Annotated in this window: 47 protein-coding genes, 8 tRNA genes, 2 rRNA genes and 1 pseudogene; 55 read left to right on the top strand and 3 right to left on the bottom strand. The window is 37.5% G+C overall.

Annotated features, from left to right (window positions below):
• Positions 1-964: 964 nt before the first annotated feature.
• From N9R04_RS10800 to N9R04_RS10725, 16 genes and pseudogenes are all read left to right on the top strand, one after another.
• Positions 965-2,008, top strand: a complete 1,044-nt coding sequence (locus N9R04_RS10800) for a PTS sugar transporter subunit IIC (RefSeq protein WP_262856774.1) — start codon at positions 965-967, stop codon at positions 2,006-2,008.
• 218 nt (positions 2,009-2,226) lie between these two features.
• A complete protein-coding gene (locus N9R04_RS10795) occupies positions 2,227-3,564 on the top strand; it encodes an Orn/Lys/Arg family decarboxylase (RefSeq protein ID WP_262856773.1) in 1,338 nt (445 codons plus the stop codon).
• 1 nt (position 3,565) lies between these two features.
• Complete coding sequence (gene tmk / locus N9R04_RS10790; RefSeq protein WP_262856772.1) at positions 3,566-4,183, top strand: dTMP kinase; 618 nt, start codon at positions 3,566-3,568, stop codon at positions 4,181-4,183.
• Positions 4,184-4,212: 29 nt separating this feature from the next.
• Positions 4,213-4,542 (top strand): cyclic di-AMP receptor DarA, encoded by a 330-nt coding sequence (gene darA / locus N9R04_RS10785; RefSeq protein ID WP_262856771.1) that lies wholly within the window; start codon positions 4,213-4,215, stop codon positions 4,540-4,542.
• 257 nt (positions 4,543-4,799) lie between these two features.
• Positions 4,800-5,726: a DNA polymerase III delta subunit-related protein gene (locus N9R04_RS10780; RefSeq protein WP_262856770.1), complete on the top strand. Its 927-nt coding sequence runs from the start codon at positions 4,800-4,802 to the stop codon at positions 5,724-5,726.
• Between the two features lie 2 nt (positions 5,727-5,728).
• A complete protein-coding gene (locus tag N9R04_RS10775) occupies positions 5,729-6,532 on the top strand; it encodes a PSP1 domain-containing protein (protein WP_262856769.1) in 804 nt (267 codons plus the stop codon).
• Between the two features lie 14 nt (positions 6,533-6,546).
• Positions 6,547-6,888, top strand: coding sequence for a DNA replication initiation control protein YabA (yabA, locus tag N9R04_RS10770; RefSeq protein ID WP_262856768.1), 342 nt, complete (start codon positions 6,547-6,549; stop codon positions 6,886-6,888).
• A gap of 104 nt (positions 6,889-6,992) precedes the next feature.
• On the top strand, positions 6,993-7,718 hold the full coding sequence (locus N9R04_RS10765) for a tRNA1(Val) (adenine(37)-N6)-methyltransferase (RefSeq protein ID WP_262856767.1): 726 nt from the start codon (positions 6,993-6,995) through the stop codon (positions 7,716-7,718).
• The gene (locus N9R04_RS10760; protein WP_262856765.1) at positions 7,711-7,965 is read left to right on the top strand and encodes a GIY-YIG nuclease family protein; all 255 of its coding nucleotides are present in this window, start codon (positions 7,711-7,713) and stop codon (positions 7,963-7,965) included. The genes N9R04_RS10765 and N9R04_RS10760 overlap by 8 nt, the downstream gene beginning before the upstream one ends.
• Complete coding sequence (gene rsmI, locus N9R04_RS10755; protein ID WP_262856764.1) at positions 7,962-8,795, top strand: 16S rRNA (cytidine(1402)-2'-O)-methyltransferase; 834 nt, start codon at positions 7,962-7,964, stop codon at positions 8,793-8,795. The genes N9R04_RS10760 and rsmI overlap by 4 nt, the downstream gene beginning before the upstream one ends.
• A gap of 262 nt (positions 8,796-9,057) precedes the next feature.
• Positions 9,058-11,037 carry a methionine--tRNA ligase gene (gene metG / locus N9R04_RS10750; protein ID WP_262856763.1) on the top strand — a complete coding sequence of 660 codons (1,980 nt, stop codon included), beginning with the start codon at positions 9,058-9,060 and terminating at the stop codon, positions 11,035-11,037.
• Between the two features lie 49 nt (positions 11,038-11,086).
• Positions 11,087-11,860, top strand: a complete 774-nt coding sequence (locus tag N9R04_RS10745) for a TatD family hydrolase (protein ID WP_262856762.1) — start codon at positions 11,087-11,089, stop codon at positions 11,858-11,860.
• A 483-nt stretch (positions 11,861-12,343) separates the two neighbouring features.
• Entirely contained in the window at positions 12,344-12,886 is a 543-nt protein-coding gene (gene rnmV / locus N9R04_RS10740; protein ID WP_262856761.1) for a ribonuclease M5, read from the top strand.
• A 5-nt stretch (positions 12,887-12,891) separates the two neighbouring features.
• Positions 12,892-13,782, top strand: coding sequence for a 16S rRNA (adenine(1518)-N(6)/adenine(1519)-N(6))-dimethyltransferase RsmA (gene rsmA, locus N9R04_RS10735; RefSeq protein ID WP_262856760.1), 891 nt, complete (start codon positions 12,892-12,894; stop codon positions 13,780-13,782).
• Between the two features lie 99 nt (positions 13,783-13,881).
• A complete protein-coding gene (locus N9R04_RS10730; RefSeq protein ID WP_262856759.1) occupies positions 13,882-14,145 on the top strand; it encodes a Veg family protein in 264 nt (87 codons plus the stop codon).
• Positions 14,146-14,449: 304 nt separating this feature from the next.
• Positions 14,450-14,977, top strand: a pseudogene (locus tag N9R04_RS10725) (group II intron maturase-specific domain-containing protein); the annotation flags it as partial.
• A gap of 953 nt (positions 14,978-15,930) precedes the next feature.
• Here the strand turns inward: N9R04_RS10725 and N9R04_RS10720 are convergent.
• The 3 genes from N9R04_RS10720 to N9R04_RS10710 form a co-directional block, all read right to left on the bottom strand.
• A complete protein-coding gene (locus N9R04_RS10720; protein ID WP_262856757.1) occupies positions 15,931-16,761 on the bottom strand; it encodes an ATP-binding cassette domain-containing protein in 831 nt (276 codons plus the stop codon).
• Between the two features lie 36 nt (positions 16,762-16,797).
• A complete protein-coding gene (locus tag N9R04_RS10715) occupies positions 16,798-17,067 on the bottom strand; it encodes a hypothetical protein (RefSeq protein WP_262856756.1) in 270 nt (89 codons plus the stop codon).
• A gap of 70 nt (positions 17,068-17,137) precedes the next feature.
• Positions 17,138-17,476, bottom strand: coding sequence for a hypothetical protein (locus tag N9R04_RS10710; protein WP_262856755.1), 339 nt, complete (start codon positions 17,474-17,476; stop codon positions 17,138-17,140).
• Between the two features lie 1,362 nt (positions 17,477-18,838).
• Here N9R04_RS10710 and N9R04_RS10705 point away from each other — a divergent pair.
• From N9R04_RS10705 to N9R04_RS10515, 39 genes are all read left to right on the top strand, one after another.
• Positions 18,839-19,447, top strand: a complete 609-nt coding sequence (locus tag N9R04_RS10705) for a stage II sporulation protein M (protein WP_262856754.1) — start codon at positions 18,839-18,841, stop codon at positions 19,445-19,447.
• Positions 19,448-20,298: 851 nt separating this feature from the next.
• Positions 20,299-21,147, top strand: coding sequence for a 4-(cytidine 5'-diphospho)-2-C-methyl-D-erythritol kinase (gene ispE / locus N9R04_RS10700; RefSeq protein ID WP_262856753.1), 849 nt, complete (start codon positions 20,299-20,301; stop codon positions 21,145-21,147).
• A gap of 14 nt (positions 21,148-21,161) precedes the next feature.
• Positions 21,162-21,998: a pur operon repressor gene (gene purR, locus N9R04_RS10695; protein ID WP_262856752.1), complete on the top strand. Its 837-nt coding sequence runs from the start codon at positions 21,162-21,164 to the stop codon at positions 21,996-21,998.
• 4 nt (positions 21,999-22,002) lie between these two features.
• Positions 22,003-22,377, top strand: a complete 375-nt coding sequence (locus tag N9R04_RS10690) for a RidA family protein (protein WP_262856751.1) — start codon at positions 22,003-22,005, stop codon at positions 22,375-22,377.
• Positions 22,378-22,447: 70 nt separating this feature from the next.
• Positions 22,448-22,777: a septation regulator SpoVG gene (gene spoVG / locus N9R04_RS10685; protein WP_262856750.1), complete on the top strand. Its 330-nt coding sequence runs from the start codon at positions 22,448-22,450 to the stop codon at positions 22,775-22,777.
• 653 nt (positions 22,778-23,430) lie between these two features.
• A complete protein-coding gene (gene glmU / locus N9R04_RS10680) occupies positions 23,431-24,786 on the top strand; it encodes a bifunctional UDP-N-acetylglucosamine diphosphorylase/glucosamine-1-phosphate N-acetyltransferase GlmU (RefSeq protein WP_262856749.1) in 1,356 nt (451 codons plus the stop codon).
• Between the two features lie 266 nt (positions 24,787-25,052).
• Entirely contained in the window at positions 25,053-26,018 is a 966-nt protein-coding gene (locus tag N9R04_RS10675) for a ribose-phosphate diphosphokinase (RefSeq protein WP_262856748.1), read from the top strand.
• A 126-nt stretch (positions 26,019-26,144) separates the two neighbouring features.
• Positions 26,145-26,813 carry a 50S ribosomal protein L25/general stress protein Ctc gene (locus N9R04_RS10670; RefSeq protein WP_262856747.1) on the top strand — a complete coding sequence of 223 codons (669 nt, stop codon included), beginning with the start codon at positions 26,145-26,147 and terminating at the stop codon, positions 26,811-26,813.
• A gap of 490 nt (positions 26,814-27,303) precedes the next feature.
• The gene (locus N9R04_RS10665) at positions 27,304-27,435 is read left to right on the top strand and encodes a teichoic acid D-Ala incorporation-associated protein DltX (RefSeq protein ID WP_262856746.1); all 132 of its coding nucleotides are present in this window, start codon (positions 27,304-27,306) and stop codon (positions 27,433-27,435) included.
• A 22-nt stretch (positions 27,436-27,457) separates the two neighbouring features.
• Positions 27,458-28,915, top strand: a complete 1,458-nt coding sequence (dltA, locus tag N9R04_RS10660) for a D-alanine--poly(phosphoribitol) ligase subunit DltA (protein ID WP_262856745.1) — start codon at positions 27,458-27,460, stop codon at positions 28,913-28,915.
• Positions 28,912-30,132 (top strand): D-alanyl-lipoteichoic acid biosynthesis protein DltB, encoded by a 1,221-nt coding sequence (dltB, locus tag N9R04_RS10655; RefSeq protein WP_262856744.1) that lies wholly within the window; start codon positions 28,912-28,914, stop codon positions 30,130-30,132. Before dltA ends, dltB begins: the two co-directional genes overlap by 4 nt.
• 17 nt (positions 30,133-30,149) lie before the next feature.
• Entirely contained in the window at positions 30,150-30,386 is a 237-nt protein-coding gene (dltC, locus tag N9R04_RS10650; RefSeq protein WP_262856743.1) for a D-alanine--poly(phosphoribitol) ligase subunit 2, read from the top strand.
• Entirely contained in the window at positions 30,383-31,561 is a 1,179-nt protein-coding gene (dltD, locus tag N9R04_RS10645) for a D-alanyl-lipoteichoic acid biosynthesis protein DltD (RefSeq protein ID WP_262856742.1), read from the top strand. Before dltC ends, dltD begins: the two co-directional genes overlap by 4 nt.
• A 224-nt stretch (positions 31,562-31,785) precedes the next feature.
• A complete protein-coding gene (pth, locus tag N9R04_RS10640; protein WP_262856741.1) occupies positions 31,786-32,358 on the top strand; it encodes an aminoacyl-tRNA hydrolase in 573 nt (190 codons plus the stop codon).
• 8 nt (positions 32,359-32,366) lie between these two features.
• Positions 32,367-35,867, top strand: a complete 3,501-nt coding sequence (gene mfd, locus N9R04_RS10635) for a transcription-repair coupling factor (RefSeq protein WP_373316355.1) — start codon at positions 32,367-32,369, stop codon at positions 35,865-35,867.
• On the top strand, positions 35,857-37,389 hold the full coding sequence (locus N9R04_RS10630) for a polysaccharide biosynthesis protein (protein ID WP_262856775.1): 1,533 nt from the start codon (positions 35,857-35,859) through the stop codon (positions 37,387-37,389). The genes mfd and N9R04_RS10630 overlap by 11 nt, the downstream gene beginning before the upstream one ends.
• 3 nt (positions 37,390-37,392) lie before the next feature.
• Positions 37,393-38,580: a MazG nucleotide pyrophosphohydrolase domain-containing protein gene (locus N9R04_RS10625; RefSeq protein WP_262856739.1), complete on the top strand. Its 1,188-nt coding sequence runs from the start codon at positions 37,393-37,395 to the stop codon at positions 38,578-38,580.
• Positions 38,577-38,840 (top strand): RNA-binding S4 domain-containing protein, encoded by a 264-nt coding sequence (locus N9R04_RS10620; RefSeq protein ID WP_262856738.1) that lies wholly within the window; start codon positions 38,577-38,579, stop codon positions 38,838-38,840. The genes N9R04_RS10625 and N9R04_RS10620 overlap by 4 nt, the downstream gene beginning before the upstream one ends.
• Before the next feature lie 16 nt (positions 38,841-38,856).
• Complete coding sequence (locus tag N9R04_RS10615) at positions 38,857-39,267, top strand: septum formation initiator family protein (protein WP_262856737.1); 411 nt, start codon at positions 38,857-38,859, stop codon at positions 39,265-39,267.
• A gap of 127 nt (positions 39,268-39,394) precedes the next feature.
• Positions 39,395-39,793 (top strand): S1 domain-containing RNA-binding protein, encoded by a 399-nt coding sequence (locus tag N9R04_RS10610; RefSeq protein WP_262856736.1) that lies wholly within the window; start codon positions 39,395-39,397, stop codon positions 39,791-39,793.
• Between the two features lie 229 nt (positions 39,794-40,022).
• Positions 40,023-41,315, top strand: coding sequence for a tRNA lysidine(34) synthetase TilS (gene tilS / locus N9R04_RS10605; RefSeq protein WP_262856735.1), 1,293 nt, complete (start codon positions 40,023-40,025; stop codon positions 41,313-41,315).
• Between the two features lie 3 nt (positions 41,316-41,318).
• Entirely contained in the window at positions 41,319-41,858 is a 540-nt protein-coding gene (gene hpt / locus N9R04_RS10600) for a hypoxanthine phosphoribosyltransferase (RefSeq protein ID WP_262856734.1), read from the top strand.
• Between the two features lie 654 nt (positions 41,859-42,512).
• Complete coding sequence (gene ftsH / locus N9R04_RS10595) at positions 42,513-44,639, top strand: ATP-dependent zinc metalloprotease FtsH (RefSeq protein WP_262856733.1); 2,127 nt, start codon at positions 42,513-42,515, stop codon at positions 44,637-44,639.
• A 295-nt stretch (positions 44,640-44,934) separates the two neighbouring features.
• Positions 44,935-45,810: an Hsp33 family molecular chaperone HslO gene (hslO, locus tag N9R04_RS10590; protein WP_262856732.1), complete on the top strand. Its 876-nt coding sequence runs from the start codon at positions 44,935-44,937 to the stop codon at positions 45,808-45,810.
• Between the two features lie 108 nt (positions 45,811-45,918).
• Entirely contained in the window at positions 45,919-46,851 is a 933-nt protein-coding gene (cysK, locus tag N9R04_RS10585) for a cysteine synthase A (RefSeq protein ID WP_262856731.1), read from the top strand.
• A 396-nt stretch (positions 46,852-47,247) separates the two neighbouring features.
• Positions 47,248-48,051: a dihydropteroate synthase gene (gene folP / locus N9R04_RS10580; protein WP_262856730.1), complete on the top strand. Its 804-nt coding sequence runs from the start codon at positions 47,248-47,250 to the stop codon at positions 48,049-48,051.
• Positions 48,029-48,400, top strand: coding sequence for a dihydroneopterin aldolase (gene folB, locus N9R04_RS10575; protein WP_262856729.1), 372 nt, complete (start codon positions 48,029-48,031; stop codon positions 48,398-48,400). The genes folP and folB overlap by 23 nt, the downstream gene beginning before the upstream one ends.
• Positions 48,394-48,876, top strand: a complete 483-nt coding sequence (gene folK, locus N9R04_RS10570) for a 2-amino-4-hydroxy-6-hydroxymethyldihydropteridine diphosphokinase (RefSeq protein WP_262856728.1) — start codon at positions 48,394-48,396, stop codon at positions 48,874-48,876. Before folB ends, folK begins: the two co-directional genes overlap by 7 nt.
• Positions 48,877-49,234: 358 nt before the next feature.
• The gene (gene lysS, locus N9R04_RS10565; RefSeq protein ID WP_262856726.1) at positions 49,235-50,722 is read left to right on the top strand and encodes a lysine--tRNA ligase; all 1,488 of its coding nucleotides are present in this window, start codon (positions 49,235-49,237) and stop codon (positions 50,720-50,722) included.
• A gap of 739 nt (positions 50,723-51,461) precedes the next feature.
• Positions 51,462-51,576: ribosomal RNA gene (rrf, locus tag N9R04_RS10560) — 5S ribosomal RNA — on the top strand.
• Between the two features lie 16 nt (positions 51,577-51,592).
• Positions 51,593-51,668: transfer RNA gene (locus N9R04_RS10555), tRNA-Val, on the top strand.
• Positions 51,669-51,686: 18 nt separating this feature from the next.
• Positions 51,687-51,762, top strand: a tRNA-Thr gene (locus tag N9R04_RS10550).
• Positions 51,763-51,768: 6 nt separating this feature from the next.
• Positions 51,769-51,841 (top strand) — tRNA-Lys (locus N9R04_RS10545).
• A gap of 24 nt (positions 51,842-51,865) precedes the next feature.
• Positions 51,866-51,940: transfer RNA gene (locus tag N9R04_RS10540), tRNA-Gly, on the top strand.
• Between the two features lie 7 nt (positions 51,941-51,947).
• Positions 51,948-52,037 (top strand) — tRNA-Leu (locus tag N9R04_RS10535).
• A 9-nt stretch (positions 52,038-52,046) separates the two neighbouring features.
• A tRNA-Arg gene (locus N9R04_RS10530) sits at positions 52,047-52,120 on the top strand.
• A gap of 30 nt (positions 52,121-52,150) precedes the next feature.
• Positions 52,151-52,224: transfer RNA gene (locus N9R04_RS10525), tRNA-Pro, on the top strand.
• An 8-nt stretch (positions 52,225-52,232) separates the two neighbouring features.
• Positions 52,233-52,308 (top strand) — tRNA-Ala (locus N9R04_RS10520).
• A gap of 109 nt (positions 52,309-52,417) precedes the next feature.
• Positions 52,418-52,634: ribosomal RNA gene (locus N9R04_RS10515) — 16S ribosomal RNA — on the top strand; the annotation flags it as partial.

The raw sequence follows: 52,634 nt of genomic DNA, 5'->3' as shown, positions 1-52,634 counted from the left end.
AACACAGAAGTTAAGCTCCTTAGCGCCGATGGTAGTCGGACTTACGTTCCGCAAGAGTAGGACGTTGCCAGGCAATTGAGCCCGAAAGGGCTCTTTTTTTATAGCAGTTAAGCCCGAAAGGGAGGCTAGGACATAATGTAATGTCTCAGTCTCTTTCAGTATCTTGGCAGTAGATGACTGATTTGAAAATGCGCTTGTATCAAGCTTTTTTCAATTCTAGTCATCCTTGCCGGGGCGGGACTACGAAATCTCTTTATTCAAATTAGATTTCTGTCCCGCTCCCTTAACTTCTGAAAATTAGCTTCATCGAGGTCAACATGCCTAGGATCGATGAGACAAGCGAAAGACGAAACGAGCTTACTCGGGGTAAGTAAGTTGGGGAGGGGCCCCAACACAGAGAAACTGAGTAAACAGTTTCCGCAAGCCATGCAAGTTGGGGCGGTTAGAACTATCCCCCTAGTAAATCTAAGTCATGCCATATGAAGAATTGGCATAATAAGCGCTAAGACGGTTTTTATACAAAGAGATCGTCTTAGTGCTATTTACTTAATGAGAGGAGCAAATACTTCAGTTAACCATAATTTAAACGTAAAGTTTAAAATGTTAAAAATTTGGAACTGCGAACAGACGATGATGAAAAGATCTTCCGGTCGCTGAAAAAGTGAAATATTGTTAATTGATTAAGCCAAGCATCTGTATGATTTGAATAAAAACATCCATTAATAAATATCATGTTCAAACACAAAGAAGATAAAAGTGAGATAAAATAATATCCTGTTAAAAGAACCTTCTAAATTAACTCAAAACGATTATCACAAAATTGGAAATCATTTTTAAAAGTTATAAAAGTGTAAAAAAGTCTAATAATATTATTATTTTTACGTTTATTGCACGATACTTCGGTTATTAAATGTAGGGTGAAAGTATATTTTATAATTATAGGTAATAGAAGGGAGTTTTTTGGATGCAAATGTTAATAGGCGGAGGTACATTGCTATTGCTACTCGTAGCAATGATTTTATTCCTAAAATTTGCTCCATACGGAAAGTCGGGACTTGAGGCATTATCTGGTGCAGCTTGTGCCACCTTTTTACCTCAAGCCTTTTTAAGCTACGTGATTGGCGGTATATTTAATATAAGTCTGATGCAACACATAGGAGAGACTCTTGGTAGTCTCGGTGGTGTTGCAGTCGGTGTGCTCACATGTTTAAAGATGAAAGTATCTCCTGTTTATGCAGTCATTATAGGATTAGTTTTATACGATTTTAGCTTACTACCTGCTTTTATTGGTGCGTATCTTATTTCATTCTTACTTAAATTTATTGATAAGAAGGTACCAGAGGGACTAAATTTAATCGTAGTTATCTTAGTGGCTCCAGCTATTACATATGGCATTGCTACTTTAATCAACCCGGGTATAACGATGATGCTACAAGGTATTAGTAATGCGATTTCAACTGTCGGCGATAGCAACCCTTATCTACTAGCAGCTATTCTAGGTATTTTGATGCCTGTTACCGGAATGACACCACTCAGTTCGATGGTAGTTGCAAGCTTCCTAGGTATTACAGGCAACCCTATGGCTATCGGAGCGCTTACTTGTATGGGAGCATCATTTGTAAATGGTGTCTTATTCAAACGTTTAGGTATAGGCGATTGGCCGAAGAGTATATCAGTAGGTATAGAGCCTCTTACGCAAATTGATCAAATTGTTAAATACCCGCTACAGTTATATAGTGTTAACGCGCTAGTAGGTATTGTTAATGGTTGTATTGTAACGTTTAGTGGTTTAATCATTGATGCAAAAGGCGTAGCTACCCCAGTGGCCGGACCTATCGTGCTATTTGGCTTTAATAGTCCAATGGAGTCAGTCATAACGATAGTTGCCGTAGCTATTAACAGCTTTGTTTGGGGTTTTGTCTTTAGTATCATTATTAAACACTTTAACTTGATAAATATTGATTTTAAATCACTATTTAAAGGTAAAAGTAAATCTTCAAGTAATTAAGCGCTATACAGGACAATGACTCAATATAGGATAATCTCCTTAATATAAAGGGGATACATTTTCAAATCTTGTCAAAAGATAGTTATCCAAATATCAACATTAGTGAGAGCGAAACTGAGAAATCAAAGTTATTTCTGTTTTGCTCTCATTTTTGTTAATTTTAGTAGTGAAAGAAAGTGCTATAATAAGAGAAAAGTATATTGAGAGTGTGAGGATGAATGAAACAACCTCTGAATAGGTATATGCGCGCTTTACTAGAGAAAGACCCTATTTCACTGCATGTGCCTGGTCATAAAAATAATACGATAGGTCATTTAGCACAACTGGATTGGGCAATGGATATGACTGAAATAACCGGTCTAGATGATCTCCATCAACCAGAAGGTGTTATTAAAGAGAGTATGCAAGGATTATCTAAACATGAAGATTATGAAGCGTTCTATCTCGTCAATGGTACGACGAGTGGTATCTTGGCAGTAATTCAAGCATTTGCTAACCAGGATGGAGAATATTTAATTGCTCGAAACGCTCATAAATCTGTGTTTCATGGGCTCGAAATAAATCAGGCTTCAGCCGCGTTAACTAAGATGGAATTGAGTGATGCGACACATCAGTATGTGACACCACAACTATCAGAGCGAATTCTATCTAATAAGAAACTGGCAGTATTTACCTATCCGAACTATTACGGAGAAACATTTGATATCGAATCTACAATAGAGCGTTGTAAATCATCAAGTGTGCCGACGCTGATCGATGAAGCGCATGGGGCTCACTTTGACTTGGCGGGGTTTCCTCGAAGTGCGCTAAACTATAGCGCAGATTATGTGGTTCAGTCCTATCATAAGACTTTACCTTCTCTCACTATGAGTTCAGTCTTATTTATACATAAAGACGCACCTTTACGTCATTTAGTTCGTCGCTATCTAACATTCTATCAATCCTCTAGTCCTTCGTATTTACTTATGACAAGTTTAGAGGCTGCTCATCATTTTTATCAAACATATGAGAGTACAATGTTTTTTAAAAAGAGAGAAAAACTTATTCAGCAACTGAAAAGTAGAGGTTTTTACATCGAAGAAGTAGAAGACCCTCTTAAATTGAATGTGTCTTTACGAGGGTATACTGGACACGAGGTGCAGAGAATATTCGAGGATGAAGAGGTGTACTGTGAGTTAGCCGATGATCAGCAGATGCTGCTTATTCTTCCGCTTTGGCACGAAGGAGATTCCTTTCAATTTGAGAGTCTGCTGTCTCGAATTGAAAAGTTAAAGGTTGAAAAAAGAGCTCCCTTATCAAAGCGAGCACTGAACGTTAGGACACAAGAGGGACGCTTTCGACCCACTTTAATTCGTGCTTCAAAAGAAGTTGCTATAGAAAAGGCAGAAGGTGCCATCCTAGCAAGCTCTATCGTTCCATATCCGCCAGGCATTCCGATTATGTTTAAGGGAGAGGTCATCACGTCAAATATGCTAGAATTACTAAAGCAATGGTCGCATTCAGACTTTAGAGTTGAAGGAATTGTAAATGATAAAATAATGATTAAGGATGAATAGTATGTCAGCTTTTATAACATTCGAAGGCCCTGAGGGATCAGGTAAGACAACTGTGTTGCAAGCAGTAGCTAAACGGTTAGAGAAAGATTATAATGTGGTACTCACACGTGAACCTGGGGGCGTTACAGTTGGTGAAGAGATAAGGCGAATCTTGCTGGAGGGAGAAGCAATTGATAATCGTACCGAAGCGTTATTATTTGCAGCTTCACGACGAGAGCATTTAGTGGAAAAGATCCTTCCTGCTTTAAGTGAAGGTTCTATCGTGTTATGTGATCGTTATATAGATAGCTCACTGGCTTATCAAGGCTATGCTAGAGGGATAGGTCTAGATGAAGTGCGTCAAATCAACGAATTTGCAATCAACGGTAAATACCCTGATCTCACTATATATCTAGATATTAGTGTTTCTACAGGACTAGAACGCATCCTTAAGAATCAACGTGAACAGAATCGTCTAGATCAAGAAAGTATTAATTTTCATGAGAAAGTGGTTGAAGGTTATCAGAAAATTATCCATAATGAACCTAACCGTTTTAATATTGTAAATGCGGAGCGAAGTATTGAAGATGTAATAAACACCGTGTATGAATCAATCATCAAATACTTAGAAGAAATGTGATATAATGTTATGAAGAGGTGTTTTATAGTATGAAAATGATTATAGCGATCGTTCAAGATCAAGATAGTCAGGAACTCTCAGATGAACTCGTTAAGCATAATTTCAGAGCAACTAAATTATCTACAACTGGTGGTTTTTTGAAAGCAGGTAACACTACATTTTTATGTGGTGTAGATGACGATCGTGTTGATGATATTCTTAAAGTTATAGACGATACTTGCGGAAATAGAGAGCAACTCGTTTCCCCAATTACACCTATGGGCGGAAGTGCTGATTCTTATATCCCATATCCGGTAGAAGTAGAAATTGGGGGCGCAACTGTGTTTGTAATGCCTGTTGAAGCTTTCCATCAATTTTAATATTAACGTTTGGGAGCGGGACAGAAATCTAATTTGAATAAAAAGATTTCGTAGTCCCGCCCCGGCAAAGATGACTAGAATTGAAAAAAGCTTGATACAAGCGTATTTTCAAATCAGTCATCTACTGCCAAGATGCTAAAAGAGGCTGAGACATTACATTATGTCCCAGCCTCGTGTTAAGACATCATCGTTTCATACGATATATTTTTTAGCGTGGTGCATATATCGCAACCTTTTTACATAAAGGAGCTATAGTGATGGATGAATTAAAGATGTTGACGGCAGCCTATCAATCGAATCGCCTCTCGCATGCCTACTTATTTGAAGGTGATGATGGCGAGTCAATGAAAGAAACCGCTATAAAGTTTAGTAAGCGTATTCTTTGCGCTGACAATGAACAATGTCACTCGAAAGTAGAGCAACATAATCATCCAGATTTTCTATATATATCTACAGAGGAAAATACTATAAAGAAAGAACAAATCGAGCAACTAGTACGTCATATGAACCAATTGCCTATCGAAAGTCAACATAAAGTGTATATCATCGAATCCTTTGAAAAACTTACGGTTCAAGGTGAAAATAGTATATTAAAGTTCTTAGAAGAGCCGCCAGCCAATACTATAGCTATCTTGCTTACTACGAAACCAGAACAAATTCTTGATACTATTCACTCTCGGTGTCAACATATATACTTTAAACCAATTGACAAAGAGCAGTTTATTCGTCGTTTGGAAGAGAACGAGCTATCCCGAGGTGTAGCTGAAATGTTAAGCACTTATACGACGCAAGTAGAGACTGCTTTAGCACTTAATGAAGAAGCAGATTTATTAGCTTTACGTAAACTTATCTTAAGATGGTGTCACTTAATGATTAATGACTATTCTATGGCATTAATCACAATAGTAGACTTATTGAAACATGCGAAAAACAGACGTTTACAGCTGCTAACTCTAGCTGCTGTGAATGGCTTTTTTGAAGATATTATGCACGTCAAGGTGGGTTTAGATCAACGCCTTGTTTATTCAGATTTAACTAGTTATATGGCGCAGTATGCTCAGAAATTGGACACTACGCAAATCATTTTAATGTATGATCAAATCACTGAAGCACATAAAAAATTGAATCAAAATGTGAACCCAACACTCGTATTTGAACAAATCGTCATAAATGGGGTGAAGTAAGGATGCAAAATGTGGTAGGTGTGTATTTTAAAAAAGCTGGAAATCTAGAATACTATTCTCCACAACACTTTGATCTAGAGGAAGGTCAGTATGTTGTCGTAGAGTCTCAACGAGGTATTGAAGTAGGTTACATTAAACATGAGCCACTCGATGTAGCGGATGAAGATGTGACTTTGCCTTTAAAGAAGATCGTTCGTGTGGCTACTGAGGAAGATATGGCTCAGTATCGACAAAATGAACTTGATGCCGCACGAGCTTTCGATATTTGTAAAGCAGTGATTTCTCAGTTAGATTTAGATATGCGATTGGTCAACTGTGAATACATACTCGATAAATCGAAGGTGATCTTTAATTTTACTTCTGAGGATCGAGTAGATTTTAGAAAGCTGGTTAGAATATTAGCTCAAAAGCTGAAAACGCGTATTGAATTACGTCAAATTGGTGTTCGTGACGAAGCTAAATTGTTGGGCGGCATCGGTCCGTGTGGGAGATCTTTATGTTGCTCAACATTTTTAGGAGATTTCGAGCCAGTTTCAATTAAGATGGCCAAAGAACAGAATTTATCGTTAAACCCTACCAAGATTTCTGGTGCTTGTGGACGGTTAATGTGCTGTCTTAAATATGAGAATGAGCACTATGAAGAAGCACGTGCTCAGCTACCTGATGTAGGCGACGCTGTTGCAACGCCTGAAGGTCATGGTGAGGTTATTGGTCTCAATATTCTTGACATTACTATGCAGGTCAAAATTGAAGGGGTAGAGCAGCCTTTAGAGTACAAAATGGAAGAGTTAGAAGCATTGAAATAGGAGGCGTATGAGCGTTGGATCGTAGTGAAATGTTTCAACGATTGACGTTGTTGGAGAAAGATGTTGAAAGCATCAATCATAATATCAGTGAGCTTAAAAATATAGCTGTAGAGCTCATTGAAGAAAATGTAGCGCTTCAAATTGAAAACGACAATCTTCAATCATTAATAAACAAAGCTGATGGCATAAAAGGATCACAAGCTGGTAATACCAAAAAACCTAAAAAGCCTCTCCGTAGTAAAGACAATTTAGCGATGTTGTATAAAGAAGGATTCCATATATGCAATGGCGAATTATTTGGTAAGCATCGTAAAGGGGCAGATTGTTTATTCTGTTTAGAAGTACTAGATGATTAAAGCTATAATGTTACATGATGAAGGATAGGATGATTGCGATAGGCTTAGACGATGATAGGTATCGCCATTCTATCCTTTTTCTAACTTAAAGGTGGTTAAGTATAATGTTAGCAGAACAGGAACGCTTAGATTACTTAATTAAAGAACAACTAAGGATTATCCAGAATGATGAGGTGTTTTCTTTTTCAACGGATGCCGTTCTACTCGGGCACTTTACTAAGATTAAAAATAAAGATCGAATCATAGATTTGTGCGCAGGTAATGGTATCATCCAACTACTCCTGAGCGCTAAGTCAAGTCAACTTATTGAAGGCATAGAGATACAGGAACGCCTCGTAAACATGGCGGAGCGATCATTTCTCTATAACCACCTAGAGGACCGCCTTAAGATGCATCACCTAGATTTGAAGAATGTGTATCAAGCATTTCAGCCAGCACAGTATGATGTTGTGACTTGCAACCCACCCTATTTTAAAACAGATCAGCGGCATCAACATTTAAAAGAAGCGCACAAAATCGCACGTCATGAAATAAAGTGTAACTTAAGTGATGTGTGTAAAGCCGCTAGACACTTACTTAAACAAGGCGGGCGCCTGGTTATGGTACATAGAGCTGACCGTCTAATGGACGTCTTAACGACGATGCGCGAGTACTGTTTAGAGCCGAAACAGCTCAGATTCATCTACAGTAAACCTGGGAAAAAAGCTCAAATGATAATCGTTGAAGGAAGGCAAGGTGGGCGTGGTTCACTCGCTATTGAATCGCCTTTTTATATCTATGATAATGAAGGAAAGTACACGGAAGAAATGAGAGAGGTTTATTATGGATAGCCACTATGTGTATATAGTGAAGTGTAAAGATGAGAGTCTCTATACCGGTTACACAAAAGATGTGCCACAGCGCGTGATTAAACACAATAAAGGTCTAGGTGCTAAATATACCAAAATAAGACGACCGGTAGTGTTAGTTTATCAGGAAATGTATACGTCTAAATCGAAAGCATTGAAGAGAGAATATGAAATCAAACAGTATTCACGTGAAGAAAAGCTAGCGTTAATTGGGGAGGGATCGCAATGAGCACATTGTACTTAGTAGGCACGCCTATAGGTAATTTAAGTGATATCACATATCGTGCTGTAGAGACTTTAAAACGCGTCGATTTAATCGCTTGTGAAGATACACGAGTGACTCAAAAGCTGTGCCAGCATTATGAAATACATACGCCTTTAAAGCCTTATCACGATCATAATAAAGAGAAAGAAACGATGCGCTTAATCACTAAATTAAAAGAGGGTTGTTCTATTGCTCTTGTCTCAGACGCAGGTTTACCGTTGATAAGCGATCCGGGTTATGAACTTGTAGTAGCTGCAAGAGAACACGGTCTCTCTGTTGAAACCGTTCCTGGGCCTAATGCAGGTTTGACTGCCCTTATGGCGAGTGGGTTACCCTCTTTCACTTATACATTTATAGGATTTCTACCGCGCAAGGAGAAAGATAAACTGAGCATACTCAAACAGAGAATGTATGAAGATAGTACACTCATTATTTATGAATCGCCTTATCGAGTAGAAGATAGTTTAAAAGCGATTATGAAAGTAGACGAAACGAGACAAATATCGATAGGTAGAGAGCTAACTAAAAGATTTGAACAAGTAGAAACAGGCCAAGTAAACGATCTACTAGATGCTGTAAAAAGTCACAATATTCCTCTTAAGGGAGAGTTTGTTATCTTAGTAGAGGGTGCTCCAAATCAGAAAGACCATCAATGGTTTGAAGAGATGAGCGTAACGGAGCATGTAGAATTCTACAAAGCTCAAAATATGAAGCCTAAAGCTGCTATTAAAGCAGTAGCTAAAGATCGAGAGGCAAAAACAAGTGAAATTTACAACATTTATCACGAAATATAAGTGACTTAATCAGCATATGCGCGTTCACATTTAATAGTAAAAAAGTAATTTAGAGCCCATAACTATCATATTTTATGGTATTGTAAAAAAGATAGGGCATATTGATATGACCACTGATACAGAACTCTAAAGGAATTAAATTAACGTTATAAAAAAGGACGATGGATGGGCGCTCAAGTGTATAGTTAAGCAATTTAAGTTCATTGATATGAGCTCGAATGTTAGCTATCATTTAAAATGTAGAAACTGAGGAGGAACATTAATGGCACAAGAAACTTTTTATATCACTACTCCAATCTATTACCCGAGTGGTAATTTGCATATTGGGCATGCTTATACAACAACCGCGGGTGATGTTATCGCGCGTTACAAAAGGATGCAAGGCTATGATGTTCGTTATTTGACAGGAACAGATGAGCACGGCCAAAAAATTCAAGAGAAAGCCTTTAAAGCAGGCAAAACAGAAAAAGAATATTTAGACGAAATGATAGCAGGTATTCGAGCGCTATGGGATAAGCTTGAAATTTCAAACGATGACTTTATTCGTACTACAGAAGAGCGTCATAAAGAGGTTGTGCAACAAATCTTTGAACGTCTCTTGAACCAGGGAGATATCTACTTAGGTGAGTACGAAGGTTGGTATTCAGTACCTGATGAAACGTATTATACAGAAACTCAGCTAGTAGACCCAGTGTATGAGAACGGTGAAATTGTTGGAGGGAAAAGCCCGGATTCAGGACATGAAGTAGAACTTGTTAAAGAAGAAAGCTACTTCTTTAAATTATCAAAATACACAGATCGCTTATTAGAATTTTATGATGAGAACCCTGACTTTATTCAACCCCCTTCTCGTAAGAATGAAATGATTAACAACTTTATTAAACCGGGACTTGAAGACTTAGCTGTTTCTCGTACTTCATTTAACTGGGGTATACGTGTGAAATCAAATCCTAAACACGTGGTCTATGTGTGGATAGATGCGCTCGTTAACTATATTTCTTCACTAGGTTACTTATCTGACGACGATCGTTTGTTCCAAAAATATTGGCCGGCCGACATCCATATTATGGCTAAAGAAATCGTCCGTTTCCATTCGATTATTTGGCCGATCTTACTCATGGCTTTAGACCTTCCACTACCTAAAAAAGTCTTTGCTCACGGTTGGATATTGATGAAAGATGGTAAGATGAGTAAGTCAAAAGGCAATGTTGTTGACCCTAATGTACTGATTGATCGTTACGGCCTTGATGCTACGCGTTACTACTTGATGAGAGAGTTACCATTTGGTTCAGATGGTGTCTTCACACCAGAAGGCTTTGTAGAGCGTACTAACTATGATTTAGCCAATGATTTAGGTAACTTAGTTAACCGTACGATTTCAATGATAAACAAATATTTCGATGGTGAATTACCTGCTTACCAAGGGCAAAAACACGAAGTAGATGCTGAATTAGAACAGCTTGCTCAAAATACAGTGGAAGAATTCCATGAAAATATGAATGATCTACAATTTTCAGTAGCATTATCTACGATATGGAAGCTGATCAGCCGTACAAATAAATATATTGATGAAACTACACCGTGGATATTAGCTAAAGATGAAGCTCAAAGAGATATGTTAGGAAATGTGATGGCACATCTCGTTGAGAATATTCGTTACATCGCTATTTTACTACGTCCGTTCTTAACACATGCACCTAAACAAATATTTGAGCAACTTAACATCAACACGCCTGCATTGTATGAGTTAGATAGTTTAACAACGTACGGCGCTATAACAGAACCTATCATTGTAACTGAAACACCAAAACCGATCTTTCCACGCTTAGAAAGTGAAAAAGAGATTGCGTATATCAAAAAATCTATGCAACCACCAGCACAAGCAACTCAACAAGATCATGCGCCTGAGGACCAAAAGGAACGCATCGATATCAAACAATTTGATAAGGTGGAAATTAAAGCAGCGACGATAACAGATGCTGAACAAATTAAGAAATCAGATAAGTTATTAAAGATTCAAGTGGAGCTTGAAGACGAATATCGTCAAATTATTTCAGGAATTGCTAAATTCTATCAACCTGAAGACATTATTGGAAAGAAAGTAGCTGTTGTCACAAACTTGAAACCAGCTAAACTGATGGGATATAAATCAGAAGGAATGATATTATCAGCTGAGAAAGATGGCGTACTTACTTTAGTTAGCCTGCCTAATGCTATCCCTAATGGTGCTGTTATTAAATAACTGACTCAATTAACTACGAATTTGTGCTAACTGTATAAGGAGAGATTTGATGCTTATAGATACTCACGTACATCTCAACGCTGAGCAATATGACGAGGATTTAGAAGAGGTTATTCAACGAGCGAGAGATAACGGTGTGGACCGTATGTTTGTCGTAGGGTTTGATACTCCAACTATTGAAAGAGCGATGGAATTGATTGATCAATACGAATTCTTATACGCTATTATTGGATGGCACCCTGTCGATGCAATTGATTGTACCGAGGAACGTCTAGAGTGGATAGAGAACTTAGCCTCTCATCCTAAAGTTATAGGTATTGGAGAAACAGGATTAGACTATCACTGGGATAAGTCCCCTAAAGACGTGCAACAAGATTTATTAAGAAAACAAATCGCTTTAGCTAAACGAGTTAACTTGCCAATCATCATTCACAATCGGGAAGCTACTCAAGACTGTGTAGATATCTTATTAGAGGAGCATGCAGAAGAAGTAGGCGGTATCATGCATAGCTTTAGTGCTTCGCCTGAAATTGCTGATGTAGTTATAAACAAGTTAGGCTTCTACGTCTCATTAGGCGGGCCAGTGACGTTTAAAAATGCGAAGCAACCTAAAGAAGTAGCCGAACATGTACCATTTGATCGTTTGCTTGTGGAAACAGATGCACCGTTCCTTTCTCCTCATCCTTATCGTGGAAAACGTAATGAACCGGCTCGAGTAACACTTGTGGCAGAGAAGATCGCAGAGTTAAAGAATGTGAGTTATGAAGAAGTTTGTCGTCAAACAACTCAAAATGCAGAACGTTTATTTAATTTAAACTCATAGTTGAAATATGGGTGTCGGTGTTAACCAATGGGTCTACGTTGTATTGAAGTTTGCTTGTGAAACTTTAATAGTAAGAACGATTGGTGTTATACCGACGCCCTTTTTATAGGTTGTTAAAAAGAAAAATAAGAAATTATATAATGGGAGTGGGACAGAAATCTAATTTGAATAAAAAGATTTCGTAGTCCCGCCCCGGCAAAGATGACTAGAATTGAAAAAAGCTTGATACAAGCGCATTTTCAAATCAGTCATCTACTGCCAAGATGCTGAAAGAAGCTGAGACATTACATTATGTCCCAGTCTCTTCAAGGAAAACTCAAGTAGAAGAGTTGGAGCTAACTGTGTTTCTCAACATGGCTACTACATAGAGGTGTTGAATACTTGTTTAGAGCAATATCGCTTTCACTAACACTTGCTACATTTATTTATCGGATATTGAATGATAGCGCTCATTGAATATATAAGTAAAAGGATGTCCTAGATTTGAAGATTAAAGAGTTTATTGTGGTCGAAGGTAGAGATGATACCATGCGCGTTCAACAAGCAGTTGATTGCGATACGATTGAAACAAATGGTAGCGCGATAGATACTATGACTTTAGACATCATAAGAGAAGCGCAGCGTGCCCGCGGCGTGATTGTATTTACAGATCCGGATTTCCCGGGTGATAAGATAAGGAACACTATTGCAGAACATGTCGATGGTGTTAAGCATGCCTATATAGACCGGAAATTGTCTAAGAACAAACAAGGTAAGATTGGGGTAGAACATGCTGGACTCGAAGCGATTCGAGAGGCTCTAACCCATGTGAGCAGCCCTTACGAAGAGGGGCATGAAACGATAAGTAAAGCAACACTTATCGATTTAGGCTTAATCATAGGGAAGGATGCGCGTCGACGTCGAGATTTATTAGGAAGCCGGTTACATATCGGCCATTCAAATGGTAAGCAATTGTTGAAAAAGTTAAATGCGTTTGGTTATACAGAAGAAGATGTGCGTAAAGCATTAGAAGAAGGGAGTGAATAGCAACTATGGAGAACAAAGATATCGCGACGCCTAGTCGAACACGAGAGTTACTGAATAAATATGGTTTTAACTTTAAAAAAAGTTTAGGTCAGAACTTCCTAGTAGACGTCAATATCATTCAGAAAATAATAGACGCAAGTGAAATTGATGCCACTACAGGTGTGATTGAGATTGGCCCTGGTATGGGATCATTAACAGAACAACTTGCCAAAAGGGCTCAGAGAGTGATGGCTTTTGAAATTGATCAGCGTTTAATCCCAATATTAAACGATAGTTTAAGTGCTTACTCCAATGTCAATATCATTAATGAAGACATCTTAAAGGCTGATATAGCACACTATATTCAAGAATATTTGAGTCACTGTGAACGTATTATGGTGGTCGCAAATCTGCCATATTATATCACCACGCCGATATTGCTCAATTTAATGCAGCGGTCCCTACCTGTAGATGGCTATGTAGTCATGATGCAAAAAGAAGTAGGGGAACGACTGAATGCTCAAGTGGGAACGAAAGCATATGGCTCCTTGTCCATCGTCGCTCAATACTATACAGAAACAAGTAAAGTCCTGACCGTACCGACAACCGTATTTATGCCTCCACCTAATGTCGAGTCGATAGTAGTTAAATTAATGCAAAGACCTCATCCGGAGGTAGCTGTAGATGATGAAGAGACATTCTTTAAAGTGACTAGAGGGGCATTTACTCAAAGACGCAAAACGATCTATAACAATTATCAGAGCTTATTTGTCGATGGTAAGAAGCATAAAAAAGTAATAGCGGCTTGGCTTGAAGCGGCTAATATCGACTTCAGTAGACGTGGAGAGACGCTTTCTATAAACGAATTTGAGCAACTGTATTCAGAGTTGAAAAATTTCCCAGAACTAGAAATTTAAAATATTGACAATAATTTATAAGGTTGATAAAATAAATTGTTTATTTGACAATATGCTACAAATTATGTTACGATACAATTTGTAGTGAGGTGGAATAATATGCCAAAGAGTATTGGAGATATTAAAAATTCGCTTGATTGTCATTTAGGGAACCGTATCGTTCTTAAAGCTAATGGAGGGCGTAAAAAGACGATTGAACGTTCAGGTGTATTAAAAGAGACTTACGCTTCTGTCTTTATCGTTGAACTTGATCCTGACAAACATAATTTTGAGCGCGTATCTTACACATATACAGATGTTCTCACTGATAACGTTCAGGTTTCTTTCGAAGAAGGTAATCATCAAGAAGTAGTTGCGCACTAAGGTATAATAAAGAGTTATAGTGATATACATAGTTGAGTAGCTCTTGTCGTGGGTTATTCTAACTTCATGAATTCAGAACGATGGTTTAGAAATAAACAAGCTGCAATTTAAAGGATAGGTAAAAGAGATATGTTGGTACAATCATTGCCAATATATCTCTTTTTATATTCGTCATATTTACTGCACTTAGACTGAAGAAATTAGGCTCTTTGTCAGATAGGCCTGGTTATGGAAATCCAGAGGTTAAGCAGTATTGCGCTGCTTAATCTTTTGTTCGCCTGGCATGGGCAACAACTTGACGGTGAAAGACCTTAAACTTATTGTAAATAAGGAAAAGAGTAAAGTAGGTACTGTCACACGTTTAACGTTCTTGAGTTGTCTAATGACCAGAGTAGATGGCATTTATCGTTTCAGACCGACTCCGGCTGCAAAAGAAAATTTAAAACGCACCTTAAGACGTCTAACGAAACGAAATAGACCAGGCACCTTCAAAGAGATTATAACAGAAATTAATCAAGTAACTCGAGGATGGATAAACTACTTTGGGAGAGGGTTTACTAAAGGTTTCATAACGAAATTACAATCATGGTTAAACCGACGCATTAGACAACTCCTACTCAAGAGATGGAAACGAACAAGAACAAAATATAAGATGCTGCGCCAATATGGACTTGATAAACAGATTGCATTGAGAGTAGCACAATTACGTAAGAAATACTGACGCTTATTGTCTACGCACGAGGTTTATAGTGCACTTACAACAAAACAACTCTACAAGTGGGGACTAATACCTTTAGTCGAACTTGCAGAGCTGGCTTACGCAACATATTGAGCCACCAAGTACGGCCCCGTATGCTTGGCGGCGTGAGAGGACGAATAGTCAACTAATGGCTCTTCTCCTACTTGATTTATATTCATTAAGTTAAGAAAGGGAAAAGTTATGACATTAGACAGATAAGAGTGTAAGTAAAGTGTATGTCCACGTTATATAAAAAAGAACCGTAGGCCAGTAAAATCTACGGTTTTCACCATGTCATGAAACTAGCACTATGTTAGTTATTTTCCAAATTTTCAACAGAGCACATTAATAATACTCTGAGTATTTATATATGAAGTTAATTAAAATAAGAGCTATTACTATATATACCATTATACTAATATTAAAGATTAGAAAGTCAGAACTCCATAATTTTGAAATAGGTTGATTGAAATAGTTTAAAAATCCACCTACGGAAGGGACAATAATTAAAATATATTTTAAAATATGTTGATTGTTAACTAATATAAATTTAATAATTGATAGTAAAGTAAGTAGCATTAATAATAACCAACTATACTTTCTAGACAATATAGTTTGTATGCGACTAAACGTTCCGAGAATAACACCTAACATAACTACGATAATATGTAAGTATATGCTTAGGAAGAGGTATTGGAAAGTCATAGCTTCAGAAAACCTATATGTAATAATAGGAAAGATGATAGAAATAATTATTAATGGTGTTGTAGAAATAAAGGAGAAAAATATTTTCAAATTCAAAAATTTAAGTTTGGAATTTAATTGTACAAAGAGTAAATGTTTTTCACTATTTAGTTCCAAATCAAAAATAGTAACCGTTATCCACGACGAGATTAAGAATAAAATGATAGTAGATGCAGCATAGCTAGATAGTATATTTTGATTATTATAATAGTAAAAAATGAAAATCCATACTATATGAGTTACATATGGAGGTATAAATGAATAAGAGCGGAAAAATTTTTTGAATTGATAAGTAAGAAAACTCATTCATTATCCTCCTCATTCTTTACAGTGTCTATTATTGCCCCTTTTTGAATTAGTTCATATAGCACTTTATTTGTTATAGTTAAAGGGACACAAATTTTTAATTTTAATTTATTGTCTTCTTCAATTATATTGTAATCAAAGTCACTATTATTGACAATTTCGGATGGTTCAATATTGGAAAAGTTATCTAAAACTATAATTTTTTTATTTTTACGTTGATTTTGTACTGAAGTATGTAGTTTTGTTTCTATATTTATTATATCAGTTACTAATCTTTCATTAATATACCTTTCATGGGAACTTAGAACGATGGTAGCTGTTTGTTTCAAATTAGATAAATAATCTATTAAATAATCTATAGAATTGTTATCTAAACCAACAAAAGGTTCATCGAAAATATAAATGTCTGCATTTTTTATTAGACATTGTGCGAGGTTTACTTTTTGTTGAGTTCCTTTAGAGCAATTTTTAATTTTATAATTTAGAAAATTATGTAAATTTAAGCCTTTAATCATTTTTCTTAATTTATCATTGTTAAATGACATTCTATAACATTTTGAGACAAATATTAAATATTCTTCAACTGTTAAGTTTAAATAATCAGGAAAATGATCAGGAGCATAGCTTATTTGTCCATTAATATTTATAGAACCCCTCGTTACTTTATATAACTGTGCAATTAATTTTAAAGTTACACTTTTTCCTGAACCATTACTTCCTTTTATAAGAGTGATTGAATTTTTAGGTATGTGAAAATTCATATTTTCTAATATACATATATGATCTAAATCTTTAGAAACATTATGAGCCTCTATTGACGATTTCATAATTATAGTCTCCTTTCAAATTTTATATAGAATACATTATAAATTTATTTTTTCTGTTTTTGGAAGAGTTCTTAACTCTTTAATTGTAAACCATATTATAGAGACAACTAAAAATATGATTGCACATATTAACATAATTAAATGAGAATTTATATATTTAGATATAATACCTGAGAATAAAGAACCTACAGGCATTACAGCAACACTTAAACTGTTAATTACAATGTAAACACTTCCTATTTTTTCAATACTTATTATTTTCTGAGCTGTAGAAAGTAGCAAAACGTTAGATATACCAATAGGCACCCAAGTTAGAGAAAAAAATAATATGGAAAAAGTAATATTAGAATATATTGTGAAAATAAAACATAATGAGCTAAAAAAAGAACATGAAAATATGTAATTTTCCTAAAGGAAAACGATCAAAATATTTTGATGATAATGCTCCTAATAATGCTCCAATTGATAAACTAGCTAAATATAAACCATAATAATAAGATTCTCCTCCTTTATTAAAAGAAAATTCTGGCAGTACATCCAATGTCATACCTGAAGCAAAGTTTAACAAAAGAAATCCGACAAGTAATTTGATGATTATAAAAGAAAAGACAAATCTGAACCCATCGTATCTATCTAGGAAAAATTCCTTCAGTGTAAGAGATGAGTTATCTTTTGAAAAATCAGGTACTTTTAGAAAAAAAAAGACATGCTGCAATGACGAATAATATTGAATTATATATATACATAGAAAAAAACTCCAACTAATGATATTAGAATACCTGAAAGAGAATTAAATATTGTATCAGTACCTTGATAAGCTATCGTTAGTAACGAGTTAGCTTTTGTAATATAACTTTTTAGTACTATATATGGTAATAGTAGAATGTGTGCTGAATTATTAAATTGATTCAAACAACTTAATATGAAAATAATAGATAGTAATACGAATTAAGGCAATAATTTCACGATTTAGGTGGATTTTTTCAAGAAAACACTTTAATTACATTTTAAATATGTTACCCTACTTATATATAACTTTATAATGATACATTTATAAAAATTCAAAGAAGTTCAAACTAAAAGCTTGAATAACGGATGGACTATGGGAGCAGGAGTAGTAGTTGGCGCTGGAGCTGCCATAGTTGGCCGATTATTAATAGCTACATAAAGGGAGGAGTGATTTTGTGAAATTAAGTAATCTTGCTTTACTAAGTTCCATTATGATCTTAATAGCAATAGGTTTAATAACGTACAATCAATCAGAGAATCCTAATATATATATAGTTGCTACTTTAAGTATAATCTTGGGAATTATTTCTATTAATATTTTTTCTAATGTTTTAAAGCATAAATCAAAAAAAAGAGGAAATTATTAGTTGAAATTTGAAGAGGTAAAACAACAGAAGTTAATGGATCTACATCTGATGTCGTAATAGGCGTATTAGTTGTAGCAGCTACTATAGCAGTATTAACTTAAAGCCTCTATGCCTTTAAGAAATTTGAATATGTAATTTTTATTATAAAGTCAAATTTTTTAATTTTCCTACAATAGGTATTCTGGCAAGAGGGGGAGCGGGACAGAAATCTTTTTATTCAAATTAGATTTCTGTCCCGCTCCGATTTTTGTCGGCGTGGCTATATGTCACCTATTTCTGAGGGCCTATACTAAATAGGACCGGTTGAAGTAGCCAGTCCTATTCAGTATAGATCCGGTTTCTAAATGTAACATTGCAGTAGATATAACTGAATCTAAAAATTATTCTTTACATTTATTTCGTCAAAAGAAAAAGGTAATGTGTTAGCATCGAATTCTTTAAGTTCGTTATACATAGAAAAAACAAATTAATCTTAGTGGAAGTGAAATTTCTTATTTATTATCTTGAACGTCACTTATATATTTTGTAGTGTTATGTTACATATTAAAAGACCCCCAGTAGTTGTTTATTGAATGATTGATTTAATCATACTACTAGTTTTTTTAAGTAAGATTTCTTTTAATAATTAAAATAGAGTTATTTTTATATAGTATCAAGATAAGAAAAAACTCGGTTTAAAAAACATGAAAAAGGAGTCATTTATGCTAAATATCAAAGACCAAAAATATTTCGAAAGAGCATTAAAAACCTTTATAATAGTTACAACTTTGTTATTAATAACAATTATCCTTGCTTTTTTCTTTCATCCCACACAAGAATTCATAAAAGAATTAAGTTTAAAATCTCCCAAGAGAGTAAGTGAAACCCATGGATTAACAAAAGTTTGGGGTTTTATAAAAACTAATGGATTTTTTGTGCCAATACAAATGTTTATACTCTCTTTAATACCCATACCTTTTTTATATACTTTGAATTTAATAGCCACAGTAGTAGTACCGGGTATAATGTTTGGTTTTTTTATCAATTTTAATACATATAAAGGTTTAACTCATTTTATCGCATTTATTCCACATTATACTTTCGAAGTTATGAGTTACTGTATAATTGTTAGTGGTCTTTATATGCTAAATAAATCCTTAACACAAAAGATAAGCAATTTATTTAGAAAGGAAAAAAAGTATACCTACTCTTTCAAAACGAGTTTACTTAATTTATTAAAGACATATTTATTTATATGTTTACCATTGGTTATTTTAGCTGCATTCACTGAAACATATATAGCTGATTTTCTAGCAAATCTAATGAATTAAAAATATGTAATGGCTTTATTTTTTTCTAGAACGAGTAATTATCATATAACTAAAAAGACCACTAAATAAAATAAATAAGAATATACGCATTTTCTATCTCCTTTTTAACAATCTTTATCACAAAAAGTTATTGCTTTACAAGACTGTTATCCGTCGTTGTAATCTGATTAACTCTCATAAGGACGCACTTATGCGTTCTAAAAGATTGTGTGCAAATTCGTATCGACCTACGTCGATTTTTTAAAATGTTCTTTAAAGAATCAAAGGTGTAGCTTAGATATAAGAATTGAAATATCATCAAAATTAGGCTTTTTATCACCTAAGACTAATGATTGTAAATGGGAGAGGCTGGGACATAAATCCCAGCCTCTTCAACATCTCGGCAGTAGATGACTGATTTGAAAACGCGCTTGTATCAAGCTTTTTTCAATTCTAGTCATCTTTGCCGGGGCGGGACTACGAAATCTTTTTATTCAAATTAGATTTCTGTCCCGCTCCCTCTTTCAACATCTCGGCAGTAGATGACTGATTTGAAAACGCGCTTGTATCAAGCTTTTTTCAATTCTAGTCATCCTTGCCGGGGCGGGACTACGAAATCTTTTTTGTTCAAATTGAACTTCTGTCCCGCTCCTTTTTTTGTGCTCTATTTAGTATCGAGCCGAAATGAATTAACGTAAAGTAGACTTTTCCCTGAGCGATATGGCATTAATTGTTTGAATATAACTAAACTGAAAAATATATTATAAAGAGATTAATAATGAGTGATTCTAAAATGATAAAGTATAACGTAAACTACGAGTTTATGTTAAAATCGTCTTAATAGCGTTTCGTGAATGAAAGAAGGTGGGAAGATGATTTTTGAAACAGCGCCAGCGAAAATTAATTTCACACTGGACGCCCTCTACAAAAGAGAAGATGGTTATCATGAAGTGGAAATGATCATGTCCACAATAGACTTAAACGATCATTTATCTTTCGAACTTCGTAACGATAAGAAGATTGTTGTAGAGGTCGAACAAAATTATGTTCCTACCGATGAAAAAAATTTAGCTTATAAAGCAGCTAAGCTCATGACAGAAACTTATAACCTGGCACAAGGCGTAACGATAACATTGGATAAAGACATCCCAGTCTCCGCAGGGCTAGGAGGCGGTTCTTCAGATGCTGCTGCAACATTAAGAGGGATGAACAGGTTATTTGATCTTAATCGTTCAATGGAGGAATTAAGTGAGTTAGGCTTATGCATCGGTACCGACGTTCCTTTTTGTGTTCAAGGTCAAACTGCTTTTTGTACAGGTAAAGGGGAGCGGATCCAACCATTAAACAAACCACCATCTGCATGGGTGATTGTAGCGAAGCCTGACCTTGGTATTTCGTCGCCAGATGTATTTAAAACGCTTAATTTAGAAGAAAGTTACCAAGTACACACTCAAGAATGTTTAAAGGCACTGGCGTCTCATGATTATTTAAAGTTGTGTCAGAATTTGTCTAATAGGTTAGAGACAATTTCAGGTGCGAAACACAAAGAAATTATGAAGATAAAGTCAAACATGCTCCGCAGCGGAGCGGATGGAGCAGTGATGAGTGGGAGTGGTCCTACTGTATTTGCCCTAGCTCAAAAGGAAAGACAGGCGAAGAAAGTGTATAATGCTGTGAACGGCTGCTGTAATGAAGTATATTTAGTGAGATTGTTAGGATAGAAAGGGTGAATGAAATGCGGTTTAAGAGAAGTGAACGTATAGTTTATATGACACAATATTTAATGAATCATCCGAATGAACTCGTACCTTTGACTTTTTTCGTACAGAAATTTAGGCAAGCGAAATCTTCTATTAGTGAAGATGTTCAAATTATTAGAGATACGTTTCAAAAAGAAGGGCTTGGCGTAGTTAAGACAGTGGCAGGTGCTAGCGGAGGTGTAATGTATAAACCAGAAATGGGGAAAGAAGAGGCTCGTGAGGTAATAGAAGAAGTTATAGAGCTCCTTCAAGAGAAAGATCGCCTACTGCCAGGGGGATACTTGTTCTTATCTGATTTAATGGGTAACCCTACATTGTTAAATAAGATAGGTAAACTCATTGCTACGTTATACGCGGAAGAGGATTTAGATGCAGTAGTAACTATCGCTACGAAAGGGATATCTTTAGCTAATGCAGTTGCAAGTGCTCTCAACCTACCAGTGGTAGTTATCCGTAAAGATAACAAAGTGACTGAAGGGTCTACGGTTTCAATTAACTACGTTTCAGGATCCTCTCGTAAGATAGAAACTATGGTGCTTTCTAAGCGTACGTTACCAGAGGGTTCAAATGTATTAGTGGTTGATGATTTTATGCGCGCTGGTGGTTCTATCAACGGCGTAATGAATTTAATGAATGAGTTTAAAGCTACTGTAAAAGGGGTATCTGTACTTGTAGAATCCAAAGAAGTAAAACAAAGATTGATTGAAGATTATACTTCCTTAGTAAGGCTATCGGACGTCGATGAGTACAACCAAGAATTTACAGTTGAAAAAGGCAATAGTCTAGATAAGTTTTCACAAAAGGAGAGATAACAACATGAATTTAATAAATACTTCTAAGGCACCGGAAGCATTAGGTCCTTATTCGCATGCTACTAAAATAGATAATTTAATTTTCACATCTGGTCAAATTCCATTAACAGTGGAAGGCGAAATTGTGAGCGATGATGTGAAAGTACAAACTAAACAAGTATTAGAAAACTTGAAAGTTGTTCTTGATGAAGCAGGTTCAGATTTAGAATCTGTCATTAAAGCAACTATTTTTATTGCGAATATGGATGATTTTCACTTAATTAATGAAGTTTACGGTAGTTACTTCGACAATCATCAACCAGCGAGAAGTTGTGTTGAGGTTGCTCGACTACCAAAAGACGTTAAAGTTGAAATTGAACTTATTGCTAAAGTAAAATAGTTTAAGGAATATAATTTTAATTAAAAATTGTTAAGCTTCTATACAAAGAGATACTAGGGGGGCTCACTACATGAAAGTGACAGATGTAAGACTTAGAAAGATACAAACAGATGGTAGAATGAAAGCACTTGTTTCAGTTACGTTAGATGAATCATTTGTTGTGCATGATTTACGCGTAATTGAAGGCAACTCAGGTCTTTTCGTCGCGATGCCAAGCAAGAGAACACCCGATGGTGAATTTCGTGATATCGCACATCCAATCAACTCAGATATGAGACAAGAGATACAAGATGCAGTAATGAAAGTTTATGATGAAACTGATGAAGTTATTCCTGATAAAAATGCGAAAACATCAGATGAGAACTCAGAGTCTGAGGACGCAGAAGAAAACGACGCTTAAGCTGTTAAAGCTGAAGTGCTAAGTTAAAAATAGATTGAACAAACAACACTATGTTACCCTCTGTGTTTAGCGAAGGTAACGAGTGAAATTACGTGATTGAATTGGCTATCAGACGCTTCTAACGAGGTGTTTGATAGCCTTTTTATGGGCTCTTTGTCAAATAGGACTGGTTGGGTCGCCAGTCCTATTTAGTATAGACCCTTTTTATGTGATTGACTTTAGCGAGTGATGATGGACAATCACTCAATTATTAAACAATCTCTATACTAGCTCACAAATTGTAATTCCATTTTAGTAATTAAAGTAACTACGGTCTGGTTGCTAAAAAAGTAAGATCGAACATGAAATGATCGTCCGATAGTTGGCTGAATTGTAATTGCACAGGTAAATATTTTTAAAACGGTACCGATGTTTTTCTCACTTCTTTTGAAGAACAAACAGCGTTAAAGGTCAAATTCTCAATCACTGAGGTTTGAACGGTCTTCTCATTCAAGCAGCAACGCTGGTAATTAACGTAGTCGTGATTAAAAAGAGTGAACAGAGAAGGTGAATGTTACGCCTCTGAAAAGCGGGGAAAGGTTCGACCTTGAAACTACGTGTTGCGTTAAATTATAATAAGGTAGAAGTGTAAATTTAATGGAGGGTTAGCATTCATGCATAGACGTGCAATCGTACTCGCAGCGGGCAAGGGTACACGTATGAAATCAAAGAAATATAAAGTGCTACATGAAATTGCTGGTAAGTCAATGATCGAACATGTTGTTAATAATGTAAATGCATCTGGTGTAGAGGAATTAGTTACAATTGTTGGTCATGGTGCAGAGAACGTTAAAGAAACTTTGGGGGAACAGTCATTATATAGTTATCAAGAAGAACAACTTGGTACCGCGCATGCCGTTAAGATGGCTGAAGAACATTTTGCAGACAAACAAGGTACAACATTAGTGGTTTGTGGAGACACGCCTCTCGTGACAGCAGATACATTCAAATCATTATTAGAGCACCACGAAGCTCACCGTGCACAAGCGACAGTTCTTACAGCTACAGCACCTAATCCTTATGGTTATGGAAGAATCGTTAAAGACGAAGCAGGGCGTTTAGTGAATATAGTAGAGCAAAAAGACGCCGATGAAGCTGAAAAAGCCATTACGGAAATAAGTTCAGGTATCTTCGCTTTTGACAACGAAACTTTATTTAATAAACTGACTCAAGTGAAAAATGATAATGCTCAAGGAGAATACTATTTACCTGATGTGTTGTCACTTATCTTAGAAGATAATGGGATAGTGGAAATCTATCACACTAACGACTTCGACGAAATAATGGGTGTAAATGATCGTGTAATGTTGAGTCAAGCAGCGAAAGCTTTACGAGTACGAATTAACGAAGCGCATATGAGAAATGGTGTCACTATTATCGATCCAGAAAATACATACATTGAGTCTGATGTAGAAATTGGAGTGGATTCTGTTATTGAACCGGGCGTGAAGTTATCTGGGAAGACTGTGGTTGGTGAAGATACAGTCATAGGGCAGTACTCAGAGGTATCAAATAGTCGAATTGGTTCTAATGTCTCTATTAAACAGTCTGTCATAGATGAGGCAACCGTGCAGGATAACGCAAAGATAGGCCCATTTGCTCAACTGCGTCCAGCATCTCATATCGGAGAGCATGTTAAAGTTGGAAACTTTGTTGAAGTTAAGAAATCTGAAGTGAGAGCTGGAGCTAAATTGCCACACTTAAGTTATATTGGCGACGCTGTGATTGGCGAACGCACTAATATAGGATGCGGTTCTATTACTGTAAACTACGATGGTAAGAATAAATTTAAGACAATTATAGGCAAAGAATCATTTATTGGCTGTAATACTAATCTTATCGCTCCGCTGACGTTAGGTGATCGAGTGACTACAGGTGCTGGTTCAACTATTACAGATGACGTTGCCGATAACAGCCTTGCACTAGCACGGTCTAGACAAACTACTAAAGAAGGGTATTTTAAAAAATAACTTGTAGTGTAAGTGAATATATTAGAGAATAATAATATGATATATGTAAGCGTTTGCTTACATTTGGGTATAGTATATATAACTTAAACTGCGTAAGAATTGAAAGCTTTATTTCAACGTGATTAGCGTGGTAGAAATTGAATCAGATCCTGTAAAGCGCAGAGAGACTTCAGAGGGTATGAGACTACCATCTTTTATATTGAGAAATGACCTTTAACTTTCGCAAAGAATAACAAGAAGTGAACAAACTAATTGGAGGACTCTAAATGTTAAACAATGAATATAAGAATTCATCTCTTAAAATCTTTTCTTTGAAGGGGAATGAACCACTGGCACAGGAGGTTGCTGACAAGGTAGGTATTGAATTAGGTAAATGTTCAGTCAAACGTTTTAGTGATGGTGAAATTCAAATCAATATAGAAGAAAGTATTCGTGGTTGTGATGTGTTCATTATCCAACCTACATCATATCCTGTTAACTTACATTTAATGGAACTACTCATTATGATAGACGCATGTAAACGTGCTTCAGCTGCGACAATTAACATTGTAGTACCTTACTACGGTTACGCACGTCAGGATAGAAAAGCGCGTAGTCGTGAACCTATTACTGCGAAATTAGTGGCTAACTTGATTGAAACTGCTGGAGCAGATCGCATGATTGCTCTTGATCTACACGCGCCTCAAATACAAGGTTTCTTTGATATCCCAATCGACCACTTAATGGGCGTACCTATCCTAGCTGATTATTTCCAAAATGAAACGGATATCGATCCAGAAGAATGTGTAGTGGTTTCGCCAGACCATGGCGGTGTGACACGTGCGCGTAAACTTGCAGACATCTTGAAAACGCCTATAGCGATCATTGACAAAAGACGTCCTAAACCTAACGTAGCTGAAGTGATGAACATCGTGGGTGAAATTGAAGGACGCACTGCAATTATCATCGATGATATTATCGATACAGCTGGTACGATCACGCTAGCAGCGCAAGCTCTAAAAGATAAAGGGGCAAAGGAAGTATACGCTTGTTGTACTCACCCTGTGCTCTCTGGTCCAGCGAAGGAGCGCATTGAGAACTCAGCAATAAAAGAACTCGTGGTAACAAATTCCATCAATCTTGATGAATCGCGTAAACCTGACAACACGAAACGTTTATCTGTAGCAGAATTATTAGGACAAGCTATTGTGCGCGTCTACGAGCGTGAATCTGTCAGTGTGCTATTTGACTAATCATTTTTGAACGTGTATAATAAATTCGTTCGTGATTTTGCGGACAAATAAACACTTGCAAGCAACGAGACGTTGATGGGCAAGTGAGGAGCTCTAAAGAGAGCAAATTGAAAGGTGGAAATAGAGATGGCTTCATTAAAGTCAATCATCCGTCAAGGGAAACAAACGCGTTCAGAATTAAAAGCGTTAAGAAATGCTGGTAAAGTACCTAGTGTTGTATATGGTTATGGTACTAAGAACGTTTCAGTTAAAGTTGATGAAGTAGAATTCATCAAAGTTATTCGTGAAGTTGGCCGTAACGGTGTTATCGATTTAGGCGTAGGTTCTAAATCAATCAAAGTCATGGTGGCTGACTATCAATTCGATCCTCTTAAAAACAAAATCACTCACATTGACTTCTTAGCGATCAATATGAGTGAAGAACGTACGGTTGAAGTACCTGTACACTTAACTGGTGAAGCTGTTGGCGCTAAAGAAGGCGGCGTAGTTGAACAACCGCTATTCGACTTAGAGGTTACAGCTACTCCAGAAAATATTCCAGAGTACATTGAAGTTGATATTTCTGAATTGAATATTAATGACTCTATTTCAGTAGAGGATCTTAGAACTAAAGGTGACTTCACTATTGAGAACGAAGGCACTGATTCAGTCGTAACTGTCGTACCACCAACTGAAGAACCTTCTGAAGAAGAAATCGAAGAAATGGAAGGCGATTCAGAAGCTGAAGAACCAGAAGTTGTTGGTGAAAGTGATAACGAAGACAACGACGAAGATGGCAATAAAGACGAAGAGTAATTTGTACTGCTAGTATAAATAGCACATTACTTATCGCTGGTAACGATGGGGGAGCGGGACTGAAATCTTTTTATTCAAAATAGATTTCAGTCCCGCTCCCATCTTTATCTATCCTTTTATGAGCGGACGACTTCTCCTTCTGTATAAGAAGTGTACGCACATCAATCCACTGCGTAATGCCTTCACTTTTCTCCTCGTATCTTATATTTCCTAGAAATTAAAATAAAATAACAAAGTACTTATAGCTGATAGACATAAAATAACAAAAGTAATTAGAGTTAGAGTTGTATAAATATATACACCCATTTATACATTATAGTTAAAAAAATAAATTCTTATCTAAAATGATTTTGATGAAGTAAAAACTTATTACTCAGAGCTTAAAAATATTATCAATGAAAAAATTGACAATATAGCATTTATAGATTACAGTATAATAAGATTTATAAGTGTGTAAATTTTTAATCTAGTAAAGGTAAAGGAAGTCGAAATGAGTAAGATACAAAATCCCTATTTAAAGGTTGCGTTACTAACAATTTTCTATCTTGTCATCATGGTAGTCTTGTATTTGATATATGGTTCAGGCCAAGCTGAAAACACATTTATTTATAACGAATTCTAATAAACCTCAAGGAGAATATGTCATGAAAGATATTTTACAAATGCTAAAGCAGCATAGTGAATCTCGAGGTGAAACGCATGCTGTGCAACATGAAGACGAAACGATGACTTATGGAGAGTTGGAAACATCTTCAAGTCTTTTAGCTCACATGATAAGACATACTACTAAACCGATCATCCTATACGGTCACATGTCTCCTTACATGATTGCTGGAATGTTTGGAGCTTTGAAAGCAGGATGCGGTTATGTGCCGATCGACACTTCTATTCCTGAACAGCGCGTTCAAACTATTATTAAAAAGGTAGACCCTGATGTCATATTTAATACTTCAAGTGAAGAACTAGCTGTTGAAGGCGTAACGATACTAAACATTGAAGATTTGAAAGCAACAAATACATATAAAGAGCAAGAGCCTCAGATTCAAGATGATTCCATCGCTTACACGATATTTACTTCTGGTTCAACTGGAGAACCTAAAGGAGTGCAAATCTATTACGATAGCTTAGTGGAGTTTGCAAATTGGGTGGTAGAGTTAAATGATAACCAACTAGGACAGCACTGGTTGAATCAAGCGCCACTCTCTTTTGACCTTTCAGTGATGGCTATTTATCCTAGCATCCTCTCAGGAGGGACATTGCAACTAGTAGATAAAAAAATGATAAACAAGCCTATGTTACTCCATGAATTATTTGCTCGAGAACCTATTCATGTATGGGTTTCTACACCTTCATTTATGGAACTGTGCTTGATGCTACCTGAATTCGACGCAGGTTCCCAACCTTCTATGGGAACGTTCTTATTCTGCGGAGAGATTCTAGGACATAAGACGGCATCTATGTTATTGAAGAAATTTCCTAATGCCAAAGTATACAATACGTATGGACCAACAGAAGCAACTGTAGCAGTGACTAGTATCCAAGTTACTGAAGCGCTTTTAAGTAAAGAAAAGGTAATCCCTGTAGGTGCTCCTCGTAAAGGCACTTCTTTGAGCCTAACAGACGACAATGAATTAGTAATAACTGGTAATAGTGTAAGTGCTGGTTATCTCAAAGATCCAGAGCGAACTGAGAAGGTCTTCTTTGATAACGAGGGTCAACGTGCTTATTATTCTGGTGATAGTGCACAATACCGTGAGGGACAGTGGTACATTCAAGGACGCGTAGATAATCAGATTAAGTACAATGGTTATCGGATGGAACTTGAGGAAATCGAAGCTAAGTTAAAGCAATTAGATCACGTTCGAGAAGCTATAGTAGTGCCAGTCTACAGAAGAGGGAAAGTGGCGCATCTACTTGGCGTAACCATGACTACCCATCAAATTGAAGATGAAGCTCAGACGACACATGATATGAAAGCTGAACTTAAACATATTCTGCCAGAGTATATGATTCCTAAGAAGTTTGTGTTTGTAGATCAATTACCGCTCACGCATAATGGTAAATTAGATCGTAAAAAAATAAATGAGGTATATGGCTCATGACACCGTATGGTAACTTTCATTTCTTTCTCATAGCGTTGATAGTACTAGCTCCTATTATTATTATGGGGTTATTCGGCAAACGCTCTAAGATTTATAACTTTATAAGTACAGCAGTTATGATTGTACTCATATTCTCTGATCACAAACACAATTTATTTGGCAATGAATATTTAAGCTATCAACTCTTTAGCTTTATTCTCTATATTATTTGGCAAGTTATCGTTATTAAGGGATATGAAAAAGTGCGAGTATATTCAAATGCTACATCTTTGTATGTCGCATCTTTCGTGCTCTCAATCCTTCCGCTTGCCGCTGTTAAGATCTTACAAAGTTCTTGGTTGGGCCACGGTCAATTGCACATGCATAGTTCGCGAATCGTCGAATTGTTTGGCTTCTTAGGTATTTCATATGTAATGTTTAAAAGCGTTCAGCTCATTATGGAATTACGCGATGGTTCGATTAAAGAAGTATCAATTTTTAAATTGGTGCAATTTATTACTTTCTTCCCAACCATTTCATCTGGTCCGATTGACCGCTATAAACGTTTTGTTAAAGACGATGATAAAGGGCTAGATCGTCACAAGTATCGCACCTTGCTTGAAAAAGCAGTACATTATATTATGCTCGGCTTCTTATATAAATATATTGTCGCGCATTTAATTCATAGTTATGCGATTGTTCCGTTACAGTTGCATCATTTGAATTCATTCTTAGATTACTTAGGATATATGTATGCCTACAGTTTCTATCTATTCTTTGACTTTGCTGGTTACAGTTTGTTTGCTGTAGCTTTAAGTTACGTCTACGGTATTGAGACACCGATGAACTTCAACCAACCATTTAAAGCAAAGAATATTAAAGACTTCTGGAATCGTTGGCACATGAGTCTTTCTTTCTGGTTCCGTGATTGCGTGTACATGCGTCTCGTGTTCTATATGACTAAAAATAAAATAATGAAGAAGCCTTTGAACATCTCTAATCTCGGCTTCCTTATCAACTTTGGTATTATGGGAATTTGGCATGGACTCGAATCATTTTACATTATCTATGGGTTATATCACGGAGTCTTGTTCATTCTTTATAGTTATTATGAAAAGTGGCGTAAGAAACGCTTTGGCAAGTTGAAACATCCTGTCTTTAACGTCTTGAGTATAGTGATTACATTCCACTTTGTAGCATTTGGATTCTTAATCTTTTCAGGAAAATTATTTAATTAACATAAAGGAGTACGTATATGGAATTTAGAGAACAAGTATTAGATATATTAGCCGAAGTAGCAGAAGACGATATAGTGAAAGAGCAACCAGATATTGAAATCTTTGAAGAAGGCATCATCGATTCTATGCAAACGGTAGGTCTGCTATTAGAGATTCAAAATCAATTGGGTATTGAAGTATCTGTCATGGACTTTGATCGTGATGAATGGGCAACTCCTAATAAAATAGTTAATGTATTAAATGATTTAAGATGAAGAAATACCCTGCAATAATAGCTTTAGTTGTAAGTGCAATAGTGTTTATTGGGTTTCTCTTAACGCCCGCCCAATGGTATAAGCAACATTGGACTACATCTAAGCTAGAGAAAGAAAGCGTCTCACTGACTGATCATGTGCTTAAAGGTACAGATATTCAGAGTGCAATGATGCGTAATAAGAACTTCTATCCTATTTATGGGTCCAGTGAATTAAACAAGAATGATCCTTTCCAACCGGCGATGTTACTTAAAAAGAACAATCAAAATATGTTTTACGTCGGGAAAGGTGGTTCTACAGGTTTACTTCAAACCCTAGCGCTTGGTTCCCAATACTCCAATTTAAAAGGGAAGAAGATGACTGTACTCATCTCGCCGCAATGGTTTTCAAAAACAGGGATGAGTGAAAGCAATTACCAAGGACGCGTTTCTAAGTTACAGATCAATGAAATCTTTGAGAATGAAGATATTCCTATGACTGTAAAGAAACGTTTAGCTCGTCGGTTATTAGACTTCAAAGATAATAAAGATAATGCGTTCTTAAAGGGATACGTAAAAGGTGACACGTCAGGACATTTTGTTAATCCTTGGCAAGCTGATAGCTTACAAAAAATAGAAAGAATCAAAGCATTTAAGCCGGTGAAGCGGTCACCGTTGTCTAAACGCGTAGCTAAACAATCAAGAAAAAATAGAGCGCTTGAACCGCTTGAGAAGAAAGCGATTCGTTACGGTAAGCAGCACAGTAAATCAAATGAATACGGTATCAAAGATCCGTACTGGAAATTGTTAAAGAAACATAAACGTTACATTTCACGTAATCATGAATTCAAGCTCAATTCGCCTGAATTTAAAGACTTGAAGATCCTGACAGAATTATTAGATGCTTCTGGCGCAGATGTACAATATGTAGTCTTGCCAGTGAATGGGAAATGGTACGATCACATCCATATGCCTAAAGATAAACGGTATAGAGTTTATGATAAGATCGATCGTATTATTAAAAAGAAAAACCCACGTGCCAGCATCTATGATATGAGATCTGAAGACTATACGCCTTATGTGATGAGCGATACTGTGCATATTGGTTGGAGAGGTTGGGTCATCCTTTCTCAACATATCCAAGATCATATTGACGGAACTAAAAAGCATCATCAAGAACACAAAGTTCAAGATTGACGTCATTAATTCGTTTATAGTAGAAATATCATCATTCACTTTAACAGATGAAGTTGAAGCGGTCGTTTGTGCTAGACCTGTGAGGGAGAAGGTTCAGCGCTGCTTCAATTTCATCTTTTTACTTATAAGCAATTAACGACTTAGATTTAGAAGTTATGTTATGATAAATAAGAATGCTAAAGGAATTAAGCTTCTTTGAAATTCGAACGCCTGGAGGGAACACGATGAAATGTATTGTCGGTCTCGGTAATGTAGGTAAACGATTCGAGCTAACTAGACACAACATAGGATTCGAAGTTATCGATTACCTTATTGAACGAAACCACCTTAAATTAGACAAACAGAAATTCAAAGCTGCTTACACTATTGAACGTGTAAACGGTGAGAAAGTCATGTTTGTCGAACCGCTAACGATGATGAATTTATCAGGAGAAGCGGTGGCCCCATTGATGAATTATTATAATATTGAAATAGATGAGCTTTTAGTACTATACGATGATTTAGATCTACCTCAAGGTCAAGTGCGCTTGCGTCAAAAAGGAAGTGCTGGGGGTCATAATGGTATGAAATCAATCATCAAAATGATTGGTACAGATCAATTTAAGCGTATTCGCATTGGCGTTGGCAGACCGACGCAAGGTATGTCGGTGCCTGATTATGTCCTACAGAAATTTTCACAAGCTGAAATGCAAACGATGGATAAAGTAATCGAACATTCAGCTAAAGCGGTTGAATCGTTTATAGAAGCTAATCGTTTCGAAAATGTAATGAATAAATATAATGGTGAGGTCAATTGAAATCTTTAATAACGAACTATATACAGAAAGATAAGCGTTATCAAGAATTAGATGATGTATTTGGTAAGAGTAATGTGCTTGTATCGGGTTTATCTGCATCGGCAAAAGCGGCTATTATTGCTTTGAAGTTTCTCAATAGCCATGAACAGATGGTAGTAGTTACCAGCAATTTATATCAAGCTGAAAGACTCGAGCAAGATTTACTTCAATTTGTGGAATCTACAGAACTATACAAATATCCTATGCAAGATATTATGACTGAAGAGTTTTCAACTCAAAGCCCTGAGTTCATGAGTGAGCGTGTTCGTACTTTAACAGCACTTGCTCAAGAGCGAAGAGGGTTATTTATCGTGCCTTTAAATGGGTTGAAAAAATGGCTTACACCCGTTGAATTGTGGAAAGGTCATCAAATTGAATTATCTGTTGGTGAGGATATTGATGTAGATGACTTCCTCAATAAGCTTGTCAATATGGGTTACCGTAGAGAGAGCGTAGTGTCCCATATCGGAGAATTCTCACTTCGCGGGGGTATCATTGATATTTATCCGTTAATTGGAAATCCAGTCCGTATCGAATTATTTGATACTGAGGTGGATTCAATACGAGATTTTGATGTTGAGACTCAGCGTTCTAATGAGAATTTAGAAACGGTACATATCACTACCGCAAGCGATTATATTATTACACCCGATGTGCTCAAACATATGAAGGCTAATGCTAAAGCAGCATATGAGCGTACACGCCCTAAGATCGATAAGTCCGTTCGGAATGATTTGAAAGAGACGCTAGAGAGCTTCGAATTATTTGAGTCTGATTTCTTTGATCATCAAGTTCTGCGACGTCTCGTCTCATTTATGTATGATAACCCGGCTACGTTAATGGACTATGTCAAAAACAACGCGATCATTACTGTGGATGAGTTTAACCGAGTGAAAGAAACTGAGGAAACCTTAACGCTAGAAACAGATGACTTCATGTCAGGGCTCATTGAGAGTGGTAAGGGCTTCATCGGCCAGAAGTTTTTATACGATGATAATTTTGAGTACTTGTTGGATGGTTATCCCATCACTTACTTCACATTATTTACTTCGTCAATGACTGCTAAGATAGAGCATTTAATTAAGTTTTCTTGTAAACCGGTTCAACAATTTTACGGTCAATACGATATTATGCGTTCAGAGTTCCAACGCTATGTTCAAAATGACTACACCGTCATTGTACTTGTTGAAACAGAGTCTAAGAAAGAAAGGCTCCAATCAATGTTAAATGAAATGCATATCCCTACCTTTGTGGATTCGGTTGGTAACGAGATAGAAGGCGGGCAAGCTGTCATTACGCAAGGGAGCCTCTCAGAAGGCTTTGAACTCCCTTATATGCAACTGACAATTGTGACTGAACGGGAACTGTTTAAGACACCACAGAGAAAGAAACGGAAACGTACGAAGACGATCTCAAATGCTGAAAAGATTAAATCTTATCAAGATCTGAAAGTAGGCGACTACATCGTGCACGTCCATCACGGTGTAGGAAGATATCTAGGTGTTGAAACGCTAGAAGTTAACGGGATCCATAAGGATTATATTAAGCTACAATACAAAGGGACGGATCAACTGTTCGTGCCTGTTGATCAAATGGATCAAGTCCAGAAATATGTAGCTTCTGAAGATAAGTCTCCGCGCTTAAATAAACTGGGTGGTTCAGAATGGAAGAAGACGAAAGCGAAAGTTCAACAAAGCGTTGAGGACATTGCTGATGAGCTCATCGAATTATATAAAGAACGCGAAATGGCAGAGGGGCATCAGTTTGGAGAAGATACACCTGAACAACACGATTTCGAACTTGACTTTCCCTTTGAGCTCACTCCTGACCAAGCGAAATCCATTGAAGAAATTAAAGGTGATATGGAAAAAACAAAGCCAATGGATCGACTGTTATGTGGCGATGTAGGTTACGGTAAGACAGAAGTAGCAGTTAGAGCAGCTTTTAAAGCAGTAATGGAAGGGAAACAAGTGGCCTTTCTCGTCCCGACCACTATTCTTGCGCAACAACATTACGAGACACTCATTGAGCGCATGCAAGACTTCCCTGTTGAAATTCAACTTATGAGTCGCTTTAGAACCTCTAAGGAAATTAAAGAAACAAAAGATGGACTTAAATCAGGCTACGTGGATATCGTAGTCGGCACGCATAAGCTCCTCGGCAAATCGATAGAATATAAAGACCTAGGTTTACTAGTAGTGGATGAGGAACAGCGTTTTGGTGTGCGTCACAAAGAGAAGATTAAACAATTGAAGACTAACGTAGATGTCTTAACACTTACTGCTACGCCTATTCCGCGGACCTTGCATATGAGCATGTTAGGAGTACGTGATCTGTCGGTAATTGAAACACCACCAGAGAACCGCTTCCCAGTTCAAACTTATGTCGTTGAGCAAAACTCAAACTTCATCAAAGAAGCTTTAGAAAGAGAATTGTCTAGAGATGGGCAAGTATTCTATTTATACAACCAAGTGCAATCAATTTATGAAAAACGTGAACAGTTACAAATGCTTCTGCCTGATGCCAATATCGGAGTCGCTCATGGTCAAATGACTGAACGCGATTTAGAAGAGACGATGCTAGGATTTATCAACCATGAGTTTGATATTTTAGTGACGACCACAATTATTGAAACAGGCGTGGATGTGCCTAATGCCAACACGCTCATTATTGAAAATGCAGATCGATTCGGCTTAAGCCAACTTTACCAGTTACGTGGTCGCGTAGGTCGTTCTAGTAGAATCGGTTATGCCTACTTTTTACACCCTATGAATAAAGTACTCACTGAAACAGCTGAAGACCGATTACAAGCGATCAAAGAATTCACAGAACTTGGTTCAGGGTTTAAAATTGCTATGCGCGATTTGAACATTCGCGGAGCTGGAAATCTTTTAGGCAAACAGCAAAGTGGATTCATTGACTCAGTTGGATTCGATCTATACTCACAGATGCTAGAAGAAGCCGTCAATGAAAAACGTGGTATTAAGGAAGATAAAGCAGAAGCACCTGAAGTTGAAATAGACTTAAATGTTGATGCGTATCTTCCGGCAGAATATATACCAAATGAGCAAGCTAAGATAGAGATTTACAAGCGCTTACGTCAGTTAGATTCACATGAGCAACTCATGGATGTGAAAGATGAACTCATCGACCGCTTTAATGAATATCCGCAAGAGGTCTCACGTCTATTAGACATTATGGAAATTAAGATATATGCGTTGCAGGCTGGGATTACCTCCATCAAAGATCAAGGTAAAGCGGTAGAAATCTTGCTCTCAGAAAAAGGGACAAGTGAAGTCAATGGTGAGCAACTGTTTAAAGATACCCAACCATTGGGTCGAGCGATGAAGTTAGGCGTTAAAGAAGGCCAGTTAAAAGTGAGTTTAACGAAGAGCGCTACAATGCTCGACAATCTTAAATTCTTAGTGAAATCTGTGGAGGAAAGTATGGTTCATGCGGATGAAGAGTGAGTCACAGTCAGCTTTTAATGGCGTAGTGATCTTAACGGCCGCCTTAATCATCGTTAAGATATTAAGTGCGTTATATCGCGTGCCTTATCAAAATGTATTAGGAGATTCAGGGCTTTATGCATATCAACAAGTGTACCCTTTACTTGCCTTAGGTGCGATACTCTCTGCGACAGCCGTTCCTAGCGCGTTAACCCAAACGTTAAATGCTGATGCATCCGCCGTGAAGTACACTAAAATACTGGTTTGCCTTCAATGGATGAGCCTCAGTATTTTTGTGGTATGTTTAGCCGGAGCACCTTGGATAGCTAAACTTATGGGAGATGAGCACCTCGCACCTATTATAAGAGTGGCGAGTACAAGCTTTTTATTCGTAGGGGTATTAGGTGTGTTACGCGGTTACTACCAAGCTCATGAAAACATGACACCACCTGCAATTTCTCAAGTTATAGAGCAGCTCATTCGAGTGATAATTATATTCGTTGCTATCGGTATGTTCGTGTTTAAGGGATGGAATATATATCTTGCGGGTGCGTTATCCATCGGGGGTTCAGCGTTAGGAGGTCTTGGGGCTAGCCTATTCCTAGCGGCGCATCGCCCTTTTAAATTAACATGGGATAAAGAGAGCGATGATATCGATTGGAAACAATTCTTCTTAGCTATCGTTATATTTGCCATTAGCCAATTGATTGTCTTACTTTGGCAAATAGTCGATAGCTTCACAGTGATTCACACCTTAAAAGTGGCAGGTTTGAGTTTCAATCAAGCGATTACTCAGAAAGGCACTTATGATCGGGGCGCGTCCTTTATACAGGTAGGTCTTATCATAACTACCTCGTTCAGTTTCGTGCTTATACCGCTGCTCGCGAAGGCTGTACGCAATAAGGAACAATATCTCATTAGCCGTTATACGAACGCTTCGCTCAAAGTCACGGTCGTCATAAGCACTGCGGCTGGCATAGGTCTTATCAATTTACTACCGTCGCTAAACATCGTCTTTTTTGAAAATAACAATTTGGCATTAACGTTGAGTGTGTATATGCTTACAGTGATCTTTGTCTCTCTTATCATGATGTATATTGCACTCTTACAAGTTATGCACTGTGAACGACGTATTGTTAGTGGTTTAGCTACAGGTTTGGCATGTAAAGTTGTGCTTAATATCACTCTCATTCCATTCATGCACATACTCGGAACTAGTGTGAGTACTGTCGCTTCACTATTATTGTTCGCTTGTATCTTACACTTCAAAGTGCGCCAGCTATACAATTTGAATTCTATGCGTCGGTTTACTCTAAAGTTAGGGGTTGCTATGCTTATTATGACGGTAGTTGTGCAATGCCTTATGTTCTTACTGCCTATTCACGGGCGGATCAGCGGTTTAGTGACTCTGCTGATTAGTGCCATTATTGGCATAGTAATAGTTGTTATCACAGTAGTGAAGTTGAAGATATTATCTTATAAAGAAATTAAACATCTGCCATTAGGTGATAAAATTATAAATATGAAGAGAGGAAGACGTTAATTCATGCACAAAATTTCAATCGTAGGTCTCGGTAATTATAGTATAGATGAACTGCCTTTAGGGCTATATCGCTTCCTGATAAAGCAATCTCTCGTATATGCTCGCACGATACATCATCCCATTATTCAAGAATTGAAATCTGAGATTGAAATCAAAGGGTTTGATGAAGTCTATGAAAGACATGATCAATTTGAGCATGTTTATCGAGAAATAGTGCAGCGATTGATTGAATTAAGTGAAGACAAAGCTATCGTCTATGCAGTCCCCGGACATCCACGGGTTGCTGAAACTACAACCCAACTTTTACTAGAGGAAGCGAAAGAAGATGAACAATTAGAAGTTCAAGTGCTCGGGGGTAAGAGCTTTATCGATGACGTCTTCCAAGCTGTAAATATTGATCCGAATGATGGGTTTAGTTTACTTGATGCAACAGATTTAACTGCCGCACAACTTAATATACGCAATCATACAGTCATCACTCAAGTCTACAGTGATCTCATCGCTTCCGATCTCAAGCTCACGCTGATGGAACGCTATCCGGATGATCATTGCGTTAGTATAGTAGAGGGTGCTCAATCGAAGGGCGCGAATGTTTACGAGGTGCCGCTATACGAGCTTGATTTTCACAGTAGTTACTTTACTAATTTAACTAGCGTCTTCCTCCCTAAGGTTGAAGAAGATAAAGCCTACTATAGTGATTTCACTTACGCTACGGAGATTATAGACTTGCTAGTTGATGATGAGAAAGGGTGCCCGTGGGATAAGAAACAGACGCACGATACTTTAAAACGTTATTTACTTGAAGAATCATTTGAGCTCTTTGAGGCGATTGATAACGAAGATGACTGGCATATAATAGAAGAGCTCGGTGATATTATGTTGCAAGTCCTACTTCATTCAAGTATTGGTAAGAAAGAGGGGTATTTCGACATTGATGAAGTCATTGCTTCTCTAAATGATAAGATGATTCGTCGTCACCCTCATATCTTCGGTGATGCACAGGCACAAAATGAAGAAGATTTAAAAGAAATATGGGCAACTGCTAAAAGTAAAGAAGGTAAAAAAGACAGAGTTAAGTTTGAAAAAGTATTTGCAGAGCACTTCTTGAAATTGTATGATGATACCAAAAATAAAGTATTAAGTGAAGCGGAGTTAAAAGAGTATCTCACGAGAGGAGGAAATGATGGATGAGATTAGATAAGTATTTGAAAGTGTCACGTTTAGTTAAACGTCGCACATTAGCTAAAGAAATGAGTAGTCAAGGTCGTATAATGATTAATGGAAATGTAGCTAAACCGGGATCAGAAGTTAAAGAGGAAGATGAACTCATCGTGCGCTTCGGTCAAAAAGTAGTTACTGTTAAAGTGAAAGGTTTAAATGAGCATGCGAACAAAGAAAATGCAAAAGGTATGTATGAGGTTATAAAGGAAGAAAAAGTGAGCGAATCATAAGGAAGAGGGGCTAGGCATGAGTAAAAAAGTACAAGGCATAGGCAATCGTTACACCTCTGACGAGAATAAGAAGAAACAACGAATTCAAGCCAAAAAACGCGTTGTGCGCCGTCGTATAACTCTCATAGGAGGCTTGTTGCTACTCGTTATTATTGTCTTGTGCATCATGATTGCCGGACAGAAACACCAGAATACTCATGATGCACATATTCGCCAGCAAAAAGAACAAAAGTACCAAAAACAGCAAGATGAAGAGCTCGCTTTAAAAGAGAAACTGAATAACTTAAATCAGAAGAGTTACATTAAAAAAGTTGCTCGTGACGATTATTACTTAAGCAATGATGGTGAAGTAATATTCAAATTGCCTAACGATAAGTCTGGTTCGGAAGATAAGGGTTCTAAAGAAGATAAAGTTAAAGAAAATTGATTGGCCCTCTAAAGCATTGTATATAGGAAAAAATCAATTTTTTGATTCATTATACCATTGTTAAATCAACTCAACGAGCATATAATAGTGTTAAGTTGAAATCATACCAGGAGGATTTATATTAAATATGTCAATCGAAGTAGGAAACAAGCTTAAAGGTAAAGTCACTGGAATTAAAAAATTTGGTGCGTTTGTTGAATTGCCCGAAGGAAAGAGTGGCTTAGTACATATAAGTGAAGTAGCGGATAACTATGTTGAGAACGTGGAAGATCATCTGTCAATAGGCGATGAAGTCGAAGTTAAAGTTCTTTCAATAGCTGACGATGATAAGATTAGCCTCTCTATTAAAAAGGCTAAAGATCGCCCTCGTAAGCAGAGTCGTAGACCGCATCATAAATCATCTCATAATAAAGAAGTAGACTTTGAGAAAAAATTAAGTAACTTCTTAAAAGATAGCGAAGACAAATTAACTTCAATCAAACGTCAAACTGAATCTAGACGTGGTGGTAGAGGCGCGAGACGCTAGCTTAAAATTTTGAAATTTGAAGTGACGCACTTCTGCTCAAACCATAGATTATATTCAAGCTCAACGTTGCAGTGGACATAATTGAAATGATTTAAGAGTTGAGTATGATTAAGGATGGCTGAGAATCCGATTTAAAGTCATTGGATACTCTACCATCTTTTTTATTTGTTCAAAATGTAATAAGAAAGAATTCTTAAGTTGAGTTGAACGCAGAGGAGGTAAAGTAAAGATGAAAGTAAACACGCCTTTATGGACTGAACAAGATCACGTTGTAGTAGCTGTATCATGTGGTGTTGATAGTATGTGTTTGCTTCATTATTTACTTTATGAAGGACGAGATAGTTACCGCCAGCTCACTTGTTTACATGTGAATCACGGGTTGCGTCAAGAAGCGGATGAGGAAGAAGCTTTTCTCATTGAGTATTGTAAACGGCATCATATCGCATTATATACGCATCACTTAAATATGAATGATAATCGTCAAGATAATCATATTGAACAATTAGCGAGAGAGGGCCGTTATCAATGGTTTGATCGCATGATGAAAGCGTGTGGCGGGGATGTATTGTTGACCGCTCATCATCAAGATGATCAAATTGAAACTATATTCTATAGATTATTTACAGGACGCTCAACGCGTAATAGTTTGGGGATCGCTGATATTCAAGAACGTCAAGGCTACTTGTTAGCACGACCATTATTAGATACAACGAAAGATGAGATTCGACGCTATCAAGCGACAAACAACATCCCTTACTTTGAGGATAAAAGTAATGCTTCGAATGATTACGTACGTAACGATATTCGTAATAGAATATTGCCTTTTATAGAGAAGAATGAGCAACTTGAGAGTTCACAGTTATTGAGATTAAAAAGATGGCATGATGAAGAGATGGATCAAATTCATCGAAGCGCTCATCATTTCATTCATCGTTCCACCTATGTAGAATTACTTCCTTCAAAAATAAAAATTGATCGTTCGGAATTTAATCACTTAAATTTCAACTTAAAAGTCTCAGTACTTGATCAATTGTTTGCTATGGAAGGAAAGCATGAAGCTATCTCAGAGAAACTGTACAGTGAAGTTTTTAAACAACTTAGCAGTGAAACAGCTCAAACAGATATTACGATTTCTGCTCAATGGATAATTCGAATTGCGTATGATAAATTTATACTAATGGCTCGTACAGGAACAACGCCACGAACTACAGCTCAAAGCGTTTCAAAGCCTGGCGTGTATCATTTTAATCATTATAGGATAAATATTCATCAAACTTTCCCCGAACATTTATTTCCGCTAGTCATCCGACTAAGAAAAAATGGCGATAAAATAAAATTAAATCACCGTTCAGGGCATAAAAAAGTCAGTCGTCTGTTTATCGATCATAAAGTCATGAGAGGGGAGAGAGAGCACATCCCTCTTATTGAATGTGCTGATAAGCAAATCATAGCAGTGGGTTCATTATACACTCATGCAAAGTATATTAACGATATAGATATAAAGGATTTAGGAGAGGAATAAGAAATGAAAAGCGATTTAAAAAATATCCTACTGTCAGAAGAAGAGATTCAACAACGCTGTAAACAATTAGGAGAGCAAATTACTAAAGACTATCAGGATAAAGATTTAGTGTGCGTAGGTATACTGAAAGGATCAGTTATGTTTATGGCAGATTTAATTAAACATATCGATACGCATTTGGCCATTGATTTCATGGATGTTTCAAGTTATCACGGAGGCACAGAGTCAACTGGAGAGGTGCAAATCTTAAAGGACCTTGGAAGCTCTATCGAAGGAAAGGATATCTTAATCATCGAAGATATTCTGGAGACTGGTACGACATTGAAATCGATAACGGAATTTTTGAAAGCGCGTAAAGTGAACTCTTTAGAAATCGTAACATTGCTCGATAAACCAAATCGTCGTAAGGCTGAAATTGAAGCGAAATACGTAGGTGAAAAGATTCCAGACGAATTCGTTGTAGGTTATGGTCTTGACTATGGAGAACATTATCGTAACTTACCTTATATTGGCACTTTAAAAGAAGAAATTTACACAAAATAAGGCGTTAAGATTTAATCATTTTCTATGATGATATATACTTAACTATTAGGGCAGTATTTACATATTAAGAGCTTAGCTCAAGGCCGCAGAGTCCAAGGTTAGTTTAAAAGCGAATAAATTGCCTCAAATTGAGTGTGTTTGAATATGTGTTATGTCTTCATAGTTTTAAGTAAATTTAAAGACTCAAGTGGATCAAGGTCGCAATGTAAATAGTTAAAGCTTAGGTTTCGCTATAAATTTGTGCACTCTAGTATTGTTGTTAAATGAATGGGTAGAAGTTCGTAATAGATTTATAGAGAGTAATAAATTTCTAATTGCGCATTGCTAAGTATGACTTAATGGAGTTAGAAAAGCTTTAACTCTGTATCAATTATTCATTTTGCGCAAGCTATATGCTAATGAGCTAGCTGTCATTTAAAGTCAAGAAATATTTAACATGCGAGATTAACATACCTCATTGAGCAATTAGAATGCGACATCATTTTAACTCGTCTGCTAGCAATAACCTCAATTGTCGTAGTCCTTACTTTGATGGGAAGAGTTAGAAACCATCAAGGGGAGTAAGGGATGTGAGATGTTGTTTGCTAGCTTGTAACAGATTAACTATGTTAAAATTTTTGTTAGTTTTACTATTGAAGTAGGAGGAAATTACACATGCAGAAAGCCTTTCGCAACTTGCTCTTCATCGCAATTGTAGGCGTTATGATCTTTGGCTTATTCTCATGGATTAATGGTAACGGTAATTCACCAAAACAATTAACTTATAATCAATTTGAGAAGAAGTTAAACAGCGGTGACTTGAAATCATTAGAGATTAAACCAGAGCAAAATGTTTATTTAGTAAGTGGTAAGACGAAGGATGATAAAGACTATTCTTCAACTATTCTTTATAATAATGATAAAGAATTAGAACATATAACTGATAAGGCGAAAAGCCAAAAAGGGTTGAAATTAACTGTTAAAGAAGAGGAAAAACAAGGCGTTCTTAGCCAAATTCTAACGTCTCTTATTCCTGTCGGTGTCATCTTTATCTTGTTCTTGTTCTTTATGAGTCAAGCACAAGGTGGCGGCGGTGGCGGTCGTATGATGAACTTTGGCAAGTCCAAAGCAAAAATGTACGATAGCCAGAAAAAACGCGTACGCTTCTCTGATGTTGCAGGTGCTGATGAAGAGAAACAAGAACTTATAGAAATCGTTGACTTCTTAAAAGACAATAAACAATTTAAACAGATGGGTTCACGTATACCTAAAGGTGTTCTTTTAGTTGGACCTCCAGGGACAGGTAAGACTTTACTAGCGAGAGCTGTAGCTGGTGAAGCCGGTGCTCCTTTCTTCTCTATCAGTGGTTCTGACTTCGTAGAGATGTTCGTAGGTGTAGGTGCAAGTCGTGTACGTGATTTATTTGAAAATGCGAAGAAAAACGCACCTTGTATTATCTTTATCGATGAAATAGACGCAGTTGGACGTCAACGTGGTGCTGGCGTTGGCGGCGGTCACGATGAACGTGAACAAACGCTAAACCAACTTCTTGTTGAAATGGATGGCTTTGGTGAAAATGAAGGTATTATTATGATCGCTGCTACTAACCGTCCAGATATCCTCGATCCCGCGCTCTTACGTCCGGGTCGTTTCGATAGACAAATCCAAGTTGGTCGACCAGATGTTAAAGGTCGTGAAGCAATTCTGCATGTTCATGCTAAAAACAAACCATTAGATCAAACAGTAGATCTCAAAGCCATTTCTCAAAGAACGCCAGGTTTCTCTGGTGCAGACTTAGAGAACTTACTGAATGAAGCGTCATTAATTGCAGTACGAGAAGGTAAGAAGAAGATAGATATGCGTGATATTGAGGAAGCTACAGATCGAGTTATTGCTGGTCCAGCTAAGAAATCACGTGTTATTTCTGACAAAGAACGTAACATCGTCGCTCATCATGAAGCTGGACACACGGTTATCGGCATGGTCCTAGACGAAGCGGAAGTGGTGCACAAAGTGACAATCGTACCGCGTGGTCAAGCAGGTGGCTATGCAATGATGTTACCTAAGCAGGACCGCTTCTTAATGACAGAACCCGAACTCTTAGATAAAATTTGTGGTTTGCTAGGCGGGCGTGTATCTGAAGATATTAACTTTAATGAAGTTTCAACTGGCGCATCCAATGACTTTGAACGTGCTACTAATATCGCACGTAAAATGGTTACAGAGTACGGTATGAGTAAGAAACTTGGACCGCTTCAATTCTCTAGCAGTAATAGTGGACAAGTGTTCTTAGGTAAAGATATGCAAGAGGACCCTGATTATTCAGGTCAAATTGCTTATGAGATAGATAAAGAAGTTCAACGTATCGTTAAAGAGCAATATGAACGTTGTAAACAAATCTTATTAGAACACGAAAGCCAATTGAAACTCATTGCGAAAACATTATTAACAGAAGAAACGCTTGTTGCAGAGCAAATTCGCTCGCTATTCTATGATGGTAAGTTACCTGAAGTAGATTACGATGCAGCTGAGGTAGTTAAAGATGAAAATTCTGAGTTCAGTGATGGAAAATACGGTAAGTCTTACGACGATATCCGTCGCGAGCAACATGAACTTGGTAATACTAAGACTCAAGAGGATGAGAAAGAAGAGAAAGATATCGAGAAAGACCGTCGTCACGAGTCTAATGATCAAGGTCAACGCTCAGATGAAGGTGAAACAACGGGTCATGAGCAAGCACCTAATATCGACAAACCAAGCAACCCAAGTGATCCAAACGATCCTTCAAATAGAAATGAATAAAGCAAACTACTTGAAAAAGTCTCTTTCCGCTATCAGTATTTGATAGTGGAAAGAGTTTTTTAAATTGAAATGACAGATGAAAAGAATGAACATGTTAAGTGGATTGAGAATAGAAGATCGATGGCACGTAGATCTCAAACTAAAGTCACATTGAGATTAAGTCTACGACGCTACTGTACTACCTAGTAGTAAGGGTATGCGCTTTAACTCTATGAAGTGCGAAGTGTTAGGATTCAACCGCTTAAGATTCAATTCACATCATTAAAGAATAAAGAAAGACAATAGGTGATATATGATGACAAATGATTATATTGTAAAAGCACTTGCCTTTAATGGCCAAATCCGTGCGTATGGGGCACTTACGACTGAAAGTGTCCAAGAAGCTCAAACAAGACATTACACTTGGCCGACAGCCTCTGCAGCATTAGGACGTACTATGACAGTAACCCTAATGATGGGGGCGATGCTAAAGGGCGACCAGAAACTAACTGTCACTGTAGATGGTCATGGGCCCATAGGAAAGATAACTGCCGATGCTGATGCTAAAGGGCATATCCGAGGTTATGTCTCACACCCTCAAACGCATTTTCCACTAAATGATGCAGGTAAATTAGATGTACGTCGTGCAGTTGGTGTAGATGGGTCGCTTACGGTCATTAAAGATGTGGGTATGAAAGATTATTTCTCTGGCTCAAGTCCTATTGTATCCGGAGAAATAGGAGATGACTTTACTTATTATTTTGCTAAAAGTGAGCAGGTCCCTTCATCTGTAGGCCTCGGGGTATTAGTTAATCCGGACAACTCTATTAAAGCTTCAGGCGGATTTATACTCCAAGTTATGCCGGGCGCTGAAGATAAAGTCATCAGTCAGCTTGAAGACGCCATATCTACTATGACTCCAGTTTCGAAATTAATCGAGCAAGGATTGACGCCTGAGGAAATTCTAGAAGACATCTTAGGTAAAGATAATTTACAAATACTCGAAACTATCCCTGCTGAATTTGAATGTAGATGTGGACACGATAAGTTCTTAAATGCTATTAAGAGCTTAGGTGAAAGTGAGATTAAAAGTATGATAGAAGAAGATCATGGGGCTGAAGCTCAATGTCATTTCTGTCGTAATAAGTATCAATATAGCGAAGAGGAATTGCGAGAATTATTGCCAAATTAGGCTTGTAGAGTAATATAGTTGTATTTACTGAAAAATCTGATAGAATTAAACTATATCCGAGAGAAAAAGTAAGCTTTAAAACTTTTAATGATAAAGGGGTTAATAATTATGGCAAAAAAACCAGTTGATAACATTGTAGAAGTTATTGGTGACACACCTGTAGTTAAGCTTAATCGCGTTGTTGGTGAAGATGCGGCTGATGTTTACGTTAAACTAGAATATCAAAATCCTGGCGGCTCTGTTAAAGATCGTATTGCGCTAGCTATGATTGAACAGGCTGAGCGTGACGGAAAGATCAAACCGGGCGATACGATTGTAGAACCTACAAGCGGTAATACTGGCATAGGCCTTGCGTTTGTATGTGCAGCGAAAGGTTACAAAGCTGTATTCACTATGCCAGAAACGATGAGTCAAGAGCGTCGTAACCTCTTGAAAGCTTATGGTGCCGAGTTAGTCTTAACTCCTGGTTCAGAAGCGATGAAAGGTGCTATTAAAAAAGCGAAAGAATTAAAAGAAGAATACGGTTATTACGAGCCTCAGCAGTTCGAGAACCCTGCTAACCCTCGCGTTCACGAATTAACAACAGGTCCAGAACTTGTCGAGCAATTTGAAGGTAAGACGATTGATGCTTTCTTAGCTGGAGTTGGTACAGGTGGTACTTTAAGTGGTGCAGGTAAAGTCTTAAAAGAGAAATATCCTGACATTGAACTCATCGCTATTGAACCAGAGGATTCACCAGTATTAAGCGGTGGAGAACCAGGGCCTCATAAACTTCAAGGATTAGGTGCAGGTTTCGTGCCAGACACATTAAACACAAATATTTATCAAGAAGTTATTAAAGTTGGAAACGAAACAGCAATGGACATGTCACGTAAAGTAGCTAAAGAAGAGGGCATCTTAGGTGGTATTTCTTCAGGTGCAGCTATTTACGCGGCAATTCAAAAAGCTAAACAATTAGGTAAAGGTAAGACAGTAGTTACAGTACTTCCTAGTAACGGTGAACGCTACTTGTCTACACCGTTATATTCATTTGACGACTAATATTTAAGTGGTGTCGAAACTAGAGAGCGTGTCATAGAGATAACGATATCTCTGATACAAGCAGTAGCTGACTGGATGGCAAGGTGTTTAAGCTGAACACCTAAAGGTTCAAGTCAAGCGTGTTGGGAGCGAGTCGAGAAGCCTTAGTGGTTTCTGGCTTGCTCCTGTTTTCTTTTTTAATATAGCTATTACAAGGGAATGACTTTTCGCTATAACAAACAAATAATTTTATTTAGTAGGCGCTTTTCATAATAGAGCTTGATGTTACGAGCGTGAAAGTCAATTATTAAGAAGGTAAGTCATCACTAATAATTTATTACTGAAAAATAATGTGAATCAAGTTATCATAAAAGTGAAGGTCATACTGAATTACATATTAGAGTGAGGTGCAATCGTTTGGCGCATACTAAAATAATGGGGATCTTGAATGTGACCCCAGACTCGTTCTCGGATGGCGGTGAATACAACTCAGTTGAACGGGCTTTATCTAGAGCAAACATAATGATTGAAGAAGGTGCTGATATCATCGATGTCGGCGGCGTTTCAACTCGCCCTGGTCATGAGGATGTATCGGTTGAAGAGGAGATGAAGCGTGTCTTGCCGGTGGTCGAAGCATTGTCAGAACTCAACGTACAATTATCTGTTGATACCTTTCGCAGTACTGTTGCTGAAGCAGCTTTAGCTAGAGGTGCGACAATGATCAATGACCAATGGGCTGGTCTGTATGATGAGAACATGTTTAAGGTAGTAGCACGCTATGATGCTGAAATAGTGCTCATGCATAATGGTGATGGACATAGAGACGAACCTGTTATGGAGGAGATGCTTGTCGCTTTACTCAGACAAGCGCATGCAGCTGAGTTAGCAGGGATTCCTCAACACAAGATCTGGCTTGATCCGGGTATAGGTTTTGCTAAAACTCGCCAAGAAGAAAAAGAGGTTATGTCACGTCTAGATGAATTGGTTGCTACGGGGTACCCTGTGCTTTTGGCTACGAGTCGTAAGCGTTTTATTAAAGAAATGATTCCCTATGAGACTCAAGCGAAAGAGCGTGATGAAGCTACAGCTACAACGACAGCTTATGGTATCATGAAAGGTATAAAGGGCGTGCGAGTACATAATGTGGCTCTAAACTATAAAATAGGTCAGGGTATGGATTATTTAAAGGAGAATGATGATGAGCGACATAATTTTTCTTAATGGATTAGAATTCTATGGCTATCACGGGGCGCTTGAAGCAGAGAACGACCTTGGACAGATCTTTACGGTAAATATAGAGCTCAAAGTAGATTTGAAACGTGCTGGAGAAACGGATAATGTGGAGGACACGGTTAATTATGGCGAAGTTTACGAAGATGTGAAAGCTGTGATGGAAGGCGACCCTGTTAATCTCTTGGAGCATCTTGCTGAACTTATTGCAAAACGTATAAATTCACACTATAATCGTGTAGTGGAAACGACTGTCAACATCACTAAGCAGAACCCACCTATCCCAGGACATTACCAAGGCGTAGGCATAGAGATAGTGAGGGAGAATGATCAATGGTAGAAGCATATTTGAGCTTAGGAAGTAATATGGGAGAACGTGCCTACCATCTTCGTGAAGCCTTGAGCTTGCTCGATCAGATAGAAGGAATTAATGTTACGAAAGTATCCTCGATTTATGAAACAGCTCCTATAGGTTATACTGACCAAGATCCATTCTTAAACTTATGTGCGAAGGTCGAAACATCGCTTGCTCCTCATGACTTGTTGCATCGTTGCCTTGACGTGGAACGACGATTGCATCGTGTGAGGGAAATTCGCTGGGGGCCACGGACTTGCGATATTGATATTATTTTATATGGTGACGAACAAATAGATGATAATGAGTTGACTGTTCCGCATCCCCGTATGAGGGAGCGTGCGTTTGTAATCATCCCCTTACAAGAAATTGCGCCTCGTGCCGTTGAGCCTGTGTTACACCAGGCCATTGGAGAAATACAGGCACCTGATGATGAGGTAGAGGTCTATCGTGAGGGGTAAAATGGCTTTATAACATTGACGTAGTCTAGTAGAATTAACAACTGTGAAAGTTGATGAGAAAGATATACTTGAGCATACCTCTGAGTAAACTGTTAATAATACTGTTGATAGAGAGGTTCGGGGCAAAAGCGTATAGGATTTGAGCATAACCGAACGATGAGCACAATCATTGCCCAAATTTTGTCGAGCCGTGAAAGTTTCTATCGATAATCCTGCTTTTAGGAAGCCGTTAATCACTTCCCTAGAGCACAAAAGCGTTATGTCTCACCTCATCTTTGAGGGAATATAAGTCGCTATTAAATCTGGAGTATAGCACGGAATTAGGAAATAATACAACAAGTGTAAAGGAGAGAAAGAAATGTCAGAAGAAATGAATGACCAAATGCAGGTGCGTCGTCAAAAGCTACAAGAATTATATGATTTAGGTATTGATCCATTTGGTCATAAATTCGACCGTACAGCTATGGCTGAACCCTTACATGATAAATGGGATCAATTTAGTAAAGATGAATTAAAAGAAAAAGAAGGCGAAAGCAGCGTCACAGTTGCAGGTCGCATTATGACGAAGCGCGGTAAAGGTAAAGCAGGCTTTGCTCATATCCAAGACTTATCAGGTCAAATTCAATTATATGTTAGAAAAGACCAAGTTGGAGAAGACCAATTTGCCATTTGGAAGAGCGCAGATCTAGGTGATATTGTCGGAGTAGAAGGCGTAATGTTCAAGACAAATACAGGGGAACTTTCTGTAAAAGCTAAAGATTTTACGTTATTGACTAAGTCGTTAAGACCTTTACCAGATAAACATCATGGACTTCAAGATATTGAACAACGTTATCGTCAACGCTACTTAGATTTAATCACTAACCAAGATAGTACTCAAACTTTTATCAATAGAAGTAAAATACTACAAGAAATGCGCAACTTCTTAAATAAAAAAGGTTTCTTAGAAGTAGAAACACCTATGATGCATCAAATCGCTGGTGGTGCAGCTGCTCGTCCATTTGTAACCCACCATAACGCGCTAGACGCAACGCTGTATATGCGTATAGCTATAGAATTACATCTAAAACGTCTCATCGTCGGTGGTTTAGAAAAAGTCTATGAAATTGGCCGTGTCTTCCGTAATGAAGGGGTGTCAACACGTCATAATCCTGAATTCACTATGATTGAGCTTTACGAAGCGTATGCAGATTTCCATGACATGATGGATATCACAGAATCAATGGTACGTCACATAGCGCAAGAAGTTCTCGGTAAGACGACTATCCCGTATGGCGAAGAACAAGTTGATTTAGGTTCTAGCTGGAAACGCGTACATATGGTTGATGCCGTTAAAGAGATCACAGGTGTGAATTTCTATGATGTTACTTCAGATGAAGAAGCGCGTTCACTTGCTAAAGAGCATGGTATTGAAACGACTGATCATATGAAGTATGGTCACATACTCAATGAGTTTTTCGAACAAAAAGTTGAAGAAACATTGGTTCAACCTACCTTTGTATATGGTCATCCTATAGAGATTTCACCATTAGCAAAGAAAAATCCTGAAGATCCACGGTTTACTGATCGTTTTGAATTATTTATTGTGGGGCGCGAACATGCAAATGCCTTTACAGAGCTAAACGATCCAATTGATCAAAGAGAACGCTTCGAAGCACAATTACGTGAAAAAGAAGAAGGTAATGATGAGGCTCATGAAATGGACGATGATTTCATCGAAGCACTTGAATACGGTATGCCGCCAACAGGTGGTTTAGGTATCGGAATTGATAGATTAGTTATGCTATTAACTAACTCTCCGTCTATTCGAGATGTGTTATTATTCCCATACATGCGCCAGAAATAAAAGGGAGCGGGACAGAAATCTAATTTGAATAAAAAGATTTCTTAGTCCTGCCCCGGCAAGGATGACTAGAATTGAAAAAAGCTTGATACAAGCGCAATTTCAAATCAGTCATCTACTGCCAAGATGCTGAAAGAGGCTGAGACATTACATTATGCCCCAGCCTCAGAAATAAATACATTAGAATAGAGTTTAGCAGTGATCAATTCATTGTATAGTACTAACTAACCAATCAGAAAGTATTGAATTTTATTTGGAGTGAGATGAGGAAATACCAGATGTCTTGTTAAGTAAGCACGAGATAAGTGAAAGCTTACTAAGGGATATGTGGCGTTTCTATCTCACTTCTTTTTTATGTAAATGCAATAGAATAGAGGCAGAGGAGATTAACGGCTACTTAAAACATAATACTAGCTCATAGTTATTTAAGTGAACAAGTAAAAAGCTGTGTAAAAAAGTTTAAACAAGTGTAAAATAATCGCTAGTAAGGTATGTGAGATTATGATAGTATAACTAGAGTCGAATGGCTTGAGTCTTATCGATTACTTAAGCTTTTGTTAAAAAGTTTTTAGAAAACCTATTGACTTTAAAGCGCTGATGACTTATTATGAAAAAGTCGTCTTTTGAAGAGATGATAGATATCGTTTATGTAAATGAATCGCAAAGAAATTTTAACAGAGTGTAAAATTGACTGTTGAAAACTTTACAATAACGATGTAAGATGGACTATATGAAGTCATTGTCTGGTGACGATGGCAAGGAGGTCACACCTGTTCCCATGCCGAACACAGAAGTTAAGCTCCTTAGCGCCGATGGTAGTCGGACTTACGTTCCGCAAGAGTAGGACGTTGCCAGGCAAGACGATTTTGATGTGGAGGATTAGCTCAGCTGGGAGAGCATCTGCCTTACAAGCAGGAGGTCGGCGGTTCGATCCCGTCATCCTCCACCATTTAAAAATTACATACTCGCCGGCCTAGCTCAATTGGTAGAGCAACTGACTTGTAATCAGTAGGTTGGGGGTTCAAGTCCTCTGGCCGGCACCATCTTTTGAGCCATTAGCTCAGTTGGTAGAGCATCTGACTTTTAATCAGAGGGTCAGAGGTTCGAATCCTCTATGGCTCATCAGTTCATTCTAATAGTTATTAAGCAGAAGTAGTTCAGCGGTAGAATACGACCTTGCCAAGGTCGGGGTCGCGGGTTCGAATCCCGTCTTCTGCTCCATTATTTTGCCGGGGTGGCGGAACTGGCAGACGCACAGGACTTAAAATCCTGCGGTGTGTAGAACACCGTACCGGTTCGATTCCGGTCCTCGGCACCATTATCGAATGCGCCCGTAGCTCAACTGGATAGAGCGTCTGACTACGGATCAGAAGGCTATGGGTTCGACTCCTATCGGGCGCGTCACTTGCGAGTTTATACAATTACATATCTCGGGAAGTAGCTCAGCTTGGTAGAGCACTTGGTTTGGGACCAAGGGGTCGCAGGTTCAAATCCTGTCTTCCCGACTCTTTATGGGGGCTTAGCTCAGCTGGGAGAGCGCCTGCTTTGCACGCAGGAGGTCAGCGGTTCGATCCCGCTAGTCTCCACCATTTTATTTAAATGAACATTGAAAACTAAATGACAATATGTCAACGTTAATTCCAATAAACACAACGTGTTAGTAATAACACAATCAATTTACGAGCTAATCAAACGCTTTTTATGGAGAGTTTGATCCTGGCTCAGGATGAACGCTGGCGGCGTGCCTAATACATGCAAGTCGAGCGAACAGACGGGGAGCTTGCTCCTCCGACGTTAGCGGCGGACGGGTGAGTAGCACGTGGGTAACCTACCTATAAGACTGGAATAACTCCGGGAAACCGGGGCTAATGCCGGATAACATGTGGGACCGCATGGTCCTACAGTGAAAGGCGGC

The sequence above is a fragment of the Staphylococcus marylandisciuri genome (genome assembly GCF_025519785.1).
GTDB lineage: Bacteria > Bacillota > Bacilli > Staphylococcales > Staphylococcaceae > Staphylococcus > Staphylococcus marylandisciuri.
Note: the sequence above shows the minus strand (reverse complement) of the source record. Positions and strands in the feature narration are given on the sequence as shown.

Bases quoted from the DNA above. Each gene is read 5' to 3' on its own strand.
- N9R04_RS10800 (WP_262856774.1), top strand. From the start codon at position 965: ATGCAAATGTTAATAGGCGGAGGTACATTGCTATTGCTACTCGTAGCA.
- N9R04_RS10795 (WP_262856773.1), top strand. From the start codon at position 2,227: ATGAAACAACCTCTGAATAGGTATATGCGCGCTTTACTAGAGAAAGAC.
- tmk (WP_262856772.1), top strand. From the start codon at position 3,566: ATGTCAGCTTTTATAACATTCGAAGGCCCTGAGGGATCAGGTAAGACA.
- darA (WP_262856771.1), top strand. From the start codon at position 4,213: ATGAAAATGATTATAGCGATCGTTCAAGATCAAGATAGTCAGGAACTC.
- N9R04_RS10780 (WP_262856770.1), top strand. From the start codon at position 4,800: ATGGATGAATTAAAGATGTTGACGGCAGCCTATCAATCGAATCGCCTC.
- N9R04_RS10775 (WP_262856769.1), top strand. From the start codon at position 5,729: ATGCAAAATGTGGTAGGTGTGTATTTTAAAAAAGCTGGAAATCTAGAA.
- N9R04_RS10765 (WP_262856767.1), top strand. From the start codon at position 6,993: ATGTTAGCAGAACAGGAACGCTTAGATTACTTAATTAAAGAACAACTA.
- N9R04_RS10760 (WP_262856765.1), top strand. From the start codon at position 7,711: ATGGATAGCCACTATGTGTATATAGTGAAGTGTAAAGATGAGAGTCTC.
- rsmI (WP_262856764.1), top strand. From the start codon at position 7,962: ATGAGCACATTGTACTTAGTAGGCACGCCTATAGGTAATTTAAGTGAT.
- metG (WP_262856763.1), top strand. From the start codon at position 9,058: ATGGCACAAGAAACTTTTTATATCACTACTCCAATCTATTACCCGAGT.
- N9R04_RS10745 (WP_262856762.1), top strand. From the start codon at position 11,087: ATGCTTATAGATACTCACGTACATCTCAACGCTGAGCAATATGACGAG.
- rsmA (WP_262856760.1), top strand. From the start codon at position 12,892: ATGGAGAACAAAGATATCGCGACGCCTAGTCGAACACGAGAGTTACTG.
- N9R04_RS10730 (WP_262856759.1), top strand. From the start codon at position 13,882: ATGCCAAAGAGTATTGGAGATATTAAAAATTCGCTTGATTGTCATTTA.
- N9R04_RS10720 (WP_262856757.1), bottom strand. From the start codon at position 16,761: ATGAAATCGTCAATAGAGGCTCATAATGTTTCTAAAGATTTAGATCAT.
- N9R04_RS10705 (WP_262856754.1), top strand. From the start codon at position 18,839: ATGCTAAATATCAAAGACCAAAAATATTTCGAAAGAGCATTAAAAACC.
- ispE (WP_262856753.1), top strand. From the start codon at position 20,299: ATGATTTTTGAAACAGCGCCAGCGAAAATTAATTTCACACTGGACGCC.
- purR (WP_262856752.1), top strand. From the start codon at position 21,162: ATGCGGTTTAAGAGAAGTGAACGTATAGTTTATATGACACAATATTTA.
- N9R04_RS10690 (WP_262856751.1), top strand. From the start codon at position 22,003: ATGAATTTAATAAATACTTCTAAGGCACCGGAAGCATTAGGTCCTTAT.
- spoVG (WP_262856750.1), top strand. From the start codon at position 22,448: ATGAAAGTGACAGATGTAAGACTTAGAAAGATACAAACAGATGGTAGA.
- glmU (WP_262856749.1), top strand. From the start codon at position 23,431: ATGCATAGACGTGCAATCGTACTCGCAGCGGGCAAGGGTACACGTATG.
- N9R04_RS10675 (WP_262856748.1), top strand. From the start codon at position 25,053: ATGTTAAACAATGAATATAAGAATTCATCTCTTAAAATCTTTTCTTTG.
- N9R04_RS10670 (WP_262856747.1), top strand. From the start codon at position 26,145: ATGGCTTCATTAAAGTCAATCATCCGTCAAGGGAAACAAACGCGTTCA.
- N9R04_RS10665 (WP_262856746.1), top strand. From the start codon at position 27,304: ATGAGTAAGATACAAAATCCCTATTTAAAGGTTGCGTTACTAACAATT.
- dltA (WP_262856745.1), top strand. From the start codon at position 27,458: ATGAAAGATATTTTACAAATGCTAAAGCAGCATAGTGAATCTCGAGGT.
- dltB (WP_262856744.1), top strand. From the start codon at position 28,912: ATGACACCGTATGGTAACTTTCATTTCTTTCTCATAGCGTTGATAGTA.
- dltC (WP_262856743.1), top strand. From the start codon at position 30,150: ATGGAATTTAGAGAACAAGTATTAGATATATTAGCCGAAGTAGCAGAA.
- dltD (WP_262856742.1), top strand. From the start codon at position 30,383: ATGAAGAAATACCCTGCAATAATAGCTTTAGTTGTAAGTGCAATAGTG.
- pth (WP_262856741.1), top strand. From the start codon at position 31,786: ATGAAATGTATTGTCGGTCTCGGTAATGTAGGTAAACGATTCGAGCTA.
- N9R04_RS10630 (WP_262856775.1), top strand. From the start codon at position 35,857: ATGAAGAGTGAGTCACAGTCAGCTTTTAATGGCGTAGTGATCTTAACG.
- N9R04_RS10625 (WP_262856739.1), top strand. From the start codon at position 37,393: ATGCACAAAATTTCAATCGTAGGTCTCGGTAATTATAGTATAGATGAA.
- N9R04_RS10620 (WP_262856738.1), top strand. From the start codon at position 38,577: ATGAGATTAGATAAGTATTTGAAAGTGTCACGTTTAGTTAAACGTCGC.
- N9R04_RS10615 (WP_262856737.1), top strand. From the start codon at position 38,857: ATGAGTAAAAAAGTACAAGGCATAGGCAATCGTTACACCTCTGACGAG.
- N9R04_RS10610 (WP_262856736.1), top strand. From the start codon at position 39,395: ATGTCAATCGAAGTAGGAAACAAGCTTAAAGGTAAAGTCACTGGAATT.
- tilS (WP_262856735.1), top strand. From the start codon at position 40,023: ATGAAAGTAAACACGCCTTTATGGACTGAACAAGATCACGTTGTAGTA.
- hpt (WP_262856734.1), top strand. From the start codon at position 41,319: ATGAAAAGCGATTTAAAAAATATCCTACTGTCAGAAGAAGAGATTCAA.
- ftsH (WP_262856733.1), top strand. From the start codon at position 42,513: ATGCAGAAAGCCTTTCGCAACTTGCTCTTCATCGCAATTGTAGGCGTT.
- hslO (WP_262856732.1), top strand. From the start codon at position 44,935: ATGACAAATGATTATATTGTAAAAGCACTTGCCTTTAATGGCCAAATC.
- cysK (WP_262856731.1), top strand. From the start codon at position 45,919: ATGGCAAAAAAACCAGTTGATAACATTGTAGAAGTTATTGGTGACACA.
- folB (WP_262856729.1), top strand. From the start codon at position 48,029: ATGAGCGACATAATTTTTCTTAATGGATTAGAATTCTATGGCTATCAC.
- folK (WP_262856728.1), top strand. From the start codon at position 48,394: ATGGTAGAAGCATATTTGAGCTTAGGAAGTAATATGGGAGAACGTGCC.
- lysS (WP_262856726.1), top strand. From the start codon at position 49,235: ATGTCAGAAGAAATGAATGACCAAATGCAGGTGCGTCGTCAAAAGCTA.